Raw genomic sequence first — 53,897 nt, 5'->3', positions numbered from 1 at the left:
GGCAGGCCGCCGGCTGGCCCTGATGCTGCGCCGCCTGGCGATGAAGACCCTGAAGGGGCTGCCGCTCGACCTGGAGACCTTCGGCGTCCGCATGCGGCTCTATCCTTACAGGAACGTCTGCGAGCGGCGCATCCTGTTCACGCCCCAGTACTTCGACACCGATGAGCTCAAGATCCTGACGTCCCGTATCGCGGATGGCTTCACGTTCATCGACGTCGGCTCGAATGTCGGCTGGTATGCCCTCTCCGTCGCGCGGGAGGCGGGAGCCGTTCCGACGCGGATCCTGGCCGTGGAGCCGCAGCCGGAGATTTTCGACCGCCTGATCTACAACATCCGCCAGAACCCGTCCTGCACCATCAAGGCGGTCGACTGCGCGGTGGCGGACAAAACCGGCGAGCTCACCCTGTTTCTCGACCCTCTCAACCGGGGTGAGGCGAGCCTGAAGATCGTGAATTCGAGCCAGACGGATGCGATCCGCGTCCCGGCCGTCACCCTGCTCGATCTCCTAAGCCGCGAGGGCCTGACCCGCATCGACGCGCTCAAGCTCGATGTTGAAGGGGCCGAGGACCTGGTGCTCGATCCGTTCTTCCGGGATGCGCCCGCCTCCCTCTACCCAGGGCTCTTCATCGTCGCCAACGTGCCCGAGCGCTGGCAGATCGATGTGGTGAAGCTCCTGAAGGGCAGGGGCTATCGGCAGATCCTCGAAACCAAGATGAATCTGGTCTTCGAGCGGGGCTGAAAGTCCGACCCAAATCGGCACTCGCCGGGTTCGCATCCCTTCGTCATCACCGGCCTCGTGCCGGTGATCCCGATGGCTTGAAGCGCAGCGCTTTTGTTAATCGAGATGGCCGGCACGAGGCCGGCCATGACGGCGGGTAGTGCATGACGAGCCAGCCTCTCAGGATGAGGGTCGTGGTTTTGAGCCAGCTGTTGAGTCGTTCTATCGCGGCGTCACGATTTCGACCGGCCGGTCGATCACCACCTCCTCCGGAGTGATGCGGCAGACATAGGCATAGGATTCGACGCCGGCCGCCAAGGCGTGCCGGAAGGCCTTGTCGTAGGCGGGGTCGATGTCGCGGGCCACGTCGAACCGGTTCGCATCCATCTGGATGACATAGACCAGGGCGGCTCTCGCGCCCACCGCGGCCATGTCGGCCAGCTCGTAGAGGTGCTTGGCGCTGCGGGCCGCGACGCAATCCGGGAACTCGGCAAAGCCCGCTTGGCGCATCAGGTGGGAGTTCTTCACCTCCAGGTAGCAGGGCGGCTCGCCATCCTTCTCGAGCAGGAAGTCGACCCGGCTGTTCCTGCCGTACTTCACTTCCGGCCTGACCCGGTCGTACCGGGCGAAGGGGGCGAGACGGCCATCCCGCAGGGCTTCGGCGACCAGGAGGTTGGGGCGCGACGTGTTGATGCCGATGAGCTGGAGGGGCCCGCCGCCGGCCGCGACCTCCACGAACTCCCAATTGTATTTTAGCTTGCGGTTCGGGTTCGTCGCCCTGGAGAGAAAGACCCGGCTGCCGGGTTCCTTCAGACCCATCATGGCTCCGGGATTGGCGCAATGGGCCGTGACCACCTCGCCCGTCTCGAGTTCGATATCCGCGAGAAATCGCTTGTAACGCTCGATGAGGCGGCCCTCGAGCAGGGTTTCCTGAAAACGCATCAGATTCCAACGCTTGAACGAAAAAATCCCTGGTAGCAGGGGAGAAGGCGGGGGTTCAACTGAACCCTTGCTTGAGAATTGCCGTTTCTGACGCTAAAGGCCCCTAAAAGGATCGCTGCGTATGGCCATCTCCGTCACAGCCGCCCTCCTCATCATCGGCGATGAGATCCTCACCGGGCGCACCAAGGACAAGAATATCGGCTACATCGCCGAGTACCTGACCGGGATCGGCATCGACCTGCGCGAGGTCCGGGTCGTGCCGGACGTGGAGGAAGAGATCGTGGCGGCGGTCAATGCCCTGCGCGGCCGCTATACCTATCTCTTCACCACCGGCGGCATCGGTCCGACGCATGACGATATCACCGCCGATTGCATCGCCAAGGCGTTCGGCGTCGGGATCGACAATGATCTGAGGGCGGTCGCCATGCTGCGGGAGCGCTATACGCCGGATGAATTGAACGAGGCCCGCCTGCGCATGGCCCGAATCCCTGAGGGGGCCGATCTCATCGAGAATCCTATCTCCAAGGCTCCCGGCTTCCGGATCGGCAACGTCTTCGTCATGGCGGGCGTGCCCTCCATCATGCAGGCCATGCTCGACATCATCGCGCCGTCGCTCCAGACCGGCGCCCGCATGATCATCGAGACCATCGAGGCCGAGGGGCTGGCCGAAGGCATCTATGCCGAGGGCTTGGGCCAGATCGCCTCGTCGAATGAGAGTGTGTCCATCGGGTCCTATCCCTCGTTCTCGACAAGCGGCTTCCGCAACCAGATCGTCGTGCGGGGCAAGGACCCGGAGGCGGTCGCAAGGGCTGCCGCCGCCATTCGTGAGCTTCTCGGTCGCCTCAAGGGCGACCGGGCGCCCCTTTAAGAATTATCGTCACCACCACAAAAGCCGTAGAAGAGCAAAACGATGTCCCCGACCTCCCCCAAAGCCTTCCCTGTCTCCTGGGACCAGTTCCACCGCGATTGTCGGGCTCTGGCCTGGCGTCTGGCTTCGGCCGGTCCCTTCGAGGCGATCGTCTGCATCACCCGCGGCGGTCTCGTGCCGGCTGCCATCGTGGCCCGCGAGCTCGATGTCCGGCTCATCGAGAGCGTCTGCATCGCCAGCTACCACGACTACAAGAACCAGGGCGAGCTGCAGATGCTCAAGGACATCGCACCTGCCATCAAGGCCCTGGGCGATGGGACGGGCAAGGGCGTTCTCGTAATCGACGACCTGACCGATACGGGCAAGACCGCCAAGATCGTGCGAGACATGCTCCCCAACGCGCATTTCGCCGCAGTCTATGCCAAGCCTGCCGGACGGCCCCTGATCGACACCTTCGTGACGGAAGTGAGCCAGGATACCTGGATCTATTTCCCCTGGGATATGGGCCTCGCCTATCAGGCCCCGATCCGGGAAGGCTCGGCGGGTTAACAGAGCCAAGGAGCGCCCGTGGCGGAGTTCGATATCGCGCGGACGCGCAACAGCCTCTTCGGCGCTCTCCTCGAAGCGAGGGATCGGTTCGGCCGGAACAAGGTCGCCCTCGAGGACCTCGAACGCCAGCCCATCACCTTCGGCCGCCTTGTCCTGGGTTCGCTCGTTCTCGGCCGCAAGCTGGCGAGCCTGACGGATCGGCGCGAGCCCATCGGCGTGCTGCTGCCGAACGTTCAGGCCATCGCCGTCACTCTGTTCGGGCTCAATGCATTCGGGCGAGTTCCGGCCTTCCTGAACTTCACGGCCGGTCTCAAGAACCTGAATGCGGCGTGCGAACTGGCCGGGAGCAAAACCATTGTGACGTCCCGCCGCTTCGTCGAGCAGGGCAAGCTCGATGACATCGTCGCAGCCCTGGGGGAGGGGCGGCGGATCCTGTGGCTCGAGGACGTTCGTGCGGGGCTGACGAGCCTCGACAAGTTGCGCGGGCTGATCGATTCCTGGATGGCGCGGCGCGTTCATGCCCGAGCCAAGGTCGAACCGGACGATCCCGCCGTTGTGCTCTTCACGTCAGGTTCGGAAGGCACACCGAAAGGCGTGGTGCTCTCGAACGCCAACCTGATCGCCAATGCCTATCAGGTCAAAGCGCTTGCGGGCGAGGTGCTGCAACCAGATGACGTGTTTTTCAACCCCCTGCCGATCTTTCATTCCTTCGGTTTGACCGCAGGGCTCCTGACGGCGGTTCTCAACGGCATGAAGTCGGTGCTCTATCCGAGCCCGCTCCATTACCGGCAGATCCCGAAGCTCGTCGCCGGCACCCGCGCCACGATCATGCTCGCGACGGACACCTTTCTGCAGGGCTACGCCCGTGCCGCAGGCGACGATGATCTGGCGAGCGTCCGCTACGTTATTGCGGGCGCCGAGCGGGTGAAGGACGAGACACGCAGGCTCTGGGCCAAGCACGGCACCGTGGTCCTGGAAGGCTACGGAGCCACCGAATGCTCGCCGGTCATCGCCGTCAGCCTGCCCGATCGCAACAGGCCCGGATCGGTCGGGCCGATTCTCCCAGGGATCGAGTGGCGCCTCGATCCAGTCGAAGGAATCCATGAAGGCGGGCGCCTGCACGTGCGCGGCCCGAACGTGATGAAGGGATACCTCGATCCGAAGGCTCCGGCCGGCATCCTTCCTCCCGTGGACGGTTGGCACGACACCGGTGACATCGTCACCGTCGACGACAGGATCGTCACCATTCGAGGGCGGGCGAAGCGCTTCGCAAAGGTCGGCGGCGAGATGGTGTCGCTGGCAGCCATCGAGGCGACCGTTCAGGGCCTGTGGCCCGACGACAGCCATGTGGTCGTGGCCATTCCCGACCCGCGCAAGGGCGAGCAGATCATCCTCATCACCGACAAGGCGGATGCGGACAGGGATGTGCTGCTGGCTCATGCCAAAGCCCAAGGCTTTCCCGAGCTTTGGATGCCCCGCTCGATCCTCGTATCGGGAATTCCGGTGCTGGGCTCGGGAAAGACCGATTATGCCGCCGCCGTTGAGCTGGCGCGGCGTCTGCAGCCGATGCTCTAGGCCTGAACTCTCGTTTCTTTGAAGAAAAACCTCGAGCTTCGCGCGTAACCGAACTCGCCTTTCCACGTTGTCATGCGGGAAATGTGCTCCCTGCAGGTGTGTCTGTTTGAAGGGTTCGACGATGGGAAGACTAGCTCTTGTTCTGGTGGCATTAGCATCGGCTTCGAGCGCCCTGGCCCAGTCTCGACCTATGACGCCCAGCATGACCTGCAATCAGGCACGCGGGACCGTGTTTGCGCGCGGCGCCGTGGTCCTTGGTACGGGCACCTACACCTACGATCGCTATGTTCGGGATCGCAGCTTCTGTGAATTCAATGAATCGATCGAGCCCAGCTTCGTGCCGACGCGGGATACGCCCCAATGCCCTGTGGGATATGTCTGCCGCGACGCCGATTACTTTCTCGACGACTGAGATTGACGGCAGCCTGTCGGCACTCCCGGACCGGGCTGAATGTGAATGCCTGCCTGTCGATACGTCAGGCGAACATGGTTTGACTTCAGATTGTTGAAATTTTGTCACAGAGGCTCAGATTATCATTTGCCTCTGGCCGAAATGCTTATGTTTTCAGCAGATTGCACGACCGGTGGGCGGATCGAACGCTTCTGTCAGTTGCGTTGAAGTCCGCCATGATTATGGTCACGTTTGTACATGGGTCATGGACTCAGGCATTTTTGGAGAAAACCATGAAGCTCGCTAAGAGCCTCTTCCTTGGATCGGTCGCGGGTCTTGCGGCTGTTGCAGGGGCACAGGCCGCCGATCTCCCCGCGAAGAAGGCCGCTGCTGTCGAATACGTTCGCGTCTGCTCCACCTACGGCGCAGGCTTCTTCTACATCCCCGGCACCGAAACCTGCCTCCGCGTCGGCGGCCGTGTTCGCGCCGAGTTCCNCCCGCGAAGAAGGCCGCTGCTGTCGAATACGTTCGCGTCTGCTCCACCTACGGCGCAGGCTTCTTCTACATCCCCGGCACCGAAACCTGCCTCCGCGTCGGCGGCCGTGTTCGCGCCGAGTTCCAGTATCTTGAGCCGACCGATCGTGAAGATGATGCTATCGGCTTCCGTGCTCGTGGCCGTCTGAATATCGACGCCCGCACCGCTACCGCTTACGGTCTGCTCCGCACCTTCGTGCGTTTCGAGATGACCCGCGACACGGGCGTTTACGGCTTCAGCTCCACCTCGGCCAATGTCGACCAGGCCTTCGTGCAGTTCGGCGGCCTCACCGCCGGTCGTACGATCTCGTTCTTCATGAACAGCGACCTACCGAACGATAACTGGGGCACGCTCCGCTTCTATGACGCTCCGACCGTGAACGTGTTCGCCTACACCTTCTCCTTCGGCAACGGCTTCTCGGCTACGCTAGCGGCCGAAGAGGGCACCTATGCCACGAGCCTCTTCGACGAGGCTGGCCAGACGATGCCCGACGTCGTCGCCAACCTGAAATACGCCGGCACCTGGGGTTCGGCTCAGCTCGGCGGTGCCGTGCACCAGCTACGCAGCGACACCCTGTTCGGCACTGAATACCCGGACACCACGCTCGGCTGGGCTGTCACGGCTCAGGGCTACGTCAACCTGCCGATGCTTGCCGAGGGCGACGCCCTTTGGCTTGCAGCAACCTATGCTGACGGCGCTCTCGGCTATCTCGGCTTCGACCCGGATGTCGGAGTTGGTCGGGCTTCCAGCACGGTCGTCGACGCTTACATCGGCGCTGACGGCGACATCGATACAGGCCGCGGCTGGTCCATTGCCGGTGGCATCAACCACTACTGGACCCCGACCATCCGCCAGAGCGTGTTCGGTTCGTATGCTCGCGTAGAGTATAGCGCCAACGCTCCTGCCCTGGCCAACGACTTCAACGAGTGGCGCGCCGGTTCGAACGTGGTCTGGTCGCCGGTTTCGGGTCTCGATATCGGTGTGGAGGTTCTCTATTCCAACCTCGACCCGCGCGGCATCGTCGGCAACGATGATGACGACGCATGGGAAGGCCGCCTGCGCGTTCAGCGCGACTTCTAATCGACTCGTCCTGATCGGATCGGAAAACCCCGGTGGCAACACCGGGGTTTTTCTTTGGGTGTTCGACCGGCACATTGCCGTTACGGAAATACTGCCTATAAGCCGACAGGAGATTGTCCAGTTTCAAAAGGAATGGGGTCGATGGTGTTCAAAGCCTTCAGAAAACTGGCTTCTGCTGCGATCCTTACGGTGGGGCTGACCGGATGCGTGGGCGCCGCCGGCGTTTCCACCTGGGAATACCAGGCCGGGCCCGGCTATGAGACGGAGCGCGTCTATGATGGCCGCATCCAGGCGGATACGCGCCAGGGTTTCACGCGCGAGGCCTGCACGACCGTATCGAGAAGACAGATTGGCTCAGCCGGGGGTGTGGCCGGCGCGGATGTGACCGACTGCGCTTCCAATGAGCCCAATGCACCCTGACCGAAGGAACGAAGGCTCACCTTGACCGTTGGCATGGGGTCAATTCCACCGTCAGGAGAGCATCATCATGAACAACATCATCTGGCTCATCGGAGCGATCGTAGTCGTCCTCGCGATCTTGTCGTTCCTCGGGTTGCGCTAGTCCGTTCTATGAACCTGCAGGGCCGCTTATCAGGTAAAGCGCCCTGCAGTTCCTCATACCTCTGGGAAACCTGTTGCGACAGGGTTGTCGGTGAAGAGACCTATTCCATCAGAACCATGACGACCGACGCGACGTTCAGGACGGCCAGTGCGCCGAGCAATGTCGGAAACCAAGGAATTCCGGGCCGCCATGCGACTCGATCACAGGCTGCTTCGGTGCGAGATTCGAGATGAGAATCCTTGATGGCCATACCTCATCTTCTCCGTGACCTGACCTTACGTTAATCGCACGCCACCATGGACCTCGAGGCCACCACGCGACGTGTGCTTTCACACATGGTGCGGCCCCTGCATTTATCTTTGCTTTCAGTGCCGGGTGGCGCTCTTCTGAATTTGGAGAAGCTGGCCCTCGATGGCACGCATCCGGGTCATGAGGCGATCGAGTTCCGTTAAAAGATGCCTCTCGTCCTGTTTGGCCTTCTCGACGAGATCCGGCGAGGAACCGTGGCGAATGCGCTGAAGGGCATCGGCGAGTTGCCGATCCAGAAGCCGCATGTGGTGCTCCAGATCCAAGAACTCTTGGTGAAGCTGGGTCTCCTTGAACACGGCAGGGATCTCACGTGAGAACGGTCGGTTCTAAGCTTAAGCTACAGCGCCGAGGCGTGTTCCTCCAGGGCTAAAAAAGACGTGCGGGCAAATTTCTTAACGGCCAAGCTGAAACGCACGACCGTATTCACCGTTCTGTGATGAGGGCTTCACCCGATGGTCGCACCACCGGGAAATACAGAATTTGTAAACAGCCTCGAAATGAAGCGTTCCGAGTAGCTGCGTGGCAGAAGGCAGCTTCATATCGCGTTTCGCTTCATCGCGCCGACCACCCGCTTTGAGTTTCCGGGCCGGTCTTCCCAGTGATCACAGAGTCTCAAGGGTCGTTGCGCGGCAAAGGACCCCAAGAACAGCAGCCGGATAATAGAGGAGATGGCCGGATGGGACAGAGGATTGAGCCTTATCGCGTAGCTCTGATCGTCGAAGACGATTTCGAAGTCAGAGGCTTGGCGGCAGCTCTCCTTGAGGAGACCGACCTCAAGGTCGTAGAAACATCCAGCGCGGAAGAAGCTCTGGATTATCTGCGGCTGCATTCCGAGGATGTGGCCTTTCTGTTTGCCGATGTCCGTCTTCCCTGCCTGATGGATGGCCTGGATCTGGTTCGCACCGTGCGCCTGAAATGGCCGTGGGTTCGAACTGTACTGACCTCGGGCAAGCCGCTTGATCAGCAGGAAGGCGATGTCCCCCGGGACGTTCGGTTCCTGCAGAAACCCTGGAGAGCACTCGAAGTCCTTATGGAAGCTGAGAGAGCCGCTCAAGCCTATCGACGGAACTGACACAGGAGCGCGCAGGCACCTCGGGACTCGGCCCTTGCGACCTATCCGGCGGAGACGTGGAACCTTGGCGTTCGCCAGGAATTGGCGTCAGCAGTTTGAAAGGATTGACTGATGCCGCATTCGTCCGTTGCCACAGGCAGGTTCCCGTCGCGCAAGGAGGCTAACCAGGCCGTTCAGCGCCTGGTGTCGGGTGGATTCGCCCGCAACAGCATTTCTCTCCACCCGCATAAGGACGACGAGGGATATGATCTGGAAATCCATGCCCGCCGCGAAAATCTGAGGCGCGCGGAGCGCCTGATCCACGATTCCGCGCCCTTGTACGTCGTTCGGGAGAAAGCGTCCGAGGTGGCGCACGCCGCTAGGTCGTACCCACTGGTTCTGCTCGGTGCGGGGGTCCTTGCCGGGTTCCTGATCTACAACCTCATTCCGCGTGAGTCCGCATCCCGCCAGGAAAACCGTCGCAGGCGCTGACGTCGTCGTTGCTGGAGCAGGGGAGGAGCCAACCGGCTCCTAGAGATTGCCGTCCTCTTCGGGGTGGCGGGTTCGCTCCAACCGCTCCAGCAACTGCTTGATGCTATCGGGAGCGGGTTCTTTCAGAAGATTCTGATAATTTTGCTGCAATTGCCGGCCGAGATCTTTCAAGAGGTCGGACTGACCGGACGCAGTCGGGCTGTTGGAGCTGACGCTCCAACTTCTATGGCCGCCTGCGACATAAGGATGGAGCCGCTTTGGCATTCATATCCTCCTTCGGTTGCTCATCCTTGAGCCTGAGAACGGGTAAAGCCCGAATGAGTTGCAGCTAAGTTTCTGAAAAAGAAGTATTTTTTACTTTCGGGAAGTTTGGTGCGTGCGAAGAGACCACTTTCCTCTGTAGACAGCTGCAGCGTGGAGACCCCGCTACAAAGAATGAGGCGACCGCCGGTCGCATTGGATTCATCCCAACACTGCGCCAAAGCTCGACCTTAACGACGAAGGCGGCTGGGTTCATGCGTGAAGTTCTCATAGTCTATCTGTTCGGTGTGATCCTGCTGTTGGCGGTATCAACCATGATCAATGGCGAGGAAGAGATCGGCCTCGACCACATTCTGATCGCCGGCTTCGGTTGGCCGATCCTGACGCCGATCCTGGCCTTGCGAGCCTGGATCAGCCGCTGAGAGGCGCTTCCTTGGCTGGCATCGCTGGCGCTCATTTCCCTATGTCATCTTTGTTGCTAGTCTGAACCGCAACGTTTTCGGATGAGCCAATGCCTAGAGTGATCTTGTCCGCTGTGTTCCTCCTGGCTGGGCTCGGCCCGATCCAGGCTCAGACGAGCTGCTATCCGCGCATTGGGGCTTTTAGCGGCCAATATGAGGGCCAATGCCCCAACTCCAATCTCAAATGGACGGCGGTCGAGAATACGATCGGGGCATATGGACGAAACTGCAGCGACGAGCCGTGGTCTTATAACCGAACGGAGAAGACGTTCTACAATCCCAAGGCCAACGAGAGTTTTGCCATGCAGGATTGCTATGCAGCGAGCCGTGATCAGCATGCGAGCAATCCGAAAGCGAGCATCGGCACCGATATGGTTCGCCGCTTTCACGAGAGCAAAATTCAACGTCCCGGGGCGCCGGCTGATCAAGCGGCCGCGAACCGCTGAAACCGGTTCAGGTCAGGCAAGGGAGCGTTGAGCGCCAGTTCAATTGCGGGATGTGATGTTGCGGTTCGCACAACGATAGCCGATCGGACATTGAGCCGCGTCTGCCGTCGGGACCCACACAGGTTCGGTCGTCTCGCCCAGAACGCAGTAGCCATTGCCTCTCACGAATCTCTCATAAGTGAGAGGGCTCGTATTGAGGATGATGGATCCTTGCGCGACAACCACGCCCCGTGCCTGAGCGCAGGACATTCTCGAGGTGAGAGGATGGCTTTGCGCCAGAGCATCCGCACGCGAGCCGATGAATGCCACGCAGGCAAGCAGGGCGAGTTGACGGAAGATTGAGCCGGGTGTCATCGTTCATCTCCTGGAGTGAGTGGATCTCAAGCGGCTCTCGCTATCTAGCGGAATTGGCTCGCATGCGATGCGAGCCTGCACATCGGATGCACTCATTGGCGAACCCTGCATCTGGTTTCTGCGCAGATGATCATTCGCACAGGCTCGGACAGGAACTACGTGATCTGAAAAACAGTGGAGGTCATTCTCCATCCTGTCGCGAGTTTCGCAGAGGCTGTCTGCCCGGATGCGCCCCAGCCATCGGAATTATGGTGCAGCACACCCTCATCGCGATCGTAGATGACGCGGTCCGTCGCATCCTCCGCTGTTCCACGAACGGCCCGCGCTTCACCGGAACGGAAAGGCGCATCTGCATTCCCGTGTTATGCGGTACCGTTCACGATCACGACGGTCATGATCCGTAAGGATACGTGAATTGACCATCATGCCTGACGGAGGGACACTGATCGGGTGGCCGACAGCATTGGTTGCTCCCTCTGAGAAACTGAGGCCCCTTTCGGGGCCTCTTTTATCAGCTCGATCTCTCGACGAGAGCGGGAGCATCGAACTAATCCAAAAATGCAATCCGCTTTTGAATCCGATACTCTAGGCCCTGAGGCTCTCCAGAAGCTTCTGGTAGGGCTCGCGGCGCTCCCGATACTTCAAGAGCAGTTGCCTCTCGATGTATCGTTTTTGCTCGACTTCAATATCGCTCCGGTCAAGACTGAGGATGTCCTCTCCATACTGGAAGTCTATGTTGGTCAGCGTTCTCGCTACCCAAAGAATCTTGAGGTCGTTCTCTGTTATCATGTTTCCATGAGCGCCATTCATGGTGCGCTGCCGCGGCAGAGCGTCTTTGGCGACTGGCATGTGTCCCCCTCCAGCCTTCTGAGTCCATGAGGGAATAATATCGTTCCGGCATGTTCATCGGCAACGAGTGCGGTCTAAGCTTGCGGGTTAAGGACTTGGCTCCAAGTTAGTAATCCCAAGGAGGTGGAAGCTGCCGGCCTCATTTTTTCGAACGAGACCTCGCGATTCCCGGATCATGTCTCTCGCGAGGTCAGTGCGGTCCAAACCTGAAAATCCTTAACACAAGCTTTATCCGCCGAGGCCCTTAGGGAGTAATACGTACTCCTTAATGGCTAGATTGGTGGGTTCCTCTCTTGATCAAGTGAGCTCTTTGCGTCCTGATAGATTTGAAGGGCTGATGGCGTAGAGTTCATCACAAGGGGCAAGCAATGATCAAAGATCATTTTAGACATGCCGCGGCGTCTGGTGCGCAGACAAATGGTTTCGAGAATGATTTCACTCAGATCATTGCAACAAAGTTGCTTTGCGGGAATGCACTGCTGCAGGCCGGGCTCGCACAGCTCCTGTCGGGTACGTGCTTCGATGTGATCGCGCTGACTTCCGCCGGGATGGCGACTTCGCAGCATCACACTCAGCCGGAGCCGACCCTCTGCATCGTGGATGCTACCGGTTCCCCCGAGCAGGCGCTTGAGTTGATCCAAGATGCCAAGAGACAGCATCCTGCCGTACGGGTGGTGGCGATCGCCAATCGACTCGACGTTCAGGCCGTACACTCGGCAGTCTCGGCCGGCGTTGACAGTTTCTGCCTGGCGACAAGCACCCGTGACGTACTGATCAAGACCCTCGAACTCACCATGCTGGGCGAAAAGATCCTGCCCGGATCCCTCGTCCGGACACTCTTCGACCAGGAACTGGGGCACTCGGGGACGGCTGAGGTCATCCCGCTGGCGGAACGTCGGGCTCCAGATCTGAGGGCTCAGAAGCTGTCACCCCGTGAGACCGTGATTCTGCAGTCGCTGATGGGCGGCGATCCGAACAAGGTCATCGCGAGAAAGCTCGATATCACCGAGGCGACGATCAAGGTTCACGTCAAGGCGATCCTGCGCAAGATCGGCGTCGCCAATCGCACTCAGGCCGCCATGTGGGCAACAGGAAACCTCAGGGAGCCGGGTCCGTCCGCCGGAGAGTTCCACGAGGTACGGCGGTTGAGCTGAGGTTCGCGCTTCGAAGCGCCCTTCGAAGTCTACTCACGGCTTGCGTGATTGGTGCGGCTGGTGGAGCGACATTGCTGGGCGATGATCCTGAATGACAAGATCTTCAAGGAACGCCGATCATCTCCCTTTGCTTTGGTAGATCGGGCGATAACGCCCCTTCGGCTGTCATTGCCCGCGCGGGCGCACCGTCATCCTGGAAGTGCGGCAAGCAGCGATAAGACGGTTGCCGTGATATTGATGCCCACGATGACAAGAAGCAGGGCAACCGATATCGGGAAGGGCCGCGCCGCTGGTGCGCGTTCCTTCTGGAGATAGCTCGTCGTCTTCATGGCGTCTTCCTCTGGACCTTTGACAGCATGCAGGGTGACGCAATTCGGCCGATGGCGCTGTGACGTGCTTCACAGCCTCACGCGCCTTCTGTGAAGCTGCCGAGACGTTGGAACGCGGACGTGATCCTGAGACACCCGGGATGTCGCAGGGCTCAAGAGAACCCGCATCGTCGCATGGTTTATGGTGACGGGATCGTCTCGTGCACCGAAGGATGCGCCGCTCAAGGGATTGAGCACAGGGTCCTGACGTGCACATCCACTTTCGGGTCCGATGCTCCAGGTCGATCAAAACCTGCCGGGACAATGTCGGTCGCAACTGGACGAAGGGAGGAGCCTTTCAGCCTCAGGGCCCACTTCCGCGAGCGACGCCAACGCAGCGGGATCCAATCGGACACCGGGGAGCATCCTGGGTTGGAGCCCAGGCCGGCCCGGCCAGCTCACCCAGCCCACAATACGCACTGGAGGCCACGTATCGGTCGTAGGCTGTGGCGCTCGTGTTGAGAACGACAGCCCCTTGTGCGGCCACAAGGCTTCGTGCCTGATTGCAGGTCATCCCCGTGGTCAGCGGATGGCTTTGGGCCATTGCGCCAGAGCTGATGCCGATGAAGCCGATGGCAGCACATACCCGTTCCATGCGATTCATGACCATCTCCATTGACGAGCAGACCGCGCCCCATCTCCCGTCAGGAAACGGACAGCGCCATCAGCGAGAGAACGGCGGCGAGAATATTCATGAGCACCGCGGTCCCCGCCAGGCACAAGGAGATCGGCAGGCGCCGCCGCTCCAGGTTCGAATTGTCTTCAATGGACGGGATGGCTTCGATGGAAAGCCGGGTGTCTCTCGTGGTCACTGTCCTTCTCCTCGAAAGCAGGGATGAGGCGATAACGGTCTGAAGAGGATGCGCCTGAGCCGTCATGTCGGCGGTGCGTTCCCGCACGTGAGACTTCACGCCTCCAGCCCCACGTCCCTGCCGGAGCGGTTCGGGGTTTTCACCCGAGCTGACACCGCCGAGCCATAGGGAACCGGAGTGCGTGACGGCACCCGGTGTTCTGTTTGAGCCCGCTTCCGGGCTGGTGTTCGGAGAGTCGCGTTTCGGGTCGAGTGGTGCGGACGGCGGGGGTCGAACCCGCACGGGCATAGCCCGAGGGATTTTAAGTCCCTTGCGTCTACCAGTTTCGCCACGTCCGCGCTGGAATGAGGGTTATCGGGCCAGGGCCGAGAGCGCAAGGGCCAAGAGCTTCCCGCCCCGTCGTCACGCCGGGATGCGGAAACCGTAGAGCCAGTCGTAGCGCCGGGTCATGCCCTCGGGTCCGAGATGGCGCATAACCTGATTGCGCCCAAAGCCCATCAAGCCGCCCGCATGGTAGATGCGCCCGTTCCTGCGCGCCTCGTTCTGCACCCGGCTGGCGCGGCCGAGACGCAGCTTCTCGTATGACGCCAGAGCCTGGGGGATTTCCGGCCGGTCCTGGCCCAGGAGGAGGGCGAGGGTGGCCGCCTCCTCGATGGCAAGGGCGGCGCCCTGGGCCAGGAAGGGCAGGACGGGATGGGCGGCGTCCCCGAGAAGGGCGATGCGGCCCCCGGCGAGGCGCGCGGCCGGGTGGTCGAACAGGGACCAGCGCAGCCATTCCTGCGGTTGCGACAGGAGGGCGCGCAGGGCAGAGGCGGCCGAGGCATAGCGCTCGAGAAGCTCGTCCCGGTCGCCCGGCGCGGCCCAGCCTTCCACCGGCGTGGGGCTTCTCTCGATGGCCACCACATTGACGAGCCTGCCGCCGGCGATCGGATAATGCACCACGTGGCCCAGCGGGCCGAGCCAGAGGCCGGTCTCGTCGCCGGCGAGCTCGACCGGCGCCGCGGCGCGCTCGAAGGTCGAGCGCCAGGCGATGTATCCGCGAAAGGTGGGCGGTTTCCCGTCGCCGAGGGCCCGCCGGACCTGCGACCAGACCCCGTCCGCGCCGACGATCATGTCGGCAGCATAGCTCTCCCGCGCGCCGCTCGCGGAAGTCCAGGTGAGGCGGGCCTCGTTCGGCCCGTCCTCCACGGTCTCGACATTCCGGCCCATGACGAGCCGGATCGCCGGATCGGACCGGACCGCATCGAGGAGAACCGTCTGTAGATCGGCCCGGTGCACGACCCAATAGGGCGCGTCGAAGCGCTCGCGCATGAAGGCCCCGAGGGTCACCTGCCCGATGGGCTTGCCCGAGCGGAGGGCGCGCACGACGACCCGCTGCGGCTCCGTCGCGACCCGGCGCAGGGCCGCGCCGAGCCCGAGCCCGATCAGGATCCGGCTGGCATTGGGCGAGAGCTGGAGCCCGGCCCCGACCTCGGAGAAGCCGGTCCGGCGCTCGACCAGCGTGACCGCATGGCCCTGCCGGGCGAGCGCCAGGGACGCCGTCAGGCCGCCGATGCCGGCGCCGACGACCGCGATCGACAGGCGGGGCATCTAAAACCTCGGGGCCGGGACCGGAATCCGCGTGCGGAATGCCGGCGATGCCGTCGTCGTCAGGCAGCGCATCGTGGGAAGCGACACGATGGTTTTAGCGCGAGGCGGGAGATGTGGCGAAATCGGGCTCCCACTTGCATTCCGCCGGGCGGGCCTCGTCGGCCTTGAGGGAGGAATCGTACTTGAACAGGGTCGAGCAATAGGAGCAGACGGTCTCGCTGTCGTAGCCCATGTCGATGAAGATGTGCGGGTGATCGAAGGGCGGCGTCGCCCCGATGCACATGAACTCCTTGGAGCCCACGTGAATGACGGGAACGCCCGGATCGTTGTGGAAGTGGGGTGTGCCTTTGTCAGCCATGCCGTTGCTCTCGAACCCATGAAATCGGCCGGCACCATAATGGCCGAACGGCCATGCGCCTAGAGGCTTTTTCCGAAGAGAAGGTCTCACGGCCGCCGCTCCTGCGCCTGGATCGTTCGGCACCGGCCGTGCCAATATTCCCAGTATTCCTGCATCTGCTCGCCCACGCCGTCCACGAAGGCCCGGCGGCACTCCAGATAGCAGGGCGGCCCGTAGCCGCCCTGGCACGAGCCCCTGCGCCGGCAGCGGCTCCTGCGGCAGGTGAGCGGCATCTGCAGCACGTCGGCGAGGCGCCGCAGGGTATCGTCGCAATCGGGCATCTCGGACAGGATGGGATGAAAGCGCTTCATGGAATGGTCTTTCGGCAATCGCTGATGGAACATGAAATGGGATAAGGGCATGGGCCTTCGTCTCCGGGCTTCGAGGGCCCGGAGTTCGAAGGCGATCGAGGGTGGCGCGAGTGGCGGCCCGGCTCGATGACTATGTGTGAGATGGAAGAGCAGGTCCGCCCGTCGCGCACGGTACTTTTAGGCGTTTAGACTTGGCAGCCCGAAAGCACCAAGGGCCTCCCGCCAGCAGGGTTGCGAGACCTGCCGCAGGACCGTGCCGGTTCCCTTCTTCTGCGACGCCTCGCGAAAGCGCCCCTCGATGGAACCGATCTGTGCAGGGTTATAGCCCAGGTTAGGAGGATTGTCAAGAACAAAGAGAGAACATTTGTTCCAAGCTCACTTCCTATAGGCCAGGGACCTTGAGTTCGACCCTCATGCGTGTGGACGGTAAACGATTTGCCTCAGGTCAGTAGAATGGCTCGTCCAGAAGTTGAGACTGTCTCACGTGCAGCGAATAGCCGAATTTGTTTATTACTTCAGACACAACATCAGTGAACCAAAGTGGTGCAAATGGAGAGATAATTACCTCTATAATGAGAGCATTTAGATTACACACCAATGTCCTCCCGGCGACAGGGCTTGCATGATCATTGTCTAATATCGCTCTAACTTCGCGCTCATGGCTAAGCGAGAGGCGCTTACAGAAGATGCGCTCTTTCTGGTGACCTGCGAATGAGTGACGGAAATCCAAATAATGGACTCGGCCAACAACCGCACTTGTGTCTTGATTGGTTGCATCCCATAGCCGGCCTACAGTGGACTGGATTGCTACTCCCAACGTTGCAGGTGGGCAGTAGAGGCGCCAGAGTGCTTCTGACTCTACATCATTAGCATGCCAACAACTCACCAGGAGACTTCTGATGCGTAGGGCGTCTGACTTCATTTCCTTGAGTAGTCTCTGCGCCGTCTTTTCAATTTGCTCTTCCGAGAGGACTGGCGGCGAGTAACCTGGGGGAGGTGAAATTACAGCTTTTCGAAAGAAATCAAGATAGAAGCGATCCCAATCCGCTTCTCTACTGGCTAGTCCTACCGCCCCTTCAAAACGATCTTCAAGTTTATCAGCGCGAGGAAAATAGAGTCCGCCTTGCTGCAACATGGCAACGAATTTCGCGAAGTCCATATAGCGCCAGATCGGCTGAACGTCGTCTATAGACAGGTTGAGGGTACCTGTTGGATAAATTGGAGTTGCGAGTTCCACGAGTTGACCAGAGCAGCAAGCTCCAACCAATACGGGCCTATTATCTGTATCGTATCCTGCAAAAACCGGACGACCATTAAGAGCACGGTTGCCGCAACAAACACATTCATTCCATTGTTGAGTGATTGTTCGACGCAATCCATGAGTGATACGCCCCGTAGATTTCAAGCGATCAAAGACTAACCTATCCTCCGGAAGAATATTAACTTGAGTCATTGCTTGATACCTGTGAAACACCGTAGATATGCATCAGAAACGATACTAAAGAAAAATCTGACCGCGAAACACTTTGCATCGTTAAAGTTATATGATGTGCATATGAAATCACGATATGCTCCTCTGTCTCGCAGTCTCCGGAACAAGTCCGGCCATGACGATGAAGTGGGAGTAGCGGGCTGAGCGGATGCGGATGCACCGGCATCTGACGCAGTGCAGTGATTGCTTGCGCGCTGATCGCCTCTCACATCTTGGTCCAGTCTTGATCGCCCGACAGCACGCCCTTGCCGTCATGGCCGGACTTGTTCCGGCCATCCATGCCTTGACCCGTGTGAAGACGTGGCTGGCCCTGACGGGCACGGCTATGACGACGGAGAGAGGCCGTTTGAATCGAGCCGAGGCGTGAGATGCGGCACGGTTGGGAGCAGATTGCGTGAATGCCCATAAGCCACGTGCGGCCATGACGGTGGCGGGTGCCGCGGTCGGTGTGGAAAGGCGTGGATCCCCGGAACAAGTCCGGGGATGACGACAGCGCGTTGGGGCGTGTGCGCTTACTGGTTCAGCGTTTCGTAGAGATCGTCCCAATCGGGGTTCATGCCGTGGATGAGGCGCACCTTCCAGGCGCGGGACCAGTGCTTCATGGTGGTCTCGCGCTGGATGGCAAGGCGGATGTCGTCGTGCCATTCGTACCAGACGAGGCGCGTGAGGCCGTATTGCTTGGTGAAGCCGTCGATCCGGCCCTCGCGATGCTGCCATGCGCGGCGGGCAAGACCGCTCGTCACGCCGAGATAGAGCATGCCGTTGCGTCGGTTCGTCATGATATAGACCCATCCGCCCTTTTGCATATCCAGAGGATACTCAGGCGCATCGACCACTCCACCGTCATGGCCGTGCTCGTCACGGCCATCCACGCCTTTTTCTGCACAGCGGTTTAAGACGTGGATGGCCGGGTCAAGCCCGGCCATGACGAGAGGGTGGTAGTGAATTGGGAGCGTGCAACCTCCACCACACCTTCCCCATTGACCCCGCACCCCTGATGCGTGTTACCTCGTTGCCGGAACCGGGCGCACCCGGTTCCGGGGCCTAGAATCCTCACGTTAGGCGGTCGGCATCGACCGCAACGATGTCTCCCTCGCCGTATGGCCGGGGAGGTGTTGGCGCATGTCCAAGGCGAAAGCCCAAAGGCCAATGCGGCCGTCCTAGCGCGGCTTTCTAGCTCCCCGGCCACCAGCGCTCCGCTGGTGGCTGCTTCACCCAGGGGAGTGACCGCATGGAGCCGTCCTACAGCGTCGTGGCCGACGCGCTGTCCAAGTTTCACACCGCGCCGGAAGGGATCCAGGCGCTCTGGCTCGTCACCGGAGCGGTGACAGTGCTTGGCGTCGCATACTGCGGGCTGCAGGCGGTGCAGGAGATCGCCGGTCTGTTCGCGCGGCTCGTCGACCGACCGAATGGGCGGCGCGGCGTGCCGCTCTATGCCGTCTACGAGGATGCGGACGGGCGCCTGATGCTCTACGCGCACGGCGCCGCGGTGCGGGAATTGCGGGGCGGGGAGGCGGGCGAGGCGGCGCTGCTCGATCCAGTTCCGCGGCGGTGGGGCGCCGCGTCCGGGATCGCCCTCCCTGTCGGGCCCTCAGCCATAGCCCTCATCCTGAGGGCCGCCGGAGGCGGCGTCTCGAAGGATCAGGGCGTCTCCATTACTCTCTGGATCCTCCTTCGAGACGCAGACTGCGTCTGCTCCTCAGGATGAGGCTTCGAGATCGTCGCTGCGCGACCTCCTGAGGATGGGAGCGACGATTCACCCGCACCACGTCATCACCGGCCCTGTGCCGGTGATCCCGATGGGAAGAGTGCGGCGCTTCAAGCAATCGGGATGGCCGGCACAAGGCCGGCCATGACGTCGAGGGGTAAGCCGGACAGTGACAGGCCGGCACCGATCCCCGGATCAAGTCCGGGGAGGCCATGACGGAGGCGCTTCCCTCCGGTCGATTGCCGCATATTTCGACGGCGAACCGGGTCCACTTTTCCGCACGATGCGCTAGGGTGCGCGGCATCCGGCAACCTTCCTCTGGTCCCATGCGCTATTTCAATTCCGACGGCGTGAGCATCGCCTATATCGACGTCCCGCCCCACGAGGGCGAGGGCGACCCGATTCTCCTCATCCACGGCTTCGCCTCGACCCACGCGGTGAACTGGGTCAACACGCTCTGGGTCAAGACCCTGACGCGGGCCGGATACCGGGTCGTCGCCTTCGACAATCGCGGCCATGGGGAGAGCGAGAAACTCTACGATCCCGCGGCTTACGATTCCTACCGCATGGCCGAGGACGGGCGCCGGCTGCTCGATCATCTCGGCATCGAGCGCGCCGACGTGATGGGCTATTCCATGGGGGCGCGCATCGCCGCCCATATGGCGATCGCCTCGCCGGACCGCATGCGCTCCATGCTGCTCGGGGGCTTGGGCATCCACCTCGTCGAAGGCGTCGGCCTCCCGCTCGGCATCGCCGATGCCATGGAGGCGCGCTCCCTCGACGACCTGACCGATCCCATGCAGCGCATGTTCCGCGCCTTCGCGGACCAGAACAAAAGCGATCGGAACGCGCTCGCCGCCTGCATCCGCGGCTCGCGGCAGGTGCTGACGAAGGCGGAGGTCTCCGCCATCACGCTCCCGACCCTGGTCTCCGTCGGCACCGCCGACGACGTGTCGGGCTCCGGTCCGGATCTGGCCGCGCTGATGCCCAACGCGACGGCGCTCGACATTCCGGGCCGGGATCACAACCTCGCCGTCGGCGACAAGGTGCACAAGCAGGGCGTGCTCGACTTCCTGGCGAGCCGGCCATGATGGATCCTGGCAGGAGACGCGCATGACCCGCCTCGACAGCGCCATCCGGCGCCTGACGGCCCAGCGCGATCTGCTCGACTGGGCCGCGCAGAATATCAGCCCCGCCGGGCTCGTGCTGGAGATCGGCCTCGGCAACGGGCGCACCTACGATCACCTGCGCGCCCGGCTGCCGGACCGCGAGATCCATGTGTTCGAGCGCTCGCCCGCCGCCCATCCCGATTGCTATCCGCCGCAAGGCTATCTGATCGTCGGCGATCTCTTCGACACCCTGCCGCCGTTCATCGAACGGCACGGACGGCGCTCGGCGGCCCTGATCCATATCGATATCGGGACCGGCGACGAGGAGGCGAACCGCAGCCTCGCCCGGCGCCTGTCGCCGCTGCTGGAAGCCCTGCTTCAGCCGGGCGGAATCCTGCTCGGGGATCGGGCCTTCGACATGCCGTCCTGCCGGGACGTTACGGCCCTGACGAATGTGCCGGAAGGGCGCTATTTCGTGTACCGCCGGGAGGGGTGAACATACCCTACCGGCCGGTGAAGACCGGATCGCGCTTTTCCAGGAAGGCGTTGCGTCCCTCGGCGGCATCGGCGCTGTCGAAGCATCGATCGGCGAGGGCGACCGGGTCGACGTCGGGGTGGCTGATGCCGACCGCTTCGTCGATCGCCGCCTTGGCGGCCTTAATCGTGAGGGGCGCGTTCTTCGCGATCGTCCGGGCCAGTGCGGTGACGGCCGATTCCAGCTGCTCCTCGGCCACCACCTTCTGCACGACGCCCAGGCGTGCGGCTTCCTGTGCATCGATCCGCCTCGCGGTGAAGAACAGGTCCTTTGCGGCCGGGGCGCCGACGGCGGCCGTGACGAGTTTCATGGCTCCGGGAGGGTAGCCGATCCCGAGCCGGGCCGCCGGAATGCCGAAGACGGCGCTCTCGGAAGCCACGCGCAGGTCGCAGGAGAGGGCCAGGCCGAATCCGCCGCCCAGGCAGAAGCCGCGGATCATGGCGATGACCGGCTTGGAGCAATGAGCGACCGCCCAGAAGGCCGCCTCGTTGGTGCCCTCGTAAAGCCTTCCGCCTTCGGCATCGGCGCGCAACGTCGCGAACTCGCCGATATCGGCCCCGGAGGCGAAGGATTCCCGTCCGGCGCCCCTGATGACGATCACCCGAACCTCAGGGTCCCGGTCGAGGGCCGTCATGATGTCGGGAAAGGCCTGCCACATCTCCAGGTCCAGGGCGTTGTGCTTGAGTGGATTGTCGATGGACACGGTTGCAATGCCGTCGGAAAGCGAAGCGGCAAGCTTGGAGGTCGCTGGCGAAAAAGAGTAAGTCATGGCCCGCTTGGATCTGTGGTAAAAAGGCTAGGCTTCTTATCTATGCTGAGGCGACAGCAAACCGGCAAGGAGACTATCATGACACAAACGCGCCTGAAGCCGGGAGCCCCGGACTCCATCGTGGGAAAGGTCGATCCCGTCTGGAACCGCCTGCGCTCGGAAGCCGAGGCCGTCGTTCAGGAGGAGCCGGCGATCGCCGGCTTCGTGCTCAGCGCCATCCTGCACCAGCCGAGCCTGGAAGCCGCGGTCATCCACCGGGTGGCCTCGCGCCTGGGCCATGCGGCCGTTCCGGCCGACATCATCGAGCAGATCTTCCTCGAAGCGGTGGAGCGTGATCCCGCCATCGGCGCGGCCATGCGGGCCGATATCAGCGCCGTGATCGACCGGGATCCGGTCGTGACCCGGGCCATCGAGCCCGTGCTCTACTTCAAGGGCTTCCACGCCATTCAGACCCACCGCCTGGCCCATTGGTTGTGGACAAGGGGACGGCAGGATCTCGCGCTCTATCTCCAGAGCCGCTCCTCCGACACGTTCCAGACCGACATCCACCCGGCGGCCCGGATCGGCCGAGGCATTTTCCTCGATCATGCCACCGGGCTCGTGGTCGGCGCCACCGCGGTCATCGAGGACAACGTCTCGATGCTCCAGGACGTGACGCTGGGCGGGACCGGCAAGGAGATTGGCGACCGCCATCCCAAGATCCGCCAAGGCGTTCTGATCGGAGCCGGCGCCAAGATCCTCGGCAATATCGAGGTCGGCCATTGCGCCAGGATCGCCGCCGGATCCGTGGTTCTCAAGCCCGTGCCCCAGAATGCCACGGTGGCAGGGATCCCGGCGAAGGTCGTCGGCACGGCCGGATGCGCAGAGCCCGCCCGCTCCATGGATCAGTGCTTCTCCGATACGGACGGAATCTAGGAACAGGAATCCTTGAGGGACCCAACACCGCTTGCTCGCGTTTGCCGGGCATGGCAAGTGCTGCATCCGTGACATCAAGAAAGGACCTGTAGTGGAAAAAACCGAGATGGCTAAAGTCGAGCGCTACCTGCGCCAGACCTTTGCGAACCACTCGATCCGCGTCGTCGGCCGCCCGAAAAAGACCGATTCGGCGGAAGTTTACATCGGTGAGGAATTCGTCGGCGTCCTGTTCGTCGATGACGAGGACGGGGATCGCTCCTTCAACTTCACCATGGCCATTCTCGATACGGATCTCGAGGACTAGGCCGTTTCCCGCAGCAGGACTTGTCCCGAGTTCTGCTGCTTTCATTCTGGACCCGCGATGCCGATCTACAGCCTCGACGACGCCGCTCCGATCCTTCCCGAACCTGGCCTCTTCTGGATCGCTCCGGATGCCCATGTAATCGGCAAGGTGCGCTTGGGGCTCGATGTGGGCATCTGGTTCGGGGCCGTGTTGCGCGGCGACAACGAACTGATCGATATCGGCGAGGCCACCAACATCCAGGAAGGGGCTCTGCTCCACACGGATATGGGCGCGCCGCTCTCCGTCGAGGCAGGGTGCACCATCGGGCATAAGGCCATCCTGCACGGCTGCACGATCGGCGAGAATTCCCTGATCGGCATGGGGGCCACCATCCTCAACCACGCGCGCATCGGCGCGAACTGCCTGGTGGGGGCGAATGCGCTGGTGACCGAGGGCAAGGATTTTCCGGACAATTCGCTGATCGTCGGCGCGCCGGCCAAGGCCATCCGGGTGCTGGATGCGGAATCGATCGAGCGGCTCCGCTGGTCCGCCAGGAACTACGTGGACAATTGGAAGCGTTTCTCAAAGGGAATGAGGCGGATCGACTGATCTGCGCCTCAAGTCTCGCCGACGACCGCTCCCGCTGCGCCATCACCGGCCTTGCGCCGGTGATCCTGATCGGAAAACCACGGTGCCTCTCAGCATCGGGATAGCCGGCACAAGGCCGGCCATGACGTCGGAGTGAACGTACAGGGAAACGCGGTGCCGGGCTAAAGCTGAACCTTCAGACTGAAAAGCCGTGCCTCAGCGGTTCGCGGTGGTGGTCGGCGACGAGACGATGCCGCCGAGCGAAACCCAGCCGACCGTGTCCTGGCTTTCGCGCTTGATGTAGACGTAGCCGGTGCGGTGCCAGGGCAGAACCGAAGAGGTCTTGTTGTCGAGGACGAAATCGCCCCGATTGGTGCGGACCATCAGGACGGCGTGGCCTTCGCCAAGCTCGTCGATCACGACCGTCATGCGCATGGCGCGGCGGGGCAGGCCAGCTTCGGCAAGGAGCTTGCGCTTCAGGAGCTGAAAATCCTCGCAATCGCCGCGGCCGTCATCGGGGAAGCCCCAGGTATCGACGACGCCCCAGTGGTCGGCATCCGTTACGGCCTTGATGCTGGAATTCACGCGCTGATTCACCGAGACGATCGCCTTCCAGACCTGGGAGGTCAGTTCGATCGTGTCGGGCTCGGCCACATTCACGGTGCATTCGGAGCGGAATTTCTCGCAGAACTGCGACCAGCCCTGAAGCGGCTTGGCCGTGCCGACGCTGGTGATCGGAGCCGTGGAAACGGGCAGGGCGGCAAGAGTTTGAGCCTGAGCGGCCGCGCCGAAAAACAGGAAAGACAGGCCGAGAAGAGCTGTTTTGATGAACTTGCCGGAAATGGCCGGCTTCTCATTTACGCCACAGAAAAGGCCGTTCTTGAAATAATCCTGCCGCATGCCCCACCAGCCGGTTAACGTTCTTTTAACCAAACTGACATGGTTGCATTTTAGGCTCAAGCGGAAAGTAAAAGGTGAGTTAACGCGTCGCGCCCGGACCGGTTCCATTATGGTTAACAAAAAATTCGGATGCCCGAAACGAGCGATGAACGTCTCTCTGCAGGGGAAGCTTGACCGTCGCTAACCTGTTGGTTTTTCTCGACTGCGGGCCCTGATTGAGGCTAGCTGAGAAAATCAATCAAACGCCGCCGGCACAACGATCCGGCTGTCAGAAAAAGTTTTTCATGTCTCCACACCCGCCTCGTCTCCGTGAGCCGATCCTCAACCTGCCGGCTGTCATCGGCGTGTGCCTGGTGGTGCTGATCGGCATCCACGCCCTTCGGATGCTTCTGTCCGATGAAACGGATTTTACGCTGATCATCGACTGGGCCGTGATTCCCGCCCGCTGGGCCGTGGCCTTCGGGGGCGTTCAGGCCGATGAGATCATGGCGTCCCTGCGGGACGGCGTCCCGGAGGACACGGTCACGCCGATGATGGCACTGGCGCAATACGTGCTGGCCACGGAGGAGGGGCGGCCCTGGACTGCGCTGACCTATGCCTTCCTCCATGGCTCCTGGGCGCATGTGCTGATCAACGGCGTCTGGCTGGCGGCATTCGGCACGCCCATCGTGAGGCGCTGCGGCGGCGGGCGATTCTTCATCCTCTCGGCGGCCTCGGCCGTGTGCGGGGCCGTTTTCTACGCATTCATGAACCCCTTCCAGGTTCTCCCCATGATCGGCGCGTCCGGGGCCGTTTCAGGCCTGATGGCGGCAGCCTCCTGGTTCATGTTCGCTCCGACCTCGTGGCATTGGGAAGGGCGCCTGACGCAGCCGCACGAGAGGCCTCGCGAAACCCTGGGGCATATGGTGCGCAACCGGCAGGTTCTGATCTTCCTCGGGATCTGGTTTGCCGCAAACTATGTGTTCGCCTTCGTGCAGCCCCTGGGACTCATGGATGCGAGCATCGCCTGGGAGGCCCATATCGGCGGCTTCCTGGCGGGCCTTGCCATTTTCCCGCTGCTGGACCCGCTTCCCGCACGGCCAAGCCGCATCTCGGCTTGAAACCGACACGGTTTGCCCCAATCATCGTTAGGCTGACGTAGGGTTCTCGCCCCAATGTCATGGGGAGCGATACCCGGCTTCGGCACGGCGCGTCGTGCGGAAAAGCGAATCCGGTTTTCCGCGCCAGACGAGGCGCCACTTGAGAGACTAAGGCATCGGGTCGATCCCAGGAGTGGTTTCCTCTTTTGGGCCCGATGCTCTGGCGGGCGGGGGGCACCGACGGTCCTCGCCGTTCGCACAACGGGAGGGAATAAATGATCGTCAATCGAATCCTTTCGCTCAAAGGCCACGAGGTCGCCACCATCGAGCCGGGCCGATCCTTGAGCGAAGCGGCCAGGGTTCTCGCGGAGCGCAGAATAGGTGCCCTTCTCATCGTGGACGGTCACCGGCCGGTCACCGGCATCATCTCGGAGCGCGACATCGTGCGCGCGGTTGCCCTGCACGGTGCCAAGGCCCTGGACGAGCCGGTCTCCCGTTTCATGACCGAGAAAGTGGTCACCTGCACGGGCGAGACCTCCATCAACGACGTGATGGAACTCATGACCCAGCAGAAATTCCGGCACATCCCCGTGGTCGAAAGCGGGCGACTTTCCGGCATCGTCTCCATCGGGGACGTGGTGAAGCTGCGGCTCGAGGAGGTCGAGGCGGAAACTCAGGCGATCAAGGAATACATCGCCACGGCCTGACCATCGGACCTGAAGGTGGCGTCCACTTTCAGGATCCACTTTTCCCTGGCGGGGTCCCTCGGGCGCACGATGCGCCGATCAATTCGTCTGCGTTTCCTGCAGCAGTTCGAGAATATCCGGCAGGGCGCGCTCCGTGGCCTGCCGGCCCAGGGTGATGCATTCCCCGGCCCTGTGAAACTCGAACAGGCCCATCTTGGCGAGCTTCGGCGCCACCATGATGTCGGGCGGGTCGCCGGCGAGCCTCGAGCGGGCGATGCGATCCTGGGTGATGTTGAAGGCATCGACCATCACCGTCGCGAGCCCAGGCGCATTCGGCTTGCGGGGCTTTTCTCCGCGTGAGCCGGGGAAGATTCCCCAGCGCCGGGGAGCTTCGTCGATGGCCTCTTCGATCTCCTGCTCGTCGCTTGTCCCGGCATCGTAGGATTGGATGACGGTGCCGCGCACGCGCACCTCGCCGTTGAGGTTCACGCAGATGACGATGTCGGCGCCGAGCGCCCGGGCGGCCGTGATCGGGATCGGGTTCACCAGGGCGCCATCCATGAGCCAGCGACCGCCGATCATGACCGGATCGAAAACACCGGGAAGGGCGTAGGAGGCGCGCATGGCCTGGACGAGGGGACCGCGGGTGAGCCAGATTTCATGGCCGCTCACGAGTTCGGTCGCGATGGTGCAGAACTTGACCGGCAGTGTCTCGACCCGGCGGTCCGTCAAATCCTGTTCGAGCAAGCGCTGCAGACGCCCGCCGGCAATCAGGCCCGCACCGCTGAAATGAAAATCGAGAAGGCCCATGACGCGTCGCTTGGTCAGGGACAGGGCGAAGGCTTCCAGTTCGTCGAGCTTGCCGGCCGCATAGCAGCCGCCGACCACGGCGCCGATGGAGGAGCCGGCAATCACATCCGGAACGATGCCGGCTTCCGTAAGGACGCGCAGCACGCCGATGTGGGACCAGCCGCGCGCCGCGCCTCCGCCTAGGGCCAGACCGATCCTTGCCTTCGTCCGGGCTTCGCGTTCGGCCGGCGGCTTGATCTCCACCGCTCCCCCGCCACCCCCCGATCCGGCACTGCGCCGGGCGATCCCGTCCCACAACATTGAGCAACTCCAAGGCATCCTGTCCCATTCATGCCAGCCTGCCATGAAAGCCGCGTGAATGGTGCCCTCAAGTTTCAATTAGGACTGGTTCAGGAAAACTGAATGGTGGAGCGCTGCAAAGCCCGCTGCGACAAAATGATGATGACGAAGGCAAAGGCGATGAGAAGGCCCAGCATCCCGCGAAGGCTGAAGATTTCTCCGCCGAATCCGATCAGCGGAGGACCGAGAAGCAGGCCGCCGTAGCCCAAAGTCGCCACCATGGCGACGCCCATGCTCGGCGGAAAATCCTTCATCTGGCCTGCCGTGCTGAACAGGACCGGTACCGTATTGGCGAGGCCGATCCCGACGAGAGCGAAGCCGATGGAGGCCGGCAGGGGGTGCGGGAGGACCATCGCCAGAGCAAGGCCGAAGGCCGACAGTAGCCCTCCGAGCTGCAAGGTGCGCACGCGGCCCAGATGCCGGACGACGAAGTCGCCCATGAAGCGACAGATCGTCATGGTGAGGGAAAATGCGGCAAAACCCGTGACGGCAGCCTCCAGGCTCGCTCCGGCGACGGTCTGAAGATAGATCGCCGACCAATCGACGATCGCACCCTCGACGATGAAGCAGAACATGGCAAGCACAGCCAGGAGGATGACGCTCCCCCGCGGCCAGGCGAAGCCGTGTCCATCCATTGCCCGCTCCTTTTCTCCAAGCATCCAGAAGGCCGCCAGCAGGAAGAGAAGGCCCATCCCGAGGCAGGAGATCACCAGTGTCGGGACGATTCCCACGTCGAACGCGATGAGGAGGCCGGACGCGCCGGCGCCTGCCAGCCCGCCCAAGCTGAAGAAGGCGTGAAAGGACGACATGATGGCCGAGCCCCAGGCCTTCTCGACCACCGTGGCATTGGTGTTCATGGCAATGTCCATGGTGCCGTTGCAGGCTCCCGCCAGGAGAGCGGCCACGACGAAAAAGCTCAGGCTTGGCGCGAGGCCCGGGAGCAGCAGGGCCCCTGCGAAGGTGAAGGCGGCGATCAGGGTCATGGTGCGGCTGCCGACCACGGCCACGGCCCAGCCGATGACCGGCATCAGCGCCACCGCGCCGAGGGAGAAGGCCAGGAGACCGAGGCTGAGCTGGCCGTCGGACAGGCCGAGCGACTCCTTGAACCGGGGAAGCTGGGCTGCCCAGGTGCCGATGCCGAAGCCGTTGCCGAAGAAGATTGCGCTGGCGGCCACCCGCGCGGGGAGGAGGTCACGTCGTGTCATCGGGTCTTCCTAACCCGGACGCCCGAGAACTGCACCCGTTTCCTGGATGACGGCAGCCCTGCATTTCCAGGGGAGTGCCGGTCTCAATCGATCACGAGACGAGGCTCGGTGCCGGAGGTCTCGACCTTCCGGTAGAAGCAGGAGCGGCGCCCAGTGTGGCAGCAGCCGCCATCTCCGGCCACCTGCACCCTCAGCAGGAGGGCATCCTGATCGCAATCAACCCGGATCTCCTTGACGGTCTGGATCTGCCCGCTCGTCGCACCCTTGTGCCAGAGTTCGCCGCGCGAGCGGGACCAGTACCAGGCTTCGCCGGTCGCGATCGTCCTGGCCAGAGCCTCGGCATTCATGTGCGCGACCATGAGGATCTCGCCGGTCGCGAGATCCGTCGTGACGCAGGTGATCAGCCCGTCCGCCCCGAAGCGAGGCGACAGGACGGTTCCCTCCTCGAGCTCGGCCTTCGAGCCGGGCGCGGGAAAGGACTTGGAGATCGTCGCGCTCATGAGCGGCCTCAGCCCCTGCTGTTCCGCACGAGGGTGAGGAAGCGCACCTGCTCGGCCGGCTCTTCCTTGAAGATGCCGGTGAACTGGGTGGTCAGCGTCATGGCGCCTGCCTTCTGAATGCCCCGCATGGACATGCACATGTGCTCGGCCTCGATCATGACGGCGACGCCGCGCGGATCGAGCGCGTTGACCATGGCCTTGGCGATCTGAGAGGTCATGGTCTCCTGCGTCTGCAGGCGGCGGGCATAGGCATCCACGAGGCGGGCGAGCTTGGACAGGCCGACCACGCCCTTGGTGGGATAATAGGCCACATGCGCGACGCCGAAGAACGGCACCATGTGGTGTTCGCAATGGGAGTGGAACGGAATATCGCGCACGAGCACGATGTCGTCGTAGCCTTCGACCTCTGCGAAGATCTTGTCGAGGATTTCCGATGGATCCTCGCCGTAACCGGAATAGAATTCCCGGAAAGCCTTGGCGACGCGCTTGGGCGTGTCCAGCAGACCTTCGCGGGTCGGATCGTCGCCCGCCCAACGGATCAGGGTGCGAACCGCCGCTTCGGCCTCTTCCCGGGTGGGGGTTGAAACCGGCTTGTCGGCGGCTGTCGTCAGACGCGTGGACAGGGACTTAACCACATCACTCACGTGGAGCCTCTTTTCTCAATTTTTGAACCGTGGAAGCTTGGCTGCCCGGCAGTTTCTATTTTCTTTCCAGACAGAGTTCCGAAGACTGCCGTCGCAGAACTCTATCACAGCACTTATATAGGCATATGAGCACATTCCCAACCGTCATGTCATAGGCCGATATGCTGAACGACATCTACAGCCGACGCATTCTCGAGCTTGCCGCCGACATTCCACACTTGGGGCAGCTGTCCGAACCCGATGCGTGCGCGACAGCTCGCTCCAAGCTCTGTGGCTCGACCGTCACGGTTTATGTGAAGCTTGATGGCAACGTCGTGACGGCCTTTGCCCACGAGGTGAAGGCCTGCGCTCTCGGCCAGGCCTCATCGTCGATCATGGGTCGGAATATAGTCGGGGCGACCATAGAGGAGCTTCGCGAGGTTCGCGATGCGGCAAGTCGTCTGCTCAAGGCCAATGGAGAGCCGCCTCGGGGGAAATGGGAAGACCTTAAGGTCTTGGAGCCACTACGGGATTACAAGGCGCGCCATGCCTCGATCCTTCTCACCTTCGATGCCGTCGTGGACGCGCTCGATCAGATCGAGGCCAGGAGGGTCGAGCGCTCCGTTGGATAAATGCCTATGGCGGTCTCGCACCGCGTGAAGGGCCGCGCGAGACCGTGAGCTGAGCCCGGCTGGGGCTTGTGGGGCCTGTAAGCCCAACGTTCTGCGGGCCGTTCTCTAGGCCGAAACCTGCACCGCTGATCCGCGACGCCCGATTCGCTCCTGGTCGTCGGCGGAGCCGTAGCGGCGGTCCAGGGTCCGGGTCGTGCTGGCCCAGTCGGCCATGGACCGAACCCCTTCCATCTGCTCGGCGACGAACGGATCGGACCGCCAAGCCTGTGCCCTCGACCAGAGAAGATCCAGCGGCTCATGGAGAACGTTTCCGACCTTCGCCTCGTAGATCGGAAAGGCACGGAGCGCTCCATCGGGCTCGATCTGCAGGATATCCAGATCCACGAGGCTCGCCCCGGGTTGCGGCAGGAAATACCTGACGTCGGTCACCGAGATGCGGGGACCGTTTTCATGACGAGCGGCAAGGCGCCGGCCGACATCGATCAGATCGACCAATTCCTCAATCGTGAGAAGTCCTGTCGTCTCGAACTCCCGCTCGGCCCCCAGACCGGACGGAACGACCGCGCCGAAGCGAATGAAATCGAGCCTCGGAAACCGTTTGACGGCCGCCTCGACGAACCGCTCGAGGTCCGCTTCCTTCGCGCCCGGACGTGTTAGGGTGTAGTCGATCCCCAACGTGAAGCATGTCCGTCCGGCGGCCCGGCGCTCGTCCTTCACCCGGTGCAGGGCGTCCAGCGCTCTCATCCCGCGCTCGAAGGCGCCGGCACGCCCGCGAACGGCATCGTGAATTTCCGCGTCGGCGCCATCGATGCTGACAGCCACGCCCGAGACCGCATCCGCGAGGGCGGCGGCCATCCTGTCCTGGATCGACCAGCCGGTCGTGAACACCGTGACCTCGATGTCTGCGTCATGGAGACGCTTCATGGCCTCGACAGCCCAACGGACCGATAACGGTTCTCCGCCGCTGAACATCACGTTCTTCGCCTGCGCCGCGAGCATCACGTCGACGACACGCATCGCCGTGTCTCGATCCAGCGTGCGGGCGGGACGGCGTCCCGATTCCGAATAGCAATGCCCGCACCGCAGCGGGCAGGCGTAGGTAATATCCCAGATGAATTTGCTGATTTTTACGGTCATTATACGTGCTCCAAATACCGCTGCGCGACTCGGCGGGCAAAACAGCAGTGAAATGAAGTATCGTATATAAATTCTGGCGTGCCACTAAGTGGTGGTTGAGTCTTGCGGAATATCTTACGATATAACGAATACATCTTAGGTTGTGTCTGTATGGGAATGCCGTAGAGTCGTGAGTGTTTTCATCCCGTCGCAACCTTACGTGACATGCCGATAGATCGAGGATCGAAACTGAGAAAGAGCCCCCAGGAGACGACATCGAGGCATTTCCCCCGCCGGATTGCTCACATGGCCATCCGCGGCTACCAGCTGAGCCTCTCCGGTCTGATCGGCCGCCAGTGCCGCCATCTGCCGTCATGCTCCGAATACACGGACGAGGCGATCCAGCGGCACGGCTTCTGGCCAGGGGGCTGGATGGGGCTCGCCCGCATCTGCCGCTGCGGCCCCTTCGGCACTCACGGCATCGATTGGGTCCCTGAAACATTGCCCGACGGCTCAGCCTGGTATAAGCCCTGGGCCTATGGTCGCTGGCGGGGCGTGAACGCTCCGAAAACCGCCTCTGCGATCACCTGCGAGGCAGTCGAACCTGACGGCGGCTGATCTCGCCTTTCAACCCAACAAACCGTCGGCCCCCGCTTACCTGCTCCGTTGGCAGGAGTGAGCCAGGAGAAACATTTGATGATTACCCTGACATTCCCCGATGGCGCCCAGCGCCAGTACGAATCCGGCATCACAGGCCGCGAGATCGTGGAAGGCATCGCCAAGTCGCTGGCCAAGCGCACCGTCGCCATGGCGCTCGACGGCACGGTCGCCGATCTCGCCGATCCGATCACCAAGGATGCCAAGATCGAATTCCTGAATCGCGAGGATCCGCGCGCCCTGGAGCTGATCCGGCACGATGCCGCGCACGTGCTCGCGGAAGCGGTGCAGGAGCTGTTCCCGGGAACGCAGGTCACCATCGGCCCCGTGATTGAGAACGGCTTCTACTACGACTTCGCCCGCAACGAGCCCTTCACACCCGAAGACTTCCCGGCCATCGAGGCGAAGATGCGCGAGATCATCGCGCGCGACAAACCCTTCACCAAGGAGGTCTGGAGCCGCGACAAGGCTCGCCAGGTCTTCAAGGAGAAGGGTGAGACCTACAAGGTCGAGCTCGTGGATGCGATCCCGGAAGGCCAGGATCTCAAGATCTACTCGCAGGGCGACTGGTTCGATCTCTGCCGCGGCCCGCATATGACCTCCACGGGCAAGGTCGGCAACGCCTTCAAGCTCATGAAGGTCGCAGGCGCCTATTGGCGCGGCGACTCGAACAACGCGATGCTCACCCGCATCTACGCGACCGCCTGGGCTGCCCAAGAGGATCTCGACAATTACATCCGCCAGCTCGAGGAGGCCGAGAAGCGCGACCATCGTCGTCTCGGCCGCGAGATGGACCTGTTCCACTTCCAGGAGGAGGGGCCGGGCGTCGTCTTCTGGCATCCGAAGGGCTGGACGGTGTTCCAGGAGCTGATCTCCTACATGCGCCGGCGCCTGAAGGGCACCTATCAGGAGGTCAACGCGCCTCAGATCCTCGACAAGGCCCTGTGGGAGACCTCGGGCCATTGGGGCTGGTATCGCGAGAACATGTTCGCGACCCAGACCGAGGACGATCGGGTCTTCGCCATCAAGCCGATGAACTGCCCGGGCCACGTGCAGATCTTCAAGCACGGGCTGAAGTCCTACCGTGATCTGCCGCTGCGCCTCGCCGAGTTCGGCAACGTGCATCGCTACGAGCCTTCGGGCGCGCTGCATGGCCTCATGCGCGTGCGCGGCTTCACGCAGGACGATGCGCACATCTTCTGCACGGAAGATCAGCTCGCGGCCGAGTGCCTGAAGATCAACGACCTGATCCTCTCGACCTACGCCGATTTCGGCTTCGACGAGATCGTCGTGAAGCTCTCCACCCGCCCCGAGAAGCGCGTCGGCACGGACGAGATGTGGGATCATGCGGAAGACGTGATGACCCGCGTGCTCAAGCAGATTGAGGATCAGTCCGGCGGGCGCATCAAGACGGCGATCAACCCGGGCGAGGGCGCGTTCTACGGCCCGAAGTTCGAGTACGTGCTGCGCGATGCCATCGGCCGCGACTGGCAGTGCGGCACCACGCAGGTGGACTTCAACCTGCCGGAGCGGTTCGGCGCGTTCTATGTCGATGCGGATGGTCAGAAGAAGACGCCCGTGATGGTGCACCGCGCGATCTGCGGCTCCATGGAGCGCTTCACCGGCATCCTGATCGAGCACTTCGCCGGTCATTTCCCGCTCTGGCTCGCGCCGGTGCAGGCGGTGGTCGCCACCATCACGTCCGAGGGCGATGAATACGCCATGGAGGTGGTGCGCGCCGCCGACGCCGCAGGGCTTCGCGTGGAGGCGGATCTGCGCAATGAGAAGATCAACTACAAGGTCCGCGAGCACTCGCTCGTGAAGGTGCCGGTGCTTCTCGTAGTGGGCCGGAAGGAGGCCGCGGAGCGGACGGTGTCCATCCGCCGCCTGGGAAGCCCGAACCAGCAGACCATGACCCTCGACGAGGCTTTGAAGGCTCTCGCGGCAGAGGCCGTCACGCCGGACCGCCGACGAGCGGCGAGGGCGGTGTCCGAGCCGGAGGGCCACGTGACGCTCGATGGGCATCACGTGGTCGAGCGGACGATCGCTTAGGGACTTATGGATTCAATGACGAAGGCGGCGCTCCTGAAAAGAGGCGCCGTCCTTTGCGTTCATTCGACCCCTTCACGTCATGGCCGGCCTTGTGCCGGCCATCCCGATTCTATGAAGCGCCGCCGCGCCGAAGCACACGCCCCGTGTCATCCCCGGCGAACCGAAGGCTCGGGAAGGGGATCCATGGTTCGGAGCCTGTGAGTGGATTCCCTTCCCCTCCGCTTCGCTCCGGCCGGGAATGACACCCGATGGCGCCTTTCCGGTCGGAATCACCGGCACAGGGCCGGTGATGACGTAGTGTGTATGTTTGGACGATTAACTCGTCTGCCGCTGCCGTCCCGTCGTGCGGCCGCCAGGAGCCGTACCGGCCGTCGTGCCTGCCGTGCCGCTACCCGGATTGCCCGTAGCTGCACCGGCATCGCCCGCTTCCGTTCCGGTTGCATGCGTCCCCTGGCGCTGTCCGACACGCAGATTGTTCTGCACGTGGCTCACACCTGACACGGATTCGGCGAGGTCCTCGGCACGCCGCTTCTCGTTGCGGTCGCGGACCGTGCCCGTGAGGGTGACGTCCCGGTTCTGAACCTGCACCTCGATCTCCGACGCATCGATGATGGCATCGTCCGTGAGGCGCTCGCTGATGTCCTCGCGGATGCGGTCGTCCGAGCGCTGATAGCCCTTTGGGCCGCGCCCTTGATGCTCGCCCCGGCGCACCTCGCCACGGCTGGCGGTTGCGTCGTTGCCGAAGCGGGTGTTGCCGGGACCCATGCCGTAATTGCTGTGGTCCCGCCGCTCGTTCACGAGACTCCAGGTGCGCTCGCGATCCTGCATGCGGCGATCATCCTCGTTGCTGTCATCGCCGGGACGGGCGCGCTCTCCGGTGATGGTGGAGGCGCCGTAGCGCTTCGGATGATAGCCTCTACCGGCGGAGCCGCGGCCGGCATATTCGTCGCCGGAGTTCTGATAGCCGTCGCCGCCGAAACCGCCGCGCATGCGGGCGTTGCGGGCTCCCTCCTCGCCGGGATAGCCGAAGCTGCCGAAGGCCGCGCGCACGTCATCCTCCTCGCGGAAACGGAATTGCTCGCGGCCGCGATTGCGCGAGCGGTCGTCCCGGCCGCGCCGATCGTCGTGATAGTCGTGCGGGCGATGGCGCCAGTCGTCATCGTCGCTCCGCAATCGCCGGTCGAGTTCACGGCGCTCGTCACCGGTCAGGCGGGCTTGCCCGCCGCCGCGGGTCTGGTCGGCCCGTGACGAAGTCGGCGTACCGGTGCGGTCGGGCTCCGAAGGCGTAGAGATGCGGTGCAGCGCGCGGGAGGCCTCGCCCTCGCTGTCCGTTGCGAGATCGCCGAGCGCCACGATGCCGACCAGGTGCTTGTCATGGTCGACCACCGGGAGCCGGCGGATCTGATGATCGCTCATCAACTCGACGATGTGGTTGACGTCGTCGTCGTCGAAGCACCACCACACGTTATCGGACATGACGTCCCGCACGCGGGTCGTGTCGGGCGGGAGGCCGGCCGCCGTTGCCCGGACGGTGATGTCCCGGTCGGTCACCATGCCGCGCAGGCGGCGTCCGTCGCAGACGGGCAGCACACCCACATTCATCTCGTCCATGAGGCGCGCCGCTTCCTGGATCGTCCGGTCCGGACTCACAACGCGCACGTTGCGGGTCATGATCTCTGCGATTTTCATGAGCTTCCTCTCCAGCAAGGTCACGCCTTGGGAGTTCAGGCTCATGCGGGGCGCGACCGGTGATTGGCCATCGGTCAATGCCGCGGGGACGGAAAGGTTCAGCGGATTCAGGGGGCGGCGATGATCTCGATATCCCGGTCGCGCCCGCTCTCGATCTTGAACTCGCGGGTATAGACCTTGCCCTCGTGGCGCGCGATCAGGACGTATTCGCCCTCGGCCAGGGTGACCGACGGAAAGGCCCCGATGGCCTCGCGGATCACGTCGCCGCCGGGGGTCAGCACGCTGAAGGCCGTGCCGGCGAAAGCTTCGCCGCCCACGGATGCGACCAGCTTGAGGGTCACCGTTGCAGCGCGGTGGTTGAGGGTCGCTTCGGTGACGCGCCCCGATTCCACCTTCAGGTCGCTGCGCATGATCGCATTGGCGTCGCCATAGGTGGAAACCACGTGATAGGTGCCCTCGGGCAGGCGTATCATGTCATTCGCCTTGGCATCGCCGATCACGAGCCGGCCTTCGGAGTTCTGCGCCTCCGGCACATAGATGGAGAAGGCGAGACGGTCCGCGGCTATCGGGTTTCCGCTCACGGCTCCCTTGAGCTGAAGGGCACCCGCATTGATGGCGAGCCGCTCTGTGAGATTGCCCCGCTGCACGCTGATCCGCTTCGAGGCGCTGGCGAAGCCATAAGCCACGTGGATGATGTAGTTGCCGGGCGAGAGGGTGAAGCTCGGCATGGGGCTCGTGGAGCGCGCGACGATGGTCGGCTGGGACGCGTCTCCGCGATCCTCGTAGATCCGCCAGACCAGCCCCGAACGGATCGGCTCGTTGCTTACGGCAAAGGTCGCACCGGCATTCAGCGTGACCTGCCCGACGGAAATCGGCGGGAGGCTCTGCGACATGGACGGCACGGCAGGCGACTGAGCCGATGCGGCCGTGGCTGCGATGAGGCCGAGCAGCAGGCCGAGAAGGGGAAAGGGCTGTTTCACAAACAAGGTCATTGCAAGGTCATCGAATGAATATCGGCTCTCATTGGAGCGGAGAGGCAATTGCCGTCTGAATCGGCTTCTCGTCGCTTGTGACGAGATCGGAAGCGGCTGCAATCAGATTTTCGAGCGACATCGGGCGGAAGTGGAACTCGACCCGGTGGCGTCCGGGGCCGATCTCGACGCCGCGGAACAGCAGGTTGGCGCGCACGATCGGCCGGCGCTCGCCATCGACCCATGCCTCCCACCCTGGATAATGGATATCGTGCAGCACCAGCACCCCGTTCTCGCTGTTCTCGACCTCCAGGGCGATCGAGTTCCGCTGGTAGCTGACGATGCGCGCTTCTCCCTTGGCCTTGTCGCGGGCGGAACCCGCTGGCCCGTAGGAAGCCTTGAGCAGCGCCATGCTTTCATCATCGATGAGGGCTTCCGTCTCGCGGTTGAACTCCGGCAGCTCCTCCAGGCCCAGCACGGCCTCGGAATCCACAGGTGTCACATGATGCGCCACGTAGGCGCGCGGGACGGAGGTGTTGAGCCGGTAGATCCACATCCGGCCGGTCCCATAGACGACCTCGGCACCGGTCAGCCGCGGGAAATGGCGCGGCAGCTTCTCCACGGGGCGATCGAGCACGATGTAGTCGAGCCCGAGCAGGCTTGCGAGCTGGCACTTGTAGCCCCGGAAACTCGTCGGGAAGCGGCGCAGATTCGGATCTTCCGCGTTTTCGCCGGGTCCGATGGCCCGCTCGTAATCGGCCAGGCGGAGGGGGTTGTAGCCGATGATGTCCTCGATCCCGAGGACCATGGACGCATTCTGCCAGGCCCCCTTCAGACCGAGGATCTCCACGCGGGGATACTCGCCCCGTGCGTGGCGCTCGGCGAGCTCCCGCTTGAGGATCTGCAGGCCCTGCAGCTGCTCCGGCGGCAGCTTCGTGAAGACCGTGTAGCGCTCGGCAGGTTCCGCATTCAGCGCTGAAGCCGCATGGCGGCCGATCAGCTCCGCACCTGTCAGGGTCACCAGCACGAGAGCCGTCGCCTCGCGCCAGCGCGATACGCCGCTCATCCTGGTGATCACGGCGATCGTCAGGGCCGCCGCCGCGAGGCTCACGCTGATCTCGATGACGGCCGGGGACATGTGTCCCCCCTTGATGGCGAATGCCAGGGCGCTGGCGATGGCAGCGACCAGGAGGCCGAGCGCCAGGAGCGGCAGGGCCGCCCAGAGCCGCCCGAGCGAAGCCCTGTTCCACTTTGGCAGCCCTTCCGTCACATTGCGATGGACGAGATAGCCTGAGGCGAAGGCCAGCGCGATGTTGATCAGGAAGGTCGCGTCGGCCGGCCTGCGGTAGAGGTTCACGCCCGGGATGTGGTCGAAGATGACTTCGAAGCCCGGCGTGTAGCGCCCAAGGGCGTAGAACAGGGCGGCGATGCCGACGACGAGGAAGAACCGGAACTCGCGGGCGAACAGGCGCCCGCCTGCGATGCCGTGCCAGAGGAGGAGGAGAGCCGGAATCGTGCCGACGAACAGGTAGTTGGTGGCCCTGTCCGTCCAGGTTCCCTCGGACAGGCTGTGCCAGTCCGGTCCCCAGTAATCATAGGTCCAGCGCAGGGAGCCGAAGACGTTTCCGAACAGGATCGTCGCCAGGCTCTCCGGGGGCAGGGACCCCATGGCGGCCACGCCGAAGCCGAAGGAGGGCCGCGTCGACGTGGCGAGGAACTGCATCGTCAGCACGACCGGCACGACGAGGAGCGCGCCGCCGACCACCCCCATGAAGAGCAGGAGCCCGAGGCGGGACCTGAGATAGGCGAGGGACCGGGGCGCTGTCCAGACCCGCTGCGCGGCGAGCGCGATGAGCGTCAGGGCACACAGGAAGGCGACCTGATCCCGCCCGATGACCATCATGGCGGCGCAGACCGCGAACAGCAGGCCGTAAAGGTACGAGCGGCGGTCCAGGGCCTCCTCCAGAAGCAGGAAGGCAAGCGGGAAGAAGCCGTAGCTGAAGATCATGCCGGTGTGCTGGAGCCGGGCCGTGGCGGAGCCACCGAGCATGAAGATGAGAGCGGCCGCCACCGCCCCGGCCAAATGCCATCCTCTCCGGCGGAACAGGGGCACGAAGGCCAGTGCTCCGGGGAGGAAATGAGCGAAGACCACCACGTCGAAGAGCTGCATGGACGGCTCGGGCACGAGCCACCCGAACAGGAGCATGGTGGGCGTGAAGAGCAGGGATTGCGGATCCGCCGCCGAGGGGTGTCCGCCGAAATGGTAGGGGTTCCACAGGGGAAGCTCCCCATGGGCGAGGGCGCTGCCCAGGTAGCGCAGGGTCGGATAGAACTGGTTCTTCGAGTCCCACGGAACGACGGTTCCGGTCAGGGGCCATAGGGAGGCAGCCAGCGCCCAGGCCGCGAGGATGAGGGCGAACGCCATCAGGGCCTGGCGCTGCGGCGAGGCTGTCAGGGAAGGTGGACCGTCCAGTCCGGAAATCGATGTCTGCATTGCTCTCAAGCGGCGTCCCGCCAACCGAACCTCTTCCCATGAGACCATCCTCCGGCCTGCCTTAAGCATGCCGCCGGGTCCGCTACGGGTTGAAACCTGCTTGGCGTCTGACCGCACTCCCCCTATACATCCGCTGCTGTTTCTTTTGTGCCGCGGCGCGTCTTCGGGATGCCCGCGCTCCCTCAAGCGCAGCAAGACGGCGAGACGATGGCAAGCCGGCGCTTGCCTGGCTCGCGGCCTTCGAAAGCATCCATCTACATTGTTTCACATTATTCGAGCCGGATGAAGATCCCATGAATGAGTGCCTCTCCCGCCTTATGCAGCGCCGCTCCGTTCCTCCGCGCTGGCTGGGCGAGCCGGGCCCGAGCGACCAGGAGGTCGAAAATCTCCTGAAGATCGCATCCCGGGTGCCGGATCATGGCAAGCTGGTTCCATGGCGCTTCATCCTGATCCAGGGCGAGGGGCGGCGGCGCCTCGGCGATGTGCTGGCGGCGGCTTACCAGACGGACAACCCTGGCGCCGATGCGGAGAAGGTCGCCATCGAGCGGGAACGCTTCATGCAGGCGCCCCTCGTCATCGCGGTGGTGTCCCGTGTGGTCCCGCATGTGAAGATTCCGGACTGGGAGCAGGTCCTTTCGGCCGGTGCCGCCTGCATGAACCTTCTCACGGGAGCGACCGCGCTCGGCTATGGCGCGTCCTGGCTCACGGGCTGGGCCGCTTTCGACCGGCGGGTGCTGGACGCTCTGGGGCTGAAGCCCGATGAGCGGATCGCGGGCTTCGTCCATATCGGCACAGCCAAGGAGATACCGGCTGACCGGGACAGGCCTCGCCTCGCCGACATCGTGACGCGGTTCTAACGCGCATGTTCTACGAAACCTCAGCCAACGCCCACGGCCTCCCGCACGATCCGTTCAAGGCCCTCGTCTCACCCCGGCCCATCGGCTGGATCAGCGCCATCAGTGAGAAGGGGGAGGTGAATCTTTCCCCCTATTCGTTCTTCAATGCCGTCTCCGAGCGCCCGCCCATGGTGGCGTTCTCCTCATCGGGCAAGAAGGATGCACTGACCTTCATCGAGGAGACGGGGGAGTTCGTCTGCAACCTGGCGACCTATGATCTGCGCGAGCAGATGAACCTGACGTCGGCGGTTCTGCCGCGCGGAGAGAACGAGATGGAACATGCCGGGCTGACACCCGCGCCGTCCCGCCTCGTGAAGCCGCCACGGGTGGCGGACGCCCTTGCAGCGCTCGAATGCAAATGGCTGCAGACGGTTCCGCTCCATCCCTTGAGCGGCGGCGATCCGTCCTATTACCTCGTGATCGGGCAGGTGGTCGGCATCCACATCGACGACCGCTACATCGTCAACGGCCTCGTCGACACCGCCGCCATGCGCCCCATCGCCCGCTCCGGTTACCGGGATTACTTCGTGGCGACGCCGGAGACCAAGTTCTCGATCACGCGGCCGGGCGGCTGACGGGCATCGCGGTTGGCGCGAGGAACAAGTCTTCCATCAAGTAAAAGAAAGCGGCCTGCGAGGTCCCTCGCAGGCCGCTTTCTTTTCGTTTGGGCTCGATGTGAAGCTGAGACCGTCTTAGATGACGAAGAAGTCCTTGTTGGTCATAGTGGTAAGCTTCTTGGAGAGCTGGGCGATCTCTATCGCCTTGCCCTTGCCCGAACCATCGGCATCATAGGACAGAACACCGGTCTTATCATTGTAGACGATGTAGTCGTTCTTATCCTTGGCCTTGTCGCCGATGGTGAAGAACGCCTTGCTGAGCTGCTTGGGGTTGGAGAGTGTGCCCGATCCCAGCTTCTTGAAGATGGCGTTGTCGAGATAAATGCTGTCGTCCCTGACCGAGAAGTCCTTGATCGTATCGAAGTTCACCTTCCGGTCCGTGCTCGATGTGCCGAGAGCCGTGTCAAAGACAAAGACGTCTTTGCCCTTGTCGCCCCACAGCTTGTCATTGCCGGAGCCGCCATAGAGCATATCGCTGCCGGCACCGCCCTTGAACGTGTCCTTTCCGGTTCCGCCCTTCAGCACATCGGCCGTGGCGGTGCCCGTGACGCTCTCGGCTGCGATGTCGGTCACATCAACGGTCAGAGACTTCTCGAAAGTAGCACCGGCTGCGTCCTTCACCCGGACCTTGATGGTGTGCGACGCGGCCTGCTCGTAATCGAGCCTTGTGCCGTTCGCGACCTTCAAGACGCCTGTCGCGTCGAGGGTGAAGCGACCGGCTGCACTATCCACCAGTTCATAGGTGAATGAGCCGCCTTCGGGATCGGAGACAGTCAGCTTGCCGACCTCCTTTCCAGCCGTCGCGTTCTCTTCGATCTTGGTGTTCGACAGAGAGAGATTCCAGGGCGCATCGTTGACCGGCTTGACGGTCAGCGTGAAGGTCTGAGGCGCGCTCTTCTCTCCATGCTCATCCACGGCCCGGTACTGGAAGGTGACGGTGCCGTTGAAATCGGCCGCCGGAACGTAGCGGAATGTGCCGTCGGCGTTGAGCGTCAGACCTGCCACCGGTGCGACGAGCTCATAGGTGAGAGCGTCACCGTCCACATCCGTTGCATCGGGAAGCTCTCCGACGAGAGCCTTGTCCTCGTCGCCGGCTGCACTGTTTCCGGTCACGGCGGCAACAGGTGCATCGTTCGCGCCCGTAATCGTGACCGTGATGACCTGGGTCGCCGTTCCGTCCAATGACTTGACGGTCAGCGTCTGCTCAACCTCTTGACCTTCCTTGAGGGATTGAGCCGCGTTGTTCAGAGTGAAGGTCCACACGCCATTTGTCGCGTTGAAGGTGAAAGCCCCATACTGCTTCTGAAGGTCCGCAGCGTTCACAGCCTGGAACGTGTCCTCGCCCCAGTCTTCGTCCTGAACCGAGAGAACGCCCATGACGGTCTGTGTGGTTCCATCCTCGATCAGCGAACCGGTGATGTCGCCGTTAATGGCCGCATCGTGTTCGGCCTCGATGGCGGCATCGGCCGCCGCAAGCGCAGGGATGATCTTGCCGTCGCCGAAGAACTTTCCGCCCGTCAGTGCGCTCCGGAGCGCAAGCATGCGAAGACCGAGCTCGGCCATATAGGCCGGCTCGTCGAGGTGGCTGACGATTTCGGCCAGGACCGTGGTGAAATCGTCGTCGGCCAGATCCGCCGCGCGGGCCTCGGCATCTGGATCACCGCTGTTAGACCATTCTTCGATCAGATCCTGGCGATTCTGATTGACCAGTTCGATGGTGTCCAGGATTGCGTCCGTCATCTCTGCTGCCGTCGTGGCCGCGTCGAGTGCGGTGATGAACTCAAACTTGGAGTATTCGACGTCGATCTGCATGCCGACGGCGGCCTTGATGTCGTCGATCGAGGCGAAGTCGCCGAACAGAGTTTTGATCTCGATCACGCCGAGGCCGATGGCCTGCTCGCGGCCGCCGCCGTCGGGAAGGGTCGTGAGCTTTGCAAGAGCGTCCGCATCGAGCAGAGTCGCGGTGTTGTTCTTGATGAGAGCAAGAGCATCCTGCCAGCCATCCGTGTTATTGCCGTCAATGGCATTGAAGGCAGACACCAGGGCTTCGTCATCGATCTCCTGATCCGCCGCATCCAAGGCAGCGACAAGGGTGCCGACGCCGTTGAAGGGACCGCTTTCCGTGCGGGCGATCAACATTTTTTCCGCCAATGCGCCCATATAGGCATCGTCGCCGAGATGGGACGCGATCTCATGCAGGACGGTTGTATAAGCTTCGCCCTCAAGCTCTTCTGCACGAGCCATGGCCTCGGCATCGCCGCTAGCGGACCACTTCTCGATCAGTTCCTGTCGATGGGCGTCCAGGGCTTCCACCTTCGTGAGCGCCATTGCCATTTCGTCCGCATTGGTGGCAGCGGCAACGGCCTGGATGAACTCATACTTGGCGTATTCGACATCGATCTGGTAGCGCACCTCGGCGATCAGGGTGTTGATGTCGATAAAATCGCCGAACAGAGCTCTGACCTCATTCACGCCCATGCCGATGGCCTGCTCGCGGCCGGCGTCGTCGGGGAGAGTATCCAGCTTGTCGATGTGCTCCTGATCGAGCAGATCGTTACTGTTGGCCTTGANCCATGCCGATGGCCTGCTCGCGGCCGGCGTCGTCGGGGAGAGTATCCAGCTTGTCGATGTGCTCCTGATCGAGCAGATCGTTACTGTTGGCCTTGATTGCGGCCAAAGCTGCCTGCCAAGTCGTGGCAGCGTTAAAAGCATCGAGAATCGCTTGAGACATCTTATTCCCCCATGGTTCGCTGGCCAGCGAACCTGTCCGTGCGCCAGCGCAGCCCCAAGGGTGGCCGCAAGGCTTTGTGAATTGGCCTGTGTCCAGCCCACTTCCGAGCATGAGGAGGGGCTTATTGTGACGCTGTATCGGATAAAGGGCCATAGCCCGCGCTGTATACTACCTGTTTAGACAGTATATAACGTTTATTATCCTATCGGTTGGATTGCGGCTCAGGCGGTGCTTTCCGGCCACGGAGGATCTTCGGAGCGGGAAACATGGCTGCTGTTCCCGCACAGCTCGCCTACCGTTCAGGAGGCTCTCAAGAGCTTCTGGAGCAGAAGTACTTTTCGATGGGACTATTCACGAAACCGGGGAAAGCTCTGGACCCCGTGAATTCTATATGCTCGAGCGATTGCCCAGGTCATCAGACCCCGGCCCGTGACCGGGGCCCAATTCCAGGCCATCATAAAGCCCCTAGAGCCGGCCGGCACGCCTCAGCAACCGCTCGGCCCGCAGCAGATGCGGGCGGTCGAGCATCTCGCCGTTGACGCCGACGACACCGGCGCCCGGATTGGCCTCGAACGCCCGGATCACGGCCTGCGCCCGCTCGATAGCCTCGGGGGACGGGGTGAAGGCCTCGTTGATCACGGGCACCTGAGCCGGATGGATCGCCATCTTGGCGACGAAGCCGTCGCGCCGGGCCGCCCGGCACTCGGCTTCGAGGCCGGCCATGTCGCGGAAGTTCGTGAAGACGGAGTCGATCGCATCGACGCTCGCGGCCGCGGCGCCCAGGAGGGTGAGGGAACGGGCGAGACGGTACGGGTCCGTATAGGCGCCGTCCTCTCCCCGGTTGGTCTCCGCCCCGAGATCGGCCGACAGGTCCTCGCCTCCCCAGGTCAGGCCCATCAGGCGGTGGCTCGCGCCCGCGAAGGTACCCAGCGCGAAGACGCCGGCGGCGGTCTCCGTCGCGATGGCGAGGATGCGGGTGGCGCCGTCCTCGAGGCCGAACTCCGCCTCGCGCACCGCCAGCTTGGCGCCGAGATGAGCCACGTCCGTTCCGCCGACGGCCTTGGGCAGCACGATCCCGTCGGGAGCCGACCGCATCACGCCGTCGAGATCCGCATCGATCAGGCCCGTCGTCAGCCCGTTGACGCGGACGAAAAGACGGGGACGTTCAGTGTCCTTATCCTGCTCCGAGAGAAAGGCCGCGGTGATGCGCCGGGCCTCGTCCTTGGAATCGAGCGCGACCGAGTCCTCCAGATCGATCAGGAGCACGTCGGCGCCCGAGTTCATGCCTTTCTCGAGCTTCTTCGGGCTGTCGCCCGGCACGAACAGCAATGACCGCATCAGGCGCTCCTCTTGCGCATGAAGGCCTGCCGACGGCATTCGGCCACGAGCGTGCCGTCCTGCTTGTAGGCGCGGTGAATGAAGTCGACGATGCCGGCATCGGGCCGGGATTTTGACTCGCGCTTGGCGACGATCTCCGTGGTCGCGCTGATCGTGTCGCCCTCGAAGAGCGGTGCGGGAAACTTCACGTCCGTCATGCCGAGATTGGCGATGGTGGTGCCGACCGTCGTGTCGTTGACCGAGATGCCGATCAGGAGGCCGAGAGTGAACAGGGAGTTCATGAGCGGCTTGCCCCATTCCGTCTCGGTGGCGCAGAAATGCGCATCGATGTGGAGCGGCTGCGGGTTCAGGGTCATGTTGGAGAACAGCATGTTGTCCATCTGCGTCACCGTCCGGGTCAGACGGTGCGCGATGGTCGTGCCGACGACGAAATCCTCGAAATAAAGGCCGCCCCTCGGGTGCCTGCTCTCATCGTTCATGGCGTGACCTCATGGTTTTGAACGGCATGTTGGATCCCATGCCTTTGCTGCCATCAATAGCCGAATTGCTCCCGCAGGATTCGCTCGTCCAGACTGTGGCCGGGATCATGCAGCATCACGAGATCGACGCTGCGGTCCATGGAAACATGCACGTGGGAGACGTTGCGGAATTCCGTGTGGTCCGCCACGGCGCTCACGGGGCGGTTCTCGGCTTCCAGGACCTCGATCTGGATCTTGGCGTAATCCGGCAGAAGCGCCCCGCGCCAGCGGCGGGGACGGAAGGCGGAAATCGGCGTCAGGGCGAGCAGGGTCGCGTTGAGCGGCAGGATCGTCCCGCCGACGGAGAGATTGTAGGCGGTCGATCCCGCCGGCGTCGAAACCAGGATGCCGTCGGCGATGAGTTCGGGAATCCGCACGTGGGAATCGACGCTCACACGCAGCTTTCCCGCCTGGTAGGTCTGTCGGAACATGGCGACTTCGTTGATGGCGCGGGCCGTATGAGCCACGCCGTGCACGTCCCAGGCCACCATCAGCAGCGGGTGCACGACGCTGCGCTCGGCCGCTTCCAGCCGCTCGAACAGGTCTTCTTCCCGGTAGTCGTTCATCAGGAAGCCGACCGTGCCCTTGTTCATGCCGTAAATGGGCTTGGCCGTGCCCATGAACCTGTGCAGACTCTGCAGCATCAGGCCGTCGCCGCCGAGCGCCACGATGGCATCGGCCTCCTCGGGAACAACATGGGCATAGCGGCCCTGCAGGGTCTTCAGCGCGTCCCGCGCGTCAGGCGCGGCGCTGGCGACGAATGCGATATTGTTGAAACGGCGGGCCATGCCCAGTTACCCTCGTTGCGTCCGACCGGATGCGGAGGAAAGGCATAGCATGGATCGCCCGCTTCTCGTCTATACGACCTTTCCCGATGTGGACATCGCCCTGTCGATTGGAGAGGGGCTCGTCCGGGATCGGCTCATCGCCTGCATCAACGTGCTGCCCGGCATGCGGTCCGTCTATGCGTGGAAGGGCACCATCGAGCAGGGGCAGGAGGCGGTCGGCATCCTGAAGACCCGCACGGGCCTTCAGGATCAGGTGCATCGGGCCCTCAGGGAGCGGCATCCCTATGAGGCGCCGGTCATTCTCTTCATCGAGCCGACCGGCGCGGACGAGGCCACCCTGGAATGGCTTGTCGGGGAGACGGCCGGAGACAGACCTTAAACGGCCGGGCTCCACTGCACCGGCACGAAGCGGAAGCCATTGCCGTCCTTCGCGACATGGCCCGTCGCCGGGAAGGGCGCATGGTAGAACGCGACCTGCGCCCGCTCCGAGGCGGCCATGTCCAGCATCTTGCGGCGGGTGGCCCGCGCCTGGTCCGCATCCATGTCGAAAACCGCCGACCAGTCCGGGTTGCGGACGAAAAGGGCAGGGTGATTCGCCGTGTCCGAAAGGATCAGCAGCCGGCCCGAGCCCGACGAGAGCATGTAGGCCGTGTGTCCCGGCGTATGGCCCGGCGCGGCGATGCTCGTCAGTCCCGGCACGATCTCCTTGTCCATCTCGTAGTGCTTCACGTCCTTGGCGATGGGGCCGAACACGCGGCGGGCGCCCTGAAAACCGCCCCTGGCGCCCTCCGGAGCCTGGTTCATGCGGGCGTCGTCCATCCAGAAGGCCCATTCGGCCGCCGGCACGAGGACCTCGGCATTGGGGAAGACGGCCGTGCCGTCCTTGCGACGAAGGCCGTTGATATGATCGCCATGGAAGTGGCTGATGACGACGGTGTCGACCTGCGACGGGTCGAAGCCGGCGGCGCGAAAGTTATCCAGCCAGCGGCCCGTGGTGGGAGCGCCTGAATCTCCATTGCCCGTGTCGATCAATGTCACTCGGCCGCCTTGATTGAGGACGAGGGTGGTGAAGGAGTTCTGGATGATGTCCGGGGGCAGAAACGCCTCGCGGGCCGCCTGCTGCACGGCGGAGAGTTCCGCGTTGCGGATGAAGCCTTCGAGAGCACGCGGCGCGGAGCCGTCGTTGATGGCGGTCACCTCGATATCGCCGACCTTGTAGCGGTAGAAGCCGGGCGCCTGGCGCGGGCCGGATCCCTGCGCCGGAGCCGAGGTGGTGGTCTGGGCCAGGGCGGGGCTCCCGAGGGGAGCGGCGGCAAGGGCGGTGCTGGCAAGAACGGTGCGGCGTGTGATTGTCATGAGGGTCTCCAGGCATGGGAGCAGAAGCCTAGAACGGCTATGCTTGGAGACAAGAGAGCTGCCTTTCACAACTCAGCGAGCAGCGTTGCGATGTCAGCCATCTCTGGAGAGATGATGCAAAGCAATCCCGCTCGTGGTTGCCACATTCAGCGAATCGAAATCACCGCTCATGGGGATGGATACGGTCCTGGTCCGCGCCAGCAGTTCCGGGGGCAGCCCGGGTCCTTCGGCTCCGAGGAGCAGGGCTGTTCGCCGGGAGGGTTTCACGTGGGAAAGGGTCTCTTTGCCGGACGGGGATAGGGCCATCACGTCGAAGGATGCCGCCTGCAGGGCGTTCACCATGGCCTCCGCCGAGGCAGCCCTGGTGAAGGGCACCACCAGGGCACCTCCGACCGACACACGGACGGCCTTGCGGTAAAGCGGGTCGCAGGTCTCCCGGTCGAGCAGAACCGCCCCAGCGCCGAAGGCCGCCGCATTGCGGAAGATCCCACCGACATTATCATGGTTCGCCAGGCCGATCAGGCCGACCACGAGCGCCTTCTCCGCTAGTCGCGAGAGCAATTCCTCCACCGGCAGCAGGGGAGCCCGATGGGCGATGGCCAGGATGCCCCTGTGGATCGGAAAGCCCACGATGGCATCCATCACCGTCCGGTTCGCCGTATAGACCGGAACCTCGGGAGCAAGCCGATTCAGCTCCTCGCCCAAGGTCTCGAGCCGGCTTTCCGCCAGCAGGAGTGACTCGATCCTGAAACGGGACTGCTTCAGGAGCAGTCGCAGGACCACCTCGCCTTCCGCGACGAAGCGATGCTGCCGTCCGACGAGATCGCGCTCCCGGACGGCGCGGTACGGCTCGATCCGAGGGTCGTCAGGGTCTGAGATTGCGATGGGCATGGAATCTCGTGGATCTCAAGGCTGGGTTGCACTTCTCGTCGTCTGTCTAACGGCCGGAGGCGTCTTTGCCTATGCAGGCGTCTCACGGAACAACGACTTGGCATACCGGTTAGCCCACTGAAACAGCCAGGGCCACAGAGCGCGGTCTTTCGCAGGGAGACGATCGATGGATTGGGACATAGCCGATGGTTGGATTTGGGGCCTTGTGATTATCGGTGGGCCTTTGCTGATTGGCATCTTCATGGCCGTTTACAGCAGCCGGCGCCGCAGACTGACGCGAACCGAGCAGAAGGTGTCCGATCAGGCCGCTCATGAAAACTGGGGCAAGGAGCGCATTCATTAGGAAAACGCGGACTGGCGCCGGAGCGGAGATGAGGGCCGCTTGAAGCCGGCTCACGATAAGCAGGCCCTAGGCCAGTCGGTGATGAAGACTCAATGGCCCGTCCATGAGCCGGAGGTTGGCTCTTCACGCGGCAATCCGGCAAGTTCTCTCGACAGCCGGGTCGCCATGATCGCAGCCACGACCGCGGACGCTATGGCGGCTGAACCCATCACATTCAGTAAGAGCACATCCACATACGCCTCCATCGTGACATGGAGCGTGCAGCCTAAGCCTCGTGCCTGGAAACTCTGCCTGGGCACTCGGACTACCTCTGCGGACGATCGACTGTCGACAATTGGGTAGGGCGCCGATCCCGGCCAATCTCGATGATGTGATGCGTTTTTCGTGGAATGTGCCCGTGGGCAGGGGGCGGCGCGGAAACATTCGAGCGCCTCATCCGTCGATAGGAACCTGGAAACATGAGGACAGATTGATGAAAGCGATTACGGCGCCATTACTGACCGCGCTGCTCCTGGCGGCCCCGCTGAGTGCCGCGATGGCCCAGGAAAATCCCGCGACACGAGCCTGCATGCAAGGCGAGCAGGAGATCGGAGGAACCTGCCAGCCGCTGACCAGATCGCCCGGCCGATCGAGCAGCGGTAGTACGGATTCCGGAAATCCCGGCAGTACTGGCAGCACCGGTGGCGGCAGCTCGCAGGGCGGACAGAATTCGGGCGGTTCCGGAGGGCAGGGCAACGGCGGATCCGGCGGGAGCGGGAACGGCGGCGCGGGCGGCGGTCAGTGAACGCCTCCTTCATACCGGGGCGTGAAACGGGGCCACTGCAATCGTCACGAACGGGCTGGCGTGAGGTTCCTCCCAGCGGAGGAATGGTGCCGGTGGAGAGGATCGAACTCCCGACCTTCGGTTTACAAAACCGCTGCACTACCGCTGTGCTACACCGGCTGACGTCACGGTGCTCAGGTAGCAGTCCGGGAGGCGGGATGCAAGTTCCATACAAACGTAAATATTAAGTGTCCCAGCACACCGAAACCAACGCCGATTTCTGGAATTGTCAGGAAAACCTGATCATGGAGTTGGTGTTATGAAGGCCTTAGGGGCATCTGTTCGTAGAAGAGCTTCGCCGCTCGGCGGCGTTCTCAAAGTAATGGCCGTTCTGGCGATGGCCGTCGGCTTCGGTCTGGCTGCGGAGCGCACGGACGCCGCTCATGCGGGTCACAGCGTAGCGGCCAAGCCTGACAAGGAGCCCGTGACCTCGGTGGCTGTACAGGATGTGGAGACCACGTCCTCGATCCAGACCAAGCCGGCGAATGACGGAACCTGCGATATCTCCCGCAAGCGCCTCTTCGTGGAGGGCGAGGGTTGGATCGTCCGCCGGGTGACGACCTGCTACTGATCGGCGGCTTCGCCTGGAGGCAAAAGAAAAGCCCCGCCTCAAGGCGGGGCTTTCCTGTTCGGAGAGGCCGGTGAAAGCTCAGCGCTTCGCGGCGACACCCTCGTAGGTCATGATGTCCCGGTCCTTGGTCTCCGGCACGAAGAGGAGGCCGACCACGAAGGTCACCAGGGCGATTATGATCGGGTACCAGAGGCCGAAGTAGATGTCGCCGGTGGCTGCCACCATCGCGAAGGCCGTCGGAGGCAGCAGGCCGCCGAACCAGCCGTTGGCGATGTGGTAGGGCAGAGACATCGCGGTGTAGCGGATACGGGTGGGGAAGAACTCCACCAGAGCCGCCGCGATCGGGCCGTAGACCATCGTGACGTAGATCACGAGGATCGTCAGGATTCCGATGGCCTTGAGAGCCTGGGTATTGCCGAGAGCGTCGAAGAAGCCGCCGACCTTCAGGATGCTCGGGTCACCGGCCTTCGGATAACCCGCTTCCGCCGCAGCGTTCGTAAAGGCGGTGATGTTAGCCGGGATCGCCGGAGCCAAGGGAGCTTCCTTGCCGTTGAAGGTCACCTTCGTCGGTGAGCCTGCCGCAGCCGGAACGAGTTCGTACTTGACCGCCGCACGGGCGAGGGACACGCGGGCGATATCGCAGGGTGCGGTGAAGGTGCGGATGCCGACCGGATCGAACACGGAGCCGCAGGTGGCGGGATCGGCCACGACCTGGACCTTGCCGGTCTCGAGCGCCTGGTTGAGGCGTGGGCTCACCACGCTCGTGAGGGCGCCGAAGAGTGGGAAGTACGTGATCGCCGCGATCAGGCAGCCGCCGAGAATCACCGGCTTGCGGCCGATCTTGTCCGACAGCGCACCGAAGAACACGAAGCCGCCTGTGCCGAGAATGAGCGACCAGGCGATCAACACGTTCGAGGTGAGCAGGTCGACCTTCAGGATGCTCTGGATGAAGAACAGGGCGTAGAACTGACCCGTGTACCACACCACGGCCTGGCCGATCGCGAGACCGACCAGGGCGATGAGCACCATCTTGACATTGCCCCACTGGCCGAATGCCTCCTTGAGAGGCGCCTTCGACTGCGTGCCCTCGTCCTTCATCTTCTTGAACGCCGGGGATTCCTGCATCTGGAGGCGAATCCAGACCGAGATGCCGAGCAGCACGACGGAGAGAAGGAACGGGATGCGCCAACCGGCGATCGGCCAGCCTTCACCCGTCTGGAAGCCCTGCTCGCCCATCCAGGTGCGGAGCACGAGAATGACGACGAGGGAGAGCAACAGGCCGACGGTTGCTGTGATCTGGATGAAGCTGGTGTAGAAGCCGCGACGTCCCACGGGTGCGTGTTCCGCCACGTAGACCGCAGCGCCGCCGTACTCACCGCCGAGTGCGAGACCCTGGAGCATGCGCAGGGCGATCAGGACGACGGGAGCGATCCAGCCGATCTGAGCATAGCTGGGCAACAGACCGACAAGGAAGGTCGAGAAGCCCATGATCAGGATCGTGACCAGGAAGGTGTATTTCCGGCCGACGAGATCGCCGATGCGGCCGAAGAAGATTGCGCCGAAGGGGCGGACGAGGAAGCCCGCAGCGAAGGCGAGCAGTGCGAAGACGTTACGGGTCGTCACGTCGAAGGCGGAGAAGAACTGCGCGCCGATGATCGTGGCGAGCGAGCCGTAGAGATAGAAATCGTACCATTCGAAGACGGTACCGAGGGAGGAGGCCAGAATGACCTTCTTTTCCTCCCGCGTCATCGGCCGCTTTGCGGCGGCCGAATGAGGCGTGGTAGCTGCTGTTGCCATAGGGTTCCCTTCCGTTCATGTGCCCGGTGATCCGGGTTCTGAGCCGCAAGCCATGCTGTGCAGGCCTGGGCCGCGGCATCGTGGCTGCGCATGGCAGCCAAGAATCCAACGGATGGGAGGCTAACTCCGGGCTTCCTTTCCACAATTCACAATTGGTATTTGCGACTTCCGTCTAAGAAGCCGTACAACAAAATAATTTACTCATATATTTCAGTTAGTTGGACTTCGCTTCGGCTTCACTTCGGAGCGCCTCTGGAGGCTCCTTTAACCACAGCATAAAGGCATACCGCAGCGGCATTGGACACGTTCAGGCTCTTGATGGCTCCGGGCATGTCGAGTCGGCCGATGACGTCGCAGCAGTCGCGGGTTCTCTGTCTCAGGCCCTTGCCCTCCGACCCCAGTACCAGAACGACCGGCAGACTGATCGCGATCTCGTCCAGGCTGGCCTCGCCCGAGGAATCGAGCCCGATTCTCTGGAAGCCGCGCTTGCCGAGCTCGGTCAGCGTATCGCCGAGGTTGCGCACGATCATGAAGGGCACATGCTCGAGGCCGCCGGATGCGGATTTGGCGAGAACCCCCGTGGCAGCAGGGCTGTGCCGGGCCGTGGTGATGATGGCCTCCACGTCGAAGGCGGCAGCCGTGCGGACGATGGCGCCGACATTGTGAGGATCGGTGATCTGGTCGAGGGCCAGGACCACGCGCTTGCCGCTCAGGGTGTCGACGGACGGGGAGGGCAGGGGATCGGCCTCGACATAGAGGCCTTGATGCACGGCATCCGGCTCCAGGAGGCGATTGATCTCGTCCGGGCGGACGATCTCAGGTTCGATAGGCAGGGGAGCATCCAGCTCTTCGTTCAGGCGCCTGGCAGAGTTCTCCGTGGCCAGGAGGCGGCGAATCGTCCTTTTGCCGTTGCGCAGGGCTTCCGCGACGGGATGCCAGCCATAGAGGATTGTGGTGTCGATCTCGAAGTTCGGCCGTCTGTCCTGAGGAGTGCGGCGACCGGTTTTCCCGTGCGGGCGCTGAAATCTCGGCTTGCGGGATTGGAAGGGACGGTCGCTCATGGTCGTTGGATCTCGTGTGTTGACGGAAGGGCCCATAGCACAGTGTACGCCCATTCACGACCCGTCCGATTTCGTTGCGCTTTGAGGTTGACACCGGCCATGCAGGTCACCATAAGAGCGCCACGGAACGCTCAGCCACGGCGAGCGCTCTGCAGAACAGCCTCGGCGTTTTGCGTTCGGGTTGGGTCTTAAGGGGGAATGTCCCGAGCGGCAAAGGGGGCGGACTGTAAATCCGCTGGCTATGCCTTCGTAGGTTCGAGTCCTACTTCCCCCACCACCCAATCAGAAGGGCACGCGGGTGTAGCTCAATGGTAGAGCAGCAGCCTTCCAAGCTGAATACGAGGGTTCGATTCCCTTCACCCGCTCCAACCTTCCGATCCTCTCCTCCACATCTTTGTCAGCCACGCCGGTTTCGGGCCCTGGATGGGGCGTTCCAGCGCTGTTTTGCCGAATCTCCGGCGGCTTCCCTTCCAGTCCGCCCCACGGCTTGACCTTTGAAGATCTCTGGCCAGGCAGGGTCGTCGCGATTGACGTGGGCGGACCAATTTCATCCGGCTCGGATCGGCCGGGGAGGGGTTCGTTTTCCGCTATACAATGGGGCTCGGTGGCAAAACCGCTGATCGGGGCGTGGCGGCTGGGATCGCGCCGGCTTTCGGAAGGTCGGATCTTGGTTATTCGATGATCACAGATTATCTGTCCGCCTATCGAAACTGGCACTTGCGTAACTGAGCAAAGAGCCCTATTGGGCGGCACGAGTTTGCCGTTCAGGTATCAAAGCGTGTCGAGGATCTAAGGACATGGCGAAGGAAAAGTTTGAGCGCAATAAGCCGCACTGCAACATTGGGACGATTGGTCACGTGGACCATGGCAAGACGTCTCTGACGGCGGCGATCACGAAGGTTCTGGCGGAGTCGGGCGGGGCGACGTTTACGGCGTACGA

The 53,897-nt window shown here is 62.8% G+C and carries 61 protein-coding genes and 4 tRNA genes (1 of these 65 running past the window's edge); 32 read left to right on the top strand and 33 right to left on the bottom strand.

The genetic code is table 11. The features are described 5' to 3' along the window. Positions 1-739, top strand: the 3' portion of a protein-coding gene (locus KHP60_RS20495) for an FkbM family methyltransferase (RefSeq protein WP_213566155.1). 89 nt of this gene lie to the left of the window's left edge; only the last 739 of its 828 coding nucleotides appear in the window; its start codon lies beyond the left edge, outside the window; it ends in the stop codon at positions 737-739. Positions 740-940: 201 nt separating this feature from the next. Here KHP60_RS20495 and sfsA read toward each other — a convergent pair whose 3' ends face one another. Continuing rightward, positions 941-1,660, bottom strand: a complete 720-nt coding sequence (sfsA, locus tag KHP60_RS20490) for a DNA/RNA nuclease SfsA (protein WP_213566154.1) — start codon at positions 1,658-1,660, stop codon at positions 941-943. Between the two features lie 121 nt (positions 1,661-1,781). On the opposite strand from sfsA, the gene KHP60_RS20485 reads away from it, so the two are divergent. The 6 genes from KHP60_RS20485 to KHP60_RS20455 all read left to right on the top strand — a co-directional run bounded on the left by KHP60_RS20485 (position 1,782) and on the right by KHP60_RS20455 (position 7,078). After that, entirely contained in the window at positions 1,782-2,528 is a 747-nt protein-coding gene (locus tag KHP60_RS20485) for a molybdopterin-binding protein (RefSeq protein ID WP_213566153.1), read from the top strand. Positions 2,529-2,570: 42 nt separating this feature from the next. Beyond that, on the top strand, positions 2,571-3,077 hold the full coding sequence (gene gpt / locus KHP60_RS20480; RefSeq protein ID WP_213566152.1) for a xanthine phosphoribosyltransferase: 507 nt from the start codon (positions 2,571-2,573) through the stop codon (positions 3,075-3,077). 18 nt (positions 3,078-3,095) lie between these two features. Then, positions 3,096-4,652 carry an AMP-binding protein gene (locus KHP60_RS20475; protein ID WP_213566151.1) on the top strand — a complete coding sequence of 519 codons (1,557 nt, stop codon included), beginning with the start codon at positions 3,096-3,098 and terminating at the stop codon, positions 4,650-4,652. A 121-nt stretch (positions 4,653-4,773) separates the two neighbouring features. After that, the gene (locus tag KHP60_RS20470) at positions 4,774-5,064 is read left to right on the top strand and encodes a hypothetical protein (RefSeq protein ID WP_213566150.1); all 291 of its coding nucleotides are present in this window, start codon (positions 4,774-4,776) and stop codon (positions 5,062-5,064) included. A 301-nt stretch (positions 5,065-5,365) separates the two neighbouring features. Further along, a complete protein-coding gene (locus tag KHP60_RS20460) occupies positions 5,366-6,658 on the top strand; it encodes a porin (RefSeq protein WP_409366306.1) in 1,293 nt (430 codons plus the stop codon). Between the two features lie 141 nt (positions 6,659-6,799). Continuing rightward, the gene (locus KHP60_RS20455; protein WP_213566149.1) at positions 6,800-7,078 is read left to right on the top strand and encodes a hypothetical protein; all 279 of its coding nucleotides are present in this window, start codon (positions 6,800-6,802) and stop codon (positions 7,076-7,078) included. Positions 7,079-7,320: 242 nt separating this feature from the next. On the opposite strand, the gene KHP60_RS20450 is transcribed toward KHP60_RS20455, so the two are convergent. Both KHP60_RS20450 and KHP60_RS20445 read right to left on the bottom strand, forming a co-directional pair. Continuing rightward, positions 7,321-7,470, bottom strand: a complete 150-nt coding sequence (locus tag KHP60_RS20450; protein WP_213566148.1) for a hypothetical protein — start codon at positions 7,468-7,470, stop codon at positions 7,321-7,323. Positions 7,471-7,585: 115 nt separating this feature from the next. Then, positions 7,586-7,774 carry a hypothetical protein gene (locus tag KHP60_RS20445; protein WP_213566147.1) on the bottom strand — a complete coding sequence of 63 codons (189 nt, stop codon included), beginning with the start codon at positions 7,772-7,774 and terminating at the stop codon, positions 7,586-7,588. 431 nt (positions 7,775-8,205) lie between these two features. Here KHP60_RS20445 and KHP60_RS20440 point away from each other — a divergent pair, with 431 nt between their 5' ends. Together KHP60_RS20440 and KHP60_RS20435 are read left to right on the top strand one after the other, a co-directional pair. Then, positions 8,206-8,601 carry a response regulator gene (locus tag KHP60_RS20440; protein ID WP_213566146.1) on the top strand — a complete coding sequence of 132 codons (396 nt, stop codon included), beginning with the start codon at positions 8,206-8,208 and terminating at the stop codon, positions 8,599-8,601. Positions 8,602-8,712: 111 nt separating this feature from the next. After that, a complete protein-coding gene (locus tag KHP60_RS20435) occupies positions 8,713-9,072 on the top strand; it encodes a hypothetical protein (RefSeq protein WP_213566145.1) in 360 nt (119 codons plus the stop codon). Positions 9,073-9,111: 39 nt separating this feature from the next. Here KHP60_RS20435 and KHP60_RS20430 read toward each other — a convergent pair whose 3' ends face one another. After that, positions 9,112-9,336 carry a NepR family anti-sigma factor gene (locus KHP60_RS20430; RefSeq protein ID WP_213566144.1) on the bottom strand — a complete coding sequence of 75 codons (225 nt, stop codon included), beginning with the start codon at positions 9,334-9,336 and terminating at the stop codon, positions 9,112-9,114. Between the two features lie 251 nt (positions 9,337-9,587). Here KHP60_RS20430 and KHP60_RS20425 point away from each other — a divergent pair, with 251 nt between their 5' ends. After that, entirely contained in the window at positions 9,588-9,755 is a 168-nt protein-coding gene (locus tag KHP60_RS20425; RefSeq protein ID WP_213566143.1) for a hypothetical protein, read from the top strand. A 104-nt stretch (positions 9,756-9,859) separates the two neighbouring features. Next, positions 9,860-10,240, top strand: coding sequence for a hypothetical protein (locus KHP60_RS20420; protein WP_213566142.1), 381 nt, complete (start codon positions 9,860-9,862; stop codon positions 10,238-10,240). A gap of 39 nt (positions 10,241-10,279) precedes the next feature. Here the strand turns inward: KHP60_RS20420 and KHP60_RS20415 are convergent, their stop codons facing one another. Next, entirely contained in the window at positions 10,280-10,594 is a 315-nt protein-coding gene (locus KHP60_RS20415; protein ID WP_213566141.1) for a hypothetical protein, read from the bottom strand. 585 nt (positions 10,595-11,179) lie between these two features. Next, the gene (locus KHP60_RS20410; protein ID WP_213566140.1) at positions 11,180-11,443 is read right to left on the bottom strand and encodes a hypothetical protein; all 264 of its coding nucleotides are present in this window, start codon (positions 11,441-11,443) and stop codon (positions 11,180-11,182) included. 368 nt (positions 11,444-11,811) lie between these two features. Here KHP60_RS20410 and KHP60_RS20405 point away from each other — a divergent pair, with 368 nt between their 5' ends. Then, complete coding sequence (locus KHP60_RS20405; RefSeq protein WP_213566139.1) at positions 11,812-12,597, top strand: response regulator transcription factor; 786 nt, start codon at positions 11,812-11,814, stop codon at positions 12,595-12,597. 188 nt (positions 12,598-12,785) lie between these two features. On the opposite strand, the gene KHP60_RS20400 is transcribed toward KHP60_RS20405, so the two are convergent. The 8 genes from KHP60_RS20400 to KHP60_RS20365 all read right to left on the bottom strand — a co-directional run bounded on the left by KHP60_RS20400 (position 12,786) and on the right by KHP60_RS20365 (position 18,373). Continuing rightward, positions 12,786-12,926 (bottom strand): hypothetical protein, encoded by a 141-nt coding sequence (locus tag KHP60_RS20400; RefSeq protein ID WP_213566138.1) that lies wholly within the window; start codon positions 12,924-12,926, stop codon positions 12,786-12,788. A gap of 683 nt (positions 12,927-13,609) precedes the next feature. After that, a complete protein-coding gene (locus KHP60_RS20395; RefSeq protein WP_213566137.1) occupies positions 13,610-13,777 on the bottom strand; it encodes a hypothetical protein in 168 nt (55 codons plus the stop codon). 252 nt (positions 13,778-14,029) lie between these two features. Next, a tRNA-Leu gene (locus KHP60_RS20390) sits at positions 14,030-14,115 on the bottom strand. 64 nt (positions 14,116-14,179) lie between these two features. Next, positions 14,180-15,367 carry an FAD-dependent monooxygenase gene (locus tag KHP60_RS20385; protein ID WP_213566136.1) on the bottom strand — a complete coding sequence of 396 codons (1,188 nt, stop codon included), beginning with the start codon at positions 15,365-15,367 and terminating at the stop codon, positions 14,180-14,182. A gap of 94 nt (positions 15,368-15,461) precedes the next feature. Then, positions 15,462-15,725, bottom strand: a complete 264-nt coding sequence (locus tag KHP60_RS20380; RefSeq protein WP_213566135.1) for a zinc-finger domain-containing protein — start codon at positions 15,723-15,725, stop codon at positions 15,462-15,464. 86 nt (positions 15,726-15,811) lie between these two features. Continuing rightward, positions 15,812-16,126 carry a hypothetical protein gene (locus tag KHP60_RS20375; protein WP_213566134.1) on the bottom strand — a complete coding sequence of 105 codons (315 nt, stop codon included), beginning with the start codon at positions 16,124-16,126 and terminating at the stop codon, positions 15,812-15,814. Positions 16,127-16,520: 394 nt separating this feature from the next. Further along, complete coding sequence (locus KHP60_RS20370) at positions 16,521-17,528, bottom strand: hypothetical protein (protein ID WP_213566133.1); 1,008 nt, start codon at positions 17,526-17,528, stop codon at positions 16,521-16,523. A 551-nt stretch (positions 17,529-18,079) separates the two neighbouring features. Next, positions 18,080-18,373 (bottom strand): GIY-YIG nuclease family protein, encoded by a 294-nt coding sequence (locus KHP60_RS20365; RefSeq protein WP_283770735.1) that lies wholly within the window; start codon positions 18,371-18,373, stop codon positions 18,080-18,082. A 425-nt stretch (positions 18,374-18,798) separates the two neighbouring features. Between KHP60_RS20365 and KHP60_RS20360 the strand changes: the two genes are divergently transcribed. The 3 genes from KHP60_RS20360 (at position 18,799) to KHP60_RS20350 (ending at position 20,880) form a co-directional block, all read left to right on the top strand. After that, positions 18,799-19,275: a hypothetical protein gene (locus KHP60_RS20360; RefSeq protein WP_213566131.1), complete on the top strand. Its 477-nt coding sequence runs from the start codon at positions 18,799-18,801 to the stop codon at positions 19,273-19,275. 326 nt (positions 19,276-19,601) lie between these two features. Then, on the top strand, positions 19,602-20,366 hold the full coding sequence (locus KHP60_RS20355; protein WP_213566186.1) for an alpha/beta fold hydrolase: 765 nt from the start codon (positions 19,602-19,604) through the stop codon (positions 20,364-20,366). A 22-nt stretch (positions 20,367-20,388) separates the two neighbouring features. Next, on the top strand, positions 20,389-20,880 hold the full coding sequence (locus KHP60_RS20350; protein ID WP_213566130.1) for a class I SAM-dependent methyltransferase: 492 nt from the start codon (positions 20,389-20,391) through the stop codon (positions 20,878-20,880). A gap of 7 nt (positions 20,881-20,887) precedes the next feature. On the opposite strand, the gene KHP60_RS20345 is transcribed toward KHP60_RS20350, so the two are convergent. Further along, positions 20,888-21,688 (bottom strand): enoyl-CoA hydratase, encoded by an 801-nt coding sequence (locus KHP60_RS20345; protein ID WP_213566129.1) that lies wholly within the window; start codon positions 21,686-21,688, stop codon positions 20,888-20,890. Positions 21,689-21,766: 78 nt separating this feature from the next. Between KHP60_RS20345 and cysE the strand changes: the two genes are divergently transcribed. The 3 genes from cysE (at position 21,767) to KHP60_RS20330 (ending at position 23,495) form a co-directional block, all read left to right on the top strand. Further along, positions 21,767-22,603: a serine O-acetyltransferase gene (gene cysE, locus KHP60_RS20340; protein ID WP_213566128.1), complete on the top strand. Its 837-nt coding sequence runs from the start codon at positions 21,767-21,769 to the stop codon at positions 22,601-22,603. 106 nt (positions 22,604-22,709) lie between these two features. Continuing rightward, on the top strand, positions 22,710-22,907 hold the full coding sequence (locus KHP60_RS20335; protein WP_201752112.1) for a DUF3126 family protein: 198 nt from the start codon (positions 22,710-22,712) through the stop codon (positions 22,905-22,907). Positions 22,908-22,964: 57 nt separating this feature from the next. After that, a complete protein-coding gene (locus KHP60_RS20330; protein ID WP_213566126.1) occupies positions 22,965-23,495 on the top strand; it encodes a gamma carbonic anhydrase family protein in 531 nt (176 codons plus the stop codon). A gap of 195 nt (positions 23,496-23,690) precedes the next feature. Here the strand turns inward: KHP60_RS20330 and KHP60_RS20325 are convergent, their stop codons facing one another. Then, entirely contained in the window at positions 23,691-24,374 is a 684-nt protein-coding gene (locus tag KHP60_RS20325) for a transglutaminase-like cysteine peptidase (protein ID WP_213566125.1), read from the bottom strand. Between the two features lie 284 nt (positions 24,375-24,658). On the opposite strand from KHP60_RS20325, the gene KHP60_RS20320 reads away from it, so the two are divergent. Both KHP60_RS20320 and KHP60_RS20315 read left to right on the top strand, forming a co-directional pair. After that, positions 24,659-25,474, top strand: coding sequence for a rhomboid family intramembrane serine protease (locus tag KHP60_RS20320; protein ID WP_213566124.1), 816 nt, complete (start codon positions 24,659-24,661; stop codon positions 25,472-25,474). Positions 25,475-25,728: 254 nt separating this feature from the next. Then, on the top strand, positions 25,729-26,160 hold the full coding sequence (locus KHP60_RS20315; RefSeq protein WP_213566123.1) for a CBS domain-containing protein: 432 nt from the start codon (positions 25,729-25,731) through the stop codon (positions 26,158-26,160). A 78-nt stretch (positions 26,161-26,238) separates the two neighbouring features. Here KHP60_RS20315 and KHP60_RS20310 read toward each other — a convergent pair whose 3' ends face one another. The 4 genes from KHP60_RS20310 to folE form a co-directional block, all read right to left on the bottom strand. Further along, positions 26,239-27,249, bottom strand: coding sequence for a patatin-like phospholipase family protein (locus KHP60_RS20310; protein WP_213566122.1), 1,011 nt, complete (start codon positions 27,247-27,249; stop codon positions 26,239-26,241). A gap of 89 nt (positions 27,250-27,338) precedes the next feature. After that, entirely contained in the window at positions 27,339-28,493 is a 1,155-nt protein-coding gene (locus KHP60_RS20305; protein WP_213566121.1) for an MFS transporter, read from the bottom strand. 83 nt (positions 28,494-28,576) lie between these two features. After that, entirely contained in the window at positions 28,577-28,993 is a 417-nt protein-coding gene (gene hisI / locus KHP60_RS20300) for a phosphoribosyl-AMP cyclohydrolase (protein ID WP_213566120.1), read from the bottom strand. An 8-nt stretch (positions 28,994-29,001) separates the two neighbouring features. Then, entirely contained in the window at positions 29,002-29,637 is a 636-nt protein-coding gene (gene folE / locus KHP60_RS20295; RefSeq protein WP_213566119.1) for a GTP cyclohydrolase I FolE, read from the bottom strand. 161 nt (positions 29,638-29,798) lie between these two features. Between folE and KHP60_RS20290 the strand changes: the two genes are divergently transcribed. Further along, positions 29,799-30,248: an iron-sulfur cluster assembly scaffold protein gene (locus tag KHP60_RS20290; protein WP_213566118.1), complete on the top strand. Its 450-nt coding sequence runs from the start codon at positions 29,799-29,801 to the stop codon at positions 30,246-30,248. A 105-nt stretch (positions 30,249-30,353) separates the two neighbouring features. Here the strand turns inward: KHP60_RS20290 and KHP60_RS20285 are convergent, their stop codons facing one another. Continuing rightward, positions 30,354-31,385: a radical SAM protein gene (locus tag KHP60_RS20285; RefSeq protein ID WP_213566117.1), complete on the bottom strand. Its 1,032-nt coding sequence runs from the start codon at positions 31,383-31,385 to the stop codon at positions 30,354-30,356. A gap of 204 nt (positions 31,386-31,589) precedes the next feature. On the opposite strand from KHP60_RS20285, the gene yidD reads away from it, so the two are divergent. Then, entirely contained in the window at positions 31,590-31,982 is a 393-nt protein-coding gene (gene yidD / locus KHP60_RS20280; RefSeq protein ID WP_213566116.1) for a membrane protein insertion efficiency factor YidD, read from the top strand. 78 nt (positions 31,983-32,060) lie between these two features. Further along, complete coding sequence (thrS, locus tag KHP60_RS20275; protein ID WP_213566115.1) at positions 32,061-34,073, top strand: threonine--tRNA ligase; 2,013 nt, start codon at positions 32,061-32,063, stop codon at positions 34,071-34,073. Between the two features lie 315 nt (positions 34,074-34,388). Here the strand turns inward: thrS and KHP60_RS25285 are convergent, their stop codons facing one another. The 3 genes from KHP60_RS25285 to KHP60_RS20255 all read right to left on the bottom strand — a co-directional run bounded on the left by KHP60_RS25285 (position 34,389) and on the right by KHP60_RS20255 (position 39,227). Beyond that, positions 34,389-35,762, bottom strand: coding sequence for a CBS domain-containing protein (locus KHP60_RS25285; RefSeq protein ID WP_249688968.1), 1,374 nt, complete (start codon positions 35,760-35,762; stop codon positions 34,389-34,391). 107 nt (positions 35,763-35,869) lie between these two features. After that, a complete protein-coding gene (locus KHP60_RS20260) occupies positions 35,870-36,754 on the bottom strand; it encodes a hypothetical protein (protein WP_213566114.1) in 885 nt (294 codons plus the stop codon). Positions 36,755-36,782: 28 nt separating this feature from the next. Beyond that, the gene (locus KHP60_RS20255; protein ID WP_213566113.1) at positions 36,783-39,227 is read right to left on the bottom strand and encodes a YfhO family protein; all 2,445 of its coding nucleotides are present in this window, start codon (positions 39,225-39,227) and stop codon (positions 36,783-36,785) included. A gap of 293 nt (positions 39,228-39,520) precedes the next feature. Between KHP60_RS20255 and KHP60_RS20250 the strand changes: the two genes are divergently transcribed. Both KHP60_RS20250 and KHP60_RS20245 read left to right on the top strand, forming a co-directional pair. Beyond that, a complete protein-coding gene (locus KHP60_RS20250; RefSeq protein WP_213566112.1) occupies positions 39,521-40,084 on the top strand; it encodes a nitroreductase in 564 nt (187 codons plus the stop codon). 5 nt (positions 40,085-40,089) lie between these two features. Then, positions 40,090-40,698 carry a flavin reductase family protein gene (locus KHP60_RS20245; RefSeq protein ID WP_213566111.1) on the top strand — a complete coding sequence of 203 codons (609 nt, stop codon included), beginning with the start codon at positions 40,090-40,092 and terminating at the stop codon, positions 40,696-40,698. A gap of 117 nt (positions 40,699-40,815) precedes the next feature. Here the strand turns inward: KHP60_RS20245 and KHP60_RS25730 are convergent, their stop codons facing one another. From KHP60_RS25730 to KHP60_RS20225, 4 genes are all read right to left on the bottom strand, one after another. Continuing rightward, positions 40,816-43,212: an Ig-like domain-containing protein gene (locus tag KHP60_RS25730; RefSeq protein WP_213566110.1), complete on the bottom strand. Its 2,397-nt coding sequence runs from the start codon at positions 43,210-43,212 to the stop codon at positions 40,816-40,818. A gap of 724 nt (positions 43,213-43,936) precedes the next feature. Continuing rightward, a complete protein-coding gene (locus tag KHP60_RS20235) occupies positions 43,937-44,809 on the bottom strand; it encodes a CoA ester lyase (protein ID WP_213566109.1) in 873 nt (290 codons plus the stop codon). Continuing rightward, on the bottom strand, positions 44,809-45,288 hold the full coding sequence (locus KHP60_RS20230) for a MaoC family dehydratase (RefSeq protein ID WP_213566108.1): 480 nt from the start codon (positions 45,286-45,288) through the stop codon (positions 44,809-44,811). Before KHP60_RS20230 ends, KHP60_RS20235 begins: the two co-directional genes overlap by 1 nt. A 53-nt stretch (positions 45,289-45,341) precedes the next feature. Next, on the bottom strand, positions 45,342-46,115 hold the full coding sequence (locus tag KHP60_RS20225; RefSeq protein ID WP_213566107.1) for an NAD kinase: 774 nt from the start codon (positions 46,113-46,115) through the stop codon (positions 45,342-45,344). A 49-nt stretch (positions 46,116-46,164) separates the two neighbouring features. On the opposite strand from KHP60_RS20225, the gene cutA reads away from it, so the two are divergent. Continuing rightward, positions 46,165-46,494, top strand: a complete 330-nt coding sequence (gene cutA, locus KHP60_RS20220; protein WP_213566106.1) for a divalent-cation tolerance protein CutA — start codon at positions 46,165-46,167, stop codon at positions 46,492-46,494. On the opposite strand, the gene KHP60_RS20215 is transcribed toward cutA, so the two are convergent. Both KHP60_RS20215 and KHP60_RS20210 read right to left on the bottom strand, forming a co-directional pair. Then, a complete protein-coding gene (locus tag KHP60_RS20215) occupies positions 46,491-47,471 on the bottom strand; it encodes an MBL fold metallo-hydrolase (protein ID WP_213566105.1) in 981 nt (326 codons plus the stop codon). The genes cutA and KHP60_RS20215 overlap by 4 nt on opposite strands. A gap of 93 nt (positions 47,472-47,564) precedes the next feature. Further along, on the bottom strand, positions 47,565-48,362 hold the full coding sequence (locus KHP60_RS20210) for an RNA methyltransferase (protein ID WP_213566104.1): 798 nt from the start codon (positions 48,360-48,362) through the stop codon (positions 47,565-47,567). A gap of 166 nt (positions 48,363-48,528) precedes the next feature. On the opposite strand from KHP60_RS20210, the gene KHP60_RS20205 reads away from it, so the two are divergent. Beyond that, positions 48,529-48,705, top strand: a complete 177-nt coding sequence (locus KHP60_RS20205; RefSeq protein ID WP_213566103.1) for a hypothetical protein — start codon at positions 48,529-48,531, stop codon at positions 48,703-48,705. Between the two features lie 472 nt (positions 48,706-49,177). Beyond that, on the top strand, positions 49,178-49,489 hold the full coding sequence (locus tag KHP60_RS20200; protein ID WP_213566102.1) for a hypothetical protein: 312 nt from the start codon (positions 49,178-49,180) through the stop codon (positions 49,487-49,489). 84 nt (positions 49,490-49,573) lie between these two features. Here the strand turns inward: KHP60_RS20200 and KHP60_RS20195 are convergent. Continuing rightward, positions 49,574-49,648, bottom strand: a tRNA-Thr gene (locus KHP60_RS20195). 139 nt (positions 49,649-49,787) lie between these two features. Between KHP60_RS20195 and KHP60_RS20190 the strand changes: the two genes are divergently transcribed. Continuing rightward, positions 49,788-50,099: a hypothetical protein gene (locus tag KHP60_RS20190; protein ID WP_213566101.1), complete on the top strand. Its 312-nt coding sequence runs from the start codon at positions 49,788-49,790 to the stop codon at positions 50,097-50,099. Between the two features lie 78 nt (positions 50,100-50,177). Here the strand turns inward: KHP60_RS20190 and KHP60_RS20185 are convergent, their stop codons facing one another. Beyond that, entirely contained in the window at positions 50,178-51,896 is a 1,719-nt protein-coding gene (locus KHP60_RS20185; RefSeq protein WP_213566100.1) for an MFS transporter, read from the bottom strand. 236 nt (positions 51,897-52,132) lie between these two features. Continuing rightward, the gene (locus KHP60_RS20180; RefSeq protein WP_213566099.1) at positions 52,133-52,957 is read right to left on the bottom strand and encodes an RNA methyltransferase; all 825 of its coding nucleotides are present in this window, start codon (positions 52,955-52,957) and stop codon (positions 52,133-52,135) included. Between the two features lie 192 nt (positions 52,958-53,149). On the opposite strand from KHP60_RS20180, the gene KHP60_RS20175 reads away from it, so the two are divergent. From KHP60_RS20175 to KHP60_RS20165, 3 genes are all read left to right on the top strand, one after another. Next, positions 53,150-53,234 (top strand) — tRNA-Tyr (locus tag KHP60_RS20175). 17 nt (positions 53,235-53,251) lie between these two features. Beyond that, positions 53,252-53,325: transfer RNA gene (locus tag KHP60_RS20170), tRNA-Gly, on the top strand. A 429-nt stretch (positions 53,326-53,754) separates the two neighbouring features. Next, on the top strand, positions 53,755-53,897 hold a 143-nt coding region (locus KHP60_RS20165), incomplete at its 3' end, for a GTP-binding protein (protein ID WP_249688973.1).

Origin of the sequence: Microvirga sp. 3-52, from assembly GCF_018383585.1 — a bacterium.
GTDB lineage: Bacteria > Pseudomonadota > Alphaproteobacteria > Rhizobiales > Beijerinckiaceae > Microvirga.
Note: the sequence above shows the minus strand (reverse complement) of the source record. Positions and strands in the feature narration are given on the sequence as shown.

Bases quoted from the DNA above. Each gene is read 5' to 3' on its own strand.
- sfsA (WP_213566154.1), bottom strand. From the start codon at position 1,660: ATGCGTTTTCAGGAAACCCTGCTCGAGGGCCGCCTCATCGAGCGTTAC.
- KHP60_RS20485 (WP_213566153.1), top strand. From the start codon at position 1,782: ATGGCCATCTCCGTCACAGCCGCCCTCCTCATCATCGGCGATGAGATC.
- gpt (WP_213566152.1), top strand. From the start codon at position 2,571: ATGTCCCCGACCTCCCCCAAAGCCTTCCCTGTCTCCTGGGACCAGTTC.
- KHP60_RS20470 (WP_213566150.1), top strand. From the start codon at position 4,774: ATGGGAAGACTAGCTCTTGTTCTGGTGGCATTAGCATCGGCTTCGAGC.
- KHP60_RS20455 (WP_213566149.1), top strand. From the start codon at position 6,800: ATGGTGTTCAAAGCCTTCAGAAAACTGGCTTCTGCTGCGATCCTTACG.
- KHP60_RS20450 (WP_213566148.1), bottom strand. From the start codon at position 7,470: ATGGCCATCAAGGATTCTCATCTCGAATCTCGCACCGAAGCAGCCTGT.
- KHP60_RS20445 (WP_213566147.1), bottom strand. From the start codon at position 7,774: ATGCGGCTTCTGGATCGGCAACTCGCCGATGCCCTTCAGCGCATTCGC.
- KHP60_RS20440 (WP_213566146.1), top strand. From the start codon at position 8,206: ATGGGACAGAGGATTGAGCCTTATCGCGTAGCTCTGATCGTCGAAGAC.
- KHP60_RS20435 (WP_213566145.1), top strand. From the start codon at position 8,713: ATGCCGCATTCGTCCGTTGCCACAGGCAGGTTCCCGTCGCGCAAGGAG.
- KHP60_RS20430 (WP_213566144.1), bottom strand. From the start codon at position 9,336: ATGCCAAAGCGGCTCCATCCTTATGTCGCAGGCGGCCATAGAAGTTGG.
- KHP60_RS20425 (WP_213566143.1), top strand. From the start codon at position 9,588: ATGCGTGAAGTTCTCATAGTCTATCTGTTCGGTGTGATCCTGCTGTTG.
- KHP60_RS20415 (WP_213566141.1), bottom strand. From the start codon at position 10,594: ATGACACCCGGCTCAATCTTCCGTCAACTCGCCCTGCTTGCCTGCGTG.
- KHP60_RS20410 (WP_213566140.1), bottom strand. From the start codon at position 11,443: ATGCCAGTCGCCAAAGACGCTCTGCCGCGGCAGCGCACCATGAATGGC.
- KHP60_RS20405 (WP_213566139.1), top strand. From the start codon at position 11,812: ATGATCAAAGATCATTTTAGACATGCCGCGGCGTCTGGTGCGCAGACA.
- KHP60_RS20400 (WP_213566138.1), bottom strand. From the start codon at position 12,926: ATGAAGACGACGAGCTATCTCCAGAAGGAACGCGCACCAGCGGCGCGG.
- KHP60_RS20385 (WP_213566136.1), bottom strand. From the start codon at position 15,367: ATGCCCCGCCTGTCGATCGCGGTCGTCGGCGCCGGCATCGGCGGCCTG.
- KHP60_RS20380 (WP_213566135.1), bottom strand. From the start codon at position 15,725: ATGGCTGACAAAGGCACACCCCACTTCCACAACGATCCGGGCGTTCCC.
- KHP60_RS20375 (WP_213566134.1), bottom strand. From the start codon at position 16,126: ATGCCCTTATCCCATTTCATGTTCCATCAGCGATTGCCGAAAGACCAT.
- KHP60_RS20370 (WP_213566133.1), bottom strand. From the start codon at position 17,528: ATGACTCAAGTTAATATTCTTCCGGAGGATAGGTTAGTCTTTGATCGC.
- KHP60_RS20365 (WP_283770735.1), bottom strand. From the start codon at position 18,373: ATGCAAAAGGGCGGATGGGTCTATATCATGACGAACCGACGCAACGGC.
- KHP60_RS20360 (WP_213566131.1), top strand. From the start codon at position 18,799: ATGGAGCCGTCCTACAGCGTCGTGGCCGACGCGCTGTCCAAGTTTCAC.
- KHP60_RS20355 (WP_213566186.1), top strand. From the start codon at position 19,602: ATGCGCTATTTCAATTCCGACGGCGTGAGCATCGCCTATATCGACGTC.
- KHP60_RS20350 (WP_213566130.1), top strand. From the start codon at position 20,389: ATGACCCGCCTCGACAGCGCCATCCGGCGCCTGACGGCCCAGCGCGAT.
- KHP60_RS20345 (WP_213566129.1), bottom strand. From the start codon at position 21,688: ATGACTTACTCTTTTTCGCCAGCGACCTCCAAGCTTGCCGCTTCGCTT.
- cysE (WP_213566128.1), top strand. From the start codon at position 21,767: ATGACACAAACGCGCCTGAAGCCGGGAGCCCCGGACTCCATCGTGGGA.
- KHP60_RS20335 (WP_201752112.1), top strand. From the start codon at position 22,710: ATGGCTAAAGTCGAGCGCTACCTGCGCCAGACCTTTGCGAACCACTCG.
- KHP60_RS20330 (WP_213566126.1), top strand. From the start codon at position 22,965: ATGCCGATCTACAGCCTCGACGACGCCGCTCCGATCCTTCCCGAACCT.
- KHP60_RS20325 (WP_213566125.1), bottom strand. From the start codon at position 24,374: ATGCGGCAGGATTATTTCAAGAACGGCCTTTTCTGTGGCGTAAATGAG.
- KHP60_RS20320 (WP_213566124.1), top strand. From the start codon at position 24,659: ATGTCTCCACACCCGCCTCGTCTCCGTGAGCCGATCCTCAACCTGCCG.
- KHP60_RS20315 (WP_213566123.1), top strand. From the start codon at position 25,729: ATGATCGTCAATCGAATCCTTTCGCTCAAAGGCCACGAGGTCGCCACC.
- KHP60_RS20310 (WP_213566122.1), bottom strand. From the start codon at position 27,249: ATGTTGTGGGACGGGATCGCCCGGCGCAGTGCCGGATCGGGGGGTGGC.
- KHP60_RS20305 (WP_213566121.1), bottom strand. From the start codon at position 28,493: ATGACACGACGTGACCTCCTCCCCGCGCGGGTGGCCGCCAGCGCAATC.
- hisI (WP_213566120.1), bottom strand. From the start codon at position 28,993: ATGAGCGCGACGATCTCCAAGTCCTTTCCCGCGCCCGGCTCGAAGGCC.
- KHP60_RS20290 (WP_213566118.1), top strand. From the start codon at position 29,799: ATGCTGAACGACATCTACAGCCGACGCATTCTCGAGCTTGCCGCCGAC.
- KHP60_RS20285 (WP_213566117.1), bottom strand. From the start codon at position 31,385: ATGACCGTAAAAATCAGCAAATTCATCTGGGATATTACCTACGCCTGC.
- yidD (WP_213566116.1), top strand. From the start codon at position 31,590: ATGCCGATAGATCGAGGATCGAAACTGAGAAAGAGCCCCCAGGAGACG.
- thrS (WP_213566115.1), top strand. From the start codon at position 32,061: ATGATTACCCTGACATTCCCCGATGGCGCCCAGCGCCAGTACGAATCC.
- KHP60_RS25285 (WP_249688968.1), bottom strand. From the start codon at position 35,762: ATGAAAATCGCAGAGATCATGACCCGCAACGTGCGCGTTGTGAGTCCG.
- KHP60_RS20260 (WP_213566114.1), bottom strand. From the start codon at position 36,754: ATGACCTTGTTTGTGAAACAGCCCTTTCCCCTTCTCGGCCTGCTGCTC.
- KHP60_RS20255 (WP_213566113.1), bottom strand. From the start codon at position 39,227: ATGCAGACATCGATTTCCGGACTGGACGGTCCACCTTCCCTGACAGCC.
- KHP60_RS20250 (WP_213566112.1), top strand. From the start codon at position 39,521: ATGAATGAGTGCCTCTCCCGCCTTATGCAGCGCCGCTCCGTTCCTCCG.
- KHP60_RS20245 (WP_213566111.1), top strand. From the start codon at position 40,090: ATGTTCTACGAAACCTCAGCCAACGCCCACGGCCTCCCGCACGATCCG.
- KHP60_RS20235 (WP_213566109.1), bottom strand. From the start codon at position 44,809: ATGCGGTCATTGCTGTTCGTGCCGGGCGACAGCCCGAAGAAGCTCGAG.
- KHP60_RS20230 (WP_213566108.1), bottom strand. From the start codon at position 45,288: ATGAACGATGAGAGCAGGCACCCGAGGGGCGGCCTTTATTTCGAGGAT.
- KHP60_RS20225 (WP_213566107.1), bottom strand. From the start codon at position 46,115: ATGGCCCGCCGTTTCAACAATATCGCATTCGTCGCCAGCGCCGCGCCT.
- cutA (WP_213566106.1), top strand. From the start codon at position 46,165: ATGGATCGCCCGCTTCTCGTCTATACGACCTTTCCCGATGTGGACATC.
- KHP60_RS20215 (WP_213566105.1), bottom strand. From the start codon at position 47,471: ATGACAATCACACGCCGCACCGTTCTTGCCAGCACCGCCCTTGCCGCC.
- KHP60_RS20210 (WP_213566104.1), bottom strand. From the start codon at position 48,362: ATGCCCATCGCAATCTCAGACCCTGACGACCCTCGGATCGAGCCGTAC.
- KHP60_RS20205 (WP_213566103.1), top strand. From the start codon at position 48,529: ATGGATTGGGACATAGCCGATGGTTGGATTTGGGGCCTTGTGATTATC.
- KHP60_RS20200 (WP_213566102.1), top strand. From the start codon at position 49,178: ATGAAAGCGATTACGGCGCCATTACTGACCGCGCTGCTCCTGGCGGCC.
- KHP60_RS20190 (WP_213566101.1), top strand. From the start codon at position 49,788: ATGAAGGCCTTAGGGGCATCTGTTCGTAGAAGAGCTTCGCCGCTCGGC.
- KHP60_RS20185 (WP_213566100.1), bottom strand. From the start codon at position 51,896: ATGGCAACAGCAGCTACCACGCCTCATTCGGCCGCCGCAAAGCGGCCG.
- KHP60_RS20180 (WP_213566099.1), bottom strand. From the start codon at position 52,957: ATGAGCGACCGTCCCTTCCAATCCCGCAAGCCGAGATTTCAGCGCCCG.